A 57,428-nucleotide genomic window follows, 5' to 3' on the forward strand; every position below is an offset into this window, starting at 1 on the left:
CGGAGTCGGCGCGCTGCGGGCTCGCCGACGCGTCCCTGGCCGCCGCGGCGCGCGCGTGCTTCCGCGCGGCGCTGGACGCGCTGCCCCGGCTCGGCGCGTCCGCGCTCGTCCCGCTCGTGGAGGAGTACGCCGGCCGCTACGTCGAGCGCGGCCTCAGCCCGGCCGACGACATCGCACCGTTGACACCGTCCGAGGAGGACCCATGGCCCCGATGAGCTCACCGGACACGGTCGACCGCCACGACGAGGACGCGCTGAAGGAGGTGATCGCGGAGCAGCTCGGCGCGTCCCGTGAGCGCAGCCTCGGGCTCACCACCGAGGTGCTCGCGGAGGCCGACCTCGTGGCCCAGGTCTCGCCGCTGATGTCGCCGCTGGTGTGGGACCTCGCCCACATCGGCAACTACGAGGAGCTGTGGCTGCTGCGGGGCGCGGCGGGCGCCGACCCGATGCGCCCGGAGATCGACACGCTGTACGACGCGTTCGAGCATCCGCGCGCCACCCGGCCGTCGCTGCCGCTGCTTCCGCCGGGGGAGGCGCGCTCGTACATCGCCACCGTCCGCGCCAAGGTGCTCGACTCGCTCGCGTCCGTCCGGTTCGACACGGCGGACCCGCTCACCTCGGGCGGGTTCGTCTACGGGATGGTCGTCCAGCACGAGCACATGCACGACGAGACGATGCTGGCCACGCACCAGCTCCGCAAGGGCGCGCCCGCGCTCCTCGACCCGCCGGGGCTGCCGCTGGAGAAGCCGGGCGGCGCCGCCGGCGCGGGCGAGATCCTCATCCAGGCGGGACCGTTCCACATGGGCACCTCGGACGACCCGTGGGCCTACGACAACGAACGCCCCGTCCACCTCGTCGACGTCCCCGCGTACTACATCGACGCGGAGCCGGTCACCAACGCCGGCTACCTCGCGTTCATGGAGGCCGGCGGGTACGACGACCCGCGCTGGTGGGACCCGGCCGGCTGGGAGTGGCGCACCAAGAGCGGCAAGAGCGCTCCCGCGTTCTGGACGCGGGAGGGCGGCCGCTGGCTGCGGCGCCGGTTTGGGCGGACCGAGCCCGTCCCGCCCGGCGAGTCCGTCCAGCACGTGTGCTGGTACGAGGCGGACGCCTACGCGCGGTGGGCCGGGAAGCGGCTGCCGACCGAGGCGGAGTGGGAGAAGGCCGCGCGCTGGGACCCGGTGACGGAGCACTCCCGGCGGTACCCCTGGGGTGACGTCTACGAAGAGGGCCGCGCCAACCTGGGACAGCAGACGCTCCACCCTTCGGAGGCTGGGTCCTATGCGTCGGGCGCGTCGGCGTACGGAGTGAGGCGCATGCTCGGGGACGTGTGGGAGTGGACGTCGTCCGACTTCCACGGCTACCCCGGGTTCCGTTCCTTCCCCTACAAGGAGTACTCCGAGGTCTTCTTCGGCCCCGAGTACAAGGTGCTGCGCGGAGGGTCGTGGGCGACGCACCCGCTCGCCATACGTGGCTCGTTCCGGAACTGGGACTACCCGATCCGGAGGCAGATCTTCTCCGGGTTCCGCTGCGCACGCTCCGCCGGGAACGAGGGGGAGGGCCGCTGAGATGTGCCGACACCTCGGCTACCTCGGTCCCGAGCGGACGCTGCGTTCGCTCGTCTACGACGGGGACCACTCTTTGGAGCACCAGTCGTACGCGCCGCGCATGACGCAGGGGAACCTGCTCAACGCCGACGGGTACGGCATCGGCTGGTACCAGGGCGGCGAGGCCGTCCGGTTCCGGCGCGCCCAGCCCATCTGGACCGACCAGTCGTTCCGGGAGATCGCCGGGGCCGTCCGCACGTCGCGGGCGGTCGCGGCGGTCCGGTCGGCGACCTCGGGGTTCCCCGTCGACGAGTCGTGCGCCCAGCCGCTGCGCGCCGGGACCTGGCTGTTCAGCCACAACGGCAAGATCGAGGACTACGCCGGGGTGGAGGGCAAGCTGCGCGAGCTGGCCGGCGACCTCGCCGCGGTGCCGGACGCCCGCGCGCCGCTCGACTCGGCCCCGCTGTTCGCGCTCGCGGTGCACCACTGGCGGGAGGGCCGCCCGCTCGGCGAGGGCCTGGCCGCCGTGGTCGCCGAGGTGACCGGGCTCACCGCCGGCCGCTACAACCTGCTCGCCTGCGACGGGACGACGCTGGCCGCCACCACCTGGGGCGACTCGCTGTTCGTCCGCGCGGACGGGGAGGAGATCCGGATCGCCTCCGAGCCGCTGGACGACGGCCCCGGCTGGCAAGCCGTGCCCGACCGGTCGCTCGTCACGGCCGGGCTCGCGTCCGGCGTCCGCATCGACCCGCTCTGAGAAAGTTCCGCGCCGGGCCGCGCCGAGACGGCCGGCCCGGCCAGACCCGCTCCCGAAGGAGAACCCCGTGGACCGGTTCCTGACCGCCGACGACCTCGCCAAGACGCTCCGCCGGGACGTCCGGGAGGGGCTCACCGGCACGCCCAAGACGCTTCCGCCCAAATGGTTCTACGACGAGCGGGGCAGCGCGCTCTTCGAGGAGATCACCCGGCTGGAGGAGTACTACCCGACCCGCCGGGAACGGGAGATCCTCCGCGTCCGGGCGCCCGAGATAGCGGCGATCACCGGCGCCCGGACGCTGCTGGAACTCGGCGCGGGCTCCGGCGAGAAGACCCGGCTGCTGCTGGCGGCGCTGAACGGCACCCTGCGCGCCTATGTGCCGGTCGACGTGAGCGGCGACTTCCTGGAGGGCGCCGCGGCGGGCATCGCCGCCGACCACCCGGGCCTGGAGGTGCGGACCGTCGTCGCCGACTACGAGCAGCACCTGCACCTGCTGCCCGGCGGCGAGCGGCGGCTGGTCGCCTTCCTCGGCGGCACGCTCGGCAACATGCCGCCCGCCGCGCGCGTCGGGTTCCTGGGCGGGCTGCGCGCGACGATGGCCGAGGGCGACCACCTGCTGATGGGCGCCGACCTCGTCAAGGACACCGGACGGCTCGTGCGCGCCTACGACGACGCCGCCGGCGTCACCGCCGAGTTCAACCGCAACGTCCTGCACGTGATCAACCGGGAGCTGGACGCCGACTTCGACGTCACCGCGTTCGAGCACGTCGCGGCCTGGAACGAGGCCGAGGAGTGGATCGAGATGCGGCTGCGCTCCACCCGCGACCAGAAGGTGCGAATCGGCGGCCTGGACCTCACGGTCTTCTTCGCCGAGGGGGAGGAGACGCGCACCGAGATCTCCTCCAAGTTCCGTCGCGAGCGGATGGAGGCCGAGCTCGGCGCCGCCGGCCTGGAGCTCGCCGAGTTCTGGACGGACGAGGCGGGCGACTTCTCCCTCACCCTCGCCCGCCCGGCCGTCTGACGGGACGGAGTCCCCGGGTCCCGGCCCGTCCCGGAAGGGGCGGGACCGGGACCCCGGTGGGACCGTCGTGCGGGTGGGATCAGCCCGTCTTGCGGACGGGGTGCGCGAGGCCCAGCCGCCGGAGGTCGTCGGCCAGGCGGGTCGCCAGGTAGCGGTGGCCCGCCGGGTTCGGGTGCGTCCCGTCCTTGCGGATGAGCTGGGGGGCGTTGCCCGTGCCGCTCATGCGGTTGCCGGTGATCCAGCGCTCGCCGATCGGGTCGATGAACGGCGTCCCGAGCTGTGCCGCGAGGCCGCGCAGCGCGTCCCGGACGGCGAGCGCGTTCTGCGGCGGCGAGTCGCTGCCCCACAGCGGCCCGATGAGCACGACGCGCGTGCCGGGCCAGCGCGTGCGGGCGCGTTCCAGCACCACACGGGCCGCGGCGGCGACCTGCGCCGCCGGGAGGCGCCAGTCGTTGTGCCCGCCGGACACGATCAGCAGGTCGGGCGCGGGCCGCCAGCCGAGCTGGGTCTCGAACAGCTCGAGGTAGTCCTCACGGTGCCCGCGGCCCTTGCTGAAGCCGGTTCCGGCGCGGCCCCCGACGATGACCTGCCAGTTCAGCAGCCGCGCGGTCGCGTGGGCGTACGTCGTCTCTGGCACCGCGCCCTTCTCCCCGACGGTGTAGCTGTCGCCGAGGAACGCCACCACGGGCGGGACGGCGCGCGGCGCGGGCGCCCGCTCGGGCCCCGCGGCGGCCGCCTCCCGGTGGACCGGGCCCGAGGCGCACCCGGCCAGCGTCGGGGACGCCGCGAGGGTCAGGCACAGCAGGGAGATCGCCGCGCCGCGGCGGGCGCGGCGAGATGTCATGGAGGACCACCAAATGTTCCGGGAGTTCACCGGCATCTTACTGATCCCGTTCCCGCGCACGCGCACGTCCGCCCTGACGCGCCGGGGTTTCTCGAATCGGCGGCCCCGCAAAAGTGGTCTTCCCTACACCCCTCGTTAACCCGGCGCTCACGCTCCGGCTTGAGATGGGAAACCCGGCGCCGAGAAGGTTCCGCGGTGACACGACGTGCTCGCCTCCGCGAACTCGACCTCCTGCGTTTCCTGGCGGCCCTGGCGGTGGTGCTCTACCACTTCACGGGATTCGGCAACTCCGGTCCCTGGCCCGAGCCCGCCCGCCGGCTCTTCCCGGAGATCGGCGACATCACCCGCTACGGCTACCTCGGCGTCGACCTGTTCTTCGTGATCAGCGGGTTCGTCATCCTCATGAGCGCGTGGGGCCGCGGGCCGGGCGAGTTCGGGATCTCCCGGCTGGTGCGGCTGATGCCCGCGTACTGGGCGAGCGTCCTGCTCGGCGTCGCGGTGTACGCGGTGTTCCGGGAGGGCCACGGGGTACCGGGGCTGGTCATCCCCAACATGACCATGCTGCAGGGCGGGCTCGGCGTCGAGAACGTCGACGCGGTCTACTGGACGCTCTGGATCGAGACGCACTTCTACGTGCTGGTCGCCGTCCTCGCCGGGATCGGGATCACCTACCGCTCCTGCCTCGTCTTCATGGCGGCGTGGACGTTCGCCGGCGTCTTCGCCGACGAGGCGGGCAACAAGCTCCTCCAGGTCATGCTGGTGCCCACCTGGAGTCCCTACTTCATCGCGGGCATGGCCCTCTACATGATCCACCGGTTCGGGCCGACGCTCCTGCTCTGGGGGTACGTGGCCGTGTCGTGGCTGCTGGCGCTGCACTGGAGCGGCTGGCGCGCCGGCAGCGCCTTCAAGGGCTCGGACGAGCTCGTGGTCGGCGTCATCGTCACCGGGATCTTCGCCCTCATGATCCTCGTGGCGACCGGGCGGCTGAGCCGCATCAGATGGAACGGTCTCACGATCTTCGGGGCCCTCACCTACCCGCTCTACCTCGTCCACTCCCAGCTCGCCCTGCCCCTCGTGGACGCGGTCTACCCCGAGCTCGACCGGTGGGCGGCGCTCGCGGTGGCGATCGCGGCGTCGATGGTCCTCGCCTACGCCGTGCACCGGCTGGTCGAGCGGCCCGGCGCGGCCTGGCTGAAGGCCAAGCTGCTCGCGTCCCTGAAGCCGATGCGCTCCGCGGTGGCCGGGACGGGCACCGGATCCGGCGCGGCGCCCGTGGTGTCCACCCCGCGGGAGACCGTGCCGGCCCAGCAGCCGGCCCAGCACCAGCCCGGCGCGGAGCTCGTGCGCCACTGACCCGCTCCTCACCTCCGCCCGCGCATCCGCCCGCACCGGCCGTCCGGTGCGGGCCGTGTGCCCGCTGACATGCGGGCACACGCTGACAAAAGAATCGCGGTGACGCTTTCGCGGTGATCGGCGCTGGACTGTTTACCGGGGGGACACGCCCCGTCCCCACAGGAGCGAGCGCACACCGACGGAGTGATGATGCGGTTGTTCAGCCGGACTGTGACGGAGTTGGCGCCGCCCGTGGCGCCGGAGATCGACCCGTGCATGGACGACGAGCCAGCGCGGCGGCTGCGCGAGTCCATGCGCCGCCACGACTGGATCGCGGTCCAGTCCTTCTTCGCATGGGCGACCGACCCCGACGACCGGGCCTTCTACACCGACGTCTGCGCCGCCGCGCCCGGCGTCCAGCACTGGATCGCCGAGTGGTGCCGCGCCGAACCCCAGTCGACGCTGCCACTGGTGATCAGGAGCGCGCACGCGCTGCTGCTGGGCGAGAACCTGGACGTGGCCGAGCGCAGCCTCACCAACGTGGTCTCACGGGACCCCGACGACACCACCGCCTGGGCCCTCCTGGTCGACTCCGCCTCCGACCGCGGGGCCCCGCCCAAAGAGGTGCGGTGGCGCTTCGAGCAGGTCGTCCGGACCCACCCCTGGCATCTGCCGGCCCACCAGCGCATGCTCGCCTACCTGGCGCGGCACGAGGGGCCGGAGGCCATGTTCGACTTCGTCCGCGCGGCGGTCGCCACGTCCCCGGAGGGCGGCCCGCTCGGGATGCTCGTCGCCAGCGCCCACATCGAGCGGTGGATGGCGCTGCCCCGCGCCAAGCGCCGCCCCTACATGACGCAGGCGTCCGTCCGGGACGACCTCCTGAACGCCGCAGACCGCTCCATCCGGCACCCCGGCTACCGGCGCCGCCCCGGCTGGCCGCTGATCCACAACACGTTCGCGTTCGCGCTGGTGATGGCCGGCGAGTTCCACGCCGCGATGGAGCAGTTCGAGATCATCGACCGCCGGGTGACCAGGCGGCCGTGGAACGCCTACAGCTCCGACCCGGTGGGCGCTTTCACCGAGCTGCGGGGCTGGGCGGGAGAGTGGACGGGCGCGTGAGGCGCGGGCGGCCCCGGTGCGGGTGTGACACTTTCCCGAGGGGGCGCGCTGAATGAGTGAAGGCGCGCGACGATGTGAGCGGGCATCGGCCGCCGCCTGCCTCCGGTGGGCCCGTCACCCCCGGCCGGGTCCACCGGAGGCTCTTCCTCAGGACGCCCCGTCCGGCGGCCGCAGCTCGTCGGCGTAGCTCACCGACAGCCGCCGCATCAGCCCCGACTCGTCGATGGAGTACTGCCCGAGCCGCCACAGCGGCGGCGAGTAGGCGTGGATCGACACGCTCGCGTCCGCCGCGCCGACCAGCCGGTGGATGTGGTCGGGCCCGAAGCAGAACGAGCGGCCCTCCCCGACGACCGTCCGCACGTGGGCCCCGCCGATGCGCGGGTTGTTCTCCTCCAGCGCGCCCGCGACGACGCGGACCGCCCCCGAGGAGACGTCGTGGTCGTGCCACCCGGTGTCGTTGCGCGGCGTCCAGCACAGCAGCCAGACGTCCAGGTACTCGTCCCGGTGGAGCGAGGCGTAGTGGCGCCGCCCGTCCGGGAACGCGACGTGCTGCCTCCACAGGCCGGGCCGCCCGGCCAGCGCGTCGACCAGTTCCCGCAGCTCGCGTTTGTCGAGCGTGCGGGCCGGAAGCCCCTCGAAGCCGGGCGTGCGGGACAGTACCTCAGACGACACGGGCGCGTTCCTCTCCGAGCAGCAGACGGTGCGGGTTGGCCACGCGGAAGGCGTGCCGGGCGGCCTCGCCCAGGCCGGCGTCCACGGGACGGGCGTACGGGCGGTCCGAGCCGTGCACGATCACGTCGACGCCGAGGGCGCGCACCGCCGCGTCGACGGCGCGCGGCCCGTACGACGACGTCTCGACGAACGCGTCCGGGTCCACCTCGCCGCGCCCGCCGCCCCGCGCCGCGGCGCGCTCGCCGTGCAGCGGCGCGAGGCCCGCCAGCATGGCGAAGCACACCCGCAGCCGCGGATGCCGCGCCCGCCCGAACGCCCGGAACGCGAACCACGCGGCGTGCATGTCCTGCACGTACGGCACGAGCGCCGCCCACCAGCCCGGGACCGCGAGCCGCGAACCGGAGGCCGCGGACCCGCCCCCGGGCACCGGGCCGGGGTGGACGAAGAGGGGGAGGTCACGGGCCTCCAGGACGTCGAGCAGCGGAGCGGAACGTTCCATCTCGCGCGGGCCCGCGAGCGCTGCGGCGGGGAGCTGGAGCCCCGCGAAGCCCCGGTCGAGGGCGCGTTCGAGCGCGGGCGGGTCGATCTCCGACAGGCAGGCGGCGGCCCAGCCGCCGAACGAGGCCGGCAGGGCGGCGGTGCCCTCGTGATGGGCGTCCAGAAGTGGACGGGCCTCGCGGGGCGGCAACGCCTCGACGCCGAGCGGGCACGACAGCGAGATCAGCGCCCTGCCGAGGCCGTCGGCGCGGACGCGGGCATCGCGCGGGGCCACGTCGTGGTCGGCGGGATCGACGTCATAGGGAGGCTCTCCCGCGAGATGGAGTTTCCATCCGTCCAGGTAAGGGGGCACACGCCGGCGGCGCAGAGCCTCGACCAGCGGCGGGCTCCACAGGTGCTGGTGCACGTCGACCGGCGTCCGGTCACGCACGGTCACGGCTCCTCCTCTTCCGGACACACGACCGGCTCGCTATGGTCAACCGTTTCAGTTAACCGTTTCAGTGAACCGGTTCAGTAGCGCGGCCGTCAAGTCGCGTGCCCAGGTCCGCCCGCAGGGCCCTCTAGGGTTGAGGGGTGCCAGACAGGCGCAAGCGCGCGACCATACGCGAGGTGGCGCAGGCGACGGGATTGTCGCCTGCGGCCGTGTCGTACGCGTTGCGCGGCATCCAGACCTCGGAGGAGACGCAGGAGCGCGTCCGCGCCGCGGCCGACGAACTGGGCTACGAGGCCCACCCGATCGCCCGCGCCCTGGCCAGCGGGCGCACCGACCAGGTGGGGCTGCTGTGCGGCTCGCTCGAGGACTACTGGCAGCAGTCCCTCGCCGTGGGCATCGGCCGTGCCCTGCTCGCCCGCGACCGGTACGCGCTGATCGTCGACGCGGGCGGCGACCCCGAGCGCGAGCTCGCGCTCGCCCGCCGGCTGCGCGACCAGCGGGTGGACGGCCTGATCGTGCAGCCGCTCGACCCGTCCGCCGCGCTGTGGTCCGAGCTCGCCGACACGTTCCCGGTGGTGTCCATCGGAGACGCGCTGCACGGCGGGCGGGCGCAGGGCGAGGTCGTCTTCGACAACCGGCGCGGCGTCACGCTCGCCCTGGAGCACCTGCGCGACCTCGGCCACCAGCGCGTCACCGTGTTCACCCCGACCGGGGCGAGCACCCCGGACCGGCCCGCCGACGTGCACGTCAACGCCGAGGCCGAGCGGCTCGGCCTGCACGTGGACGTGGTCGTGACGCCGCAGTCGCTCGCCGCGTCCACCGACGTCGCGCTGGGGGTGCTCGGCCGCGCCGACCGCCCGTCCGCCGTGTTCTGCTTCGCCGACTCCATCGCCTACGGCGTCTACGCCGCCACCCGCGAGCTCGGCCTCGACGTCCCCGGCGACGTCGCGGTGTGCGGCTACGACGACCACCCGATGTCGGCCCTGCTCACCCCGCCGCTCACCAGCGTCGACTGGGACATCGAGGGCATCGTGCACGCGGCCGTCCGCCTGGTCGTGGACGTCATAGACGGCAAACCCCGCCGCCGCCGAGTGGTACGCGAACCCTCCCTACGAGTGAGAGCCTCCACCGGCACAGGCCAGTAGCACCGCTCACGCCCAAGCTGTGGCGCTCCACCACTTCGCAGGTAACACCCGGACACGGACCTCAGCAGTCACGCGAGCGCGCGCCCTGACCGGCGGGGGCGACGCCGAAGGCGAGCCCCCGCCGGGAAGATCGCGAAGCGATTCGCGCTCGCACCAAGAACGGTCACGAAGCGAGCGCTAGCGAGCGCAGTGGGCCGGGTTTGCAGTAAACACCGCCAGACGCGGCAGGAGGTCGGCGGCGGCGGCGATGTCGGTGTCCAGGGGGCGGTCCTCGACGCGCGGGTCCAGGACGGCGGTGGCGAGGTCGCAGGCCGCGCGGAGCGGACCGCCCGACGGCGTGCGGCCCTGCATGCGCAGGGCCCGGACGGCGGCGACCAGCTCGCAGCCGAGGCCGAGCCGGTAGGCGGCGACCGCGTCGGTGGTGGCGCGGGCCGACTGGGTGGAGAACCCGGCGTGCTCTTCCACGCCGCGCGACAGCACCGCGCTGCCGAGCGCCGCCGGGGTGGCGAGGCGGCGCACGTCGGCGAGGCAGGAGTGCGCCACGTACTCCAGGATCATGATCCCGGAGGACGCCTCGGTGGCGCCCTGGAAGGGGTACAGCCCGGTGAACGACGGCTCGGCCAGGGTCCCGAGCCGCGCGGCGGCGAGCGCCATCGTCTGGAACAGCGCGGCCCGCGCCGCGTCCAGGGAGAGCCCGACGTAGGCGGTGTGGAAGTTGCCGTTGTGCCACACGGTCCGCCCGGCGACGTCCACCAGCGGGTTCTCTGAGGCCGCGTTGACCTCGCGGGTCACGACCTCCTCGGCGTAGGCGGCGCTCTCCAGCGCAGGCCCGTGCACTTGGGGGAAGGCGCGGTAGCCGTAGGGGTCCTGGATACGCGCGGGCGTCGGCTTCTCGAACGCCAGCAGCGTCCGCATCGCGGCGGCGGCCTCCTGTTGCCCGGGGTGCGGGCACGCCTCGTGGACGGCCGACGCGTACGGCTCCTCCGAGGCCCGCACGGCGAAGTGGGACAGCGCCGCCACCACGATCGACGCCCGCAGCAGCATCCGCAGGTCGGCCAGCGCGAGCGCGGCCTCGCCGAGCGTGGCGGCGTTGGAGCTGATGAAGGCCAGCGCGTCCGCGGACCGGAGGGTGTATCCGGGGCCGCGCTCGGCGGCCCCGTCCGGCCCGGCCAGCCACGCCCGCTCACCGAGCAGGCACAGGGCCGTCGAGGCCAGCGCGGTCAGGTCGCCGGTGCCGATCGCCCCGTACACCGGGACCGGCGGCAGCAGGCCCAGGTTCAGGACGTCCGCGAGCGCGGCCAGCGCGCCCGGCTCCACGCCGGAGCCGCCCGCCGCGAGCTGGTTCAGCCGGACGGTCAGCATCGCCCGGACGATCTCGGACGCCACCAGCGGTCCCGCGCCCGCCGCGTGGCTGCGCAGCAGCCGCAGCCCGTGCGCGTCGGCGTCCTCCCACTCGACGTCCACCACGCGGTTGGCGCCGACGCCGGTCGTCCGGCCGTAGACGGGTTGGATCTCGGTCACCGCGCGGACCGTCCGCCAGGCGGCAGTGGCACGTTCCACACCCTCCGGCGCTATGGCGACCGTCACGTCCTCACGGGCGGTCCGGGCTATCTGCGCGCATGTGAGCGCGGTCCCGTCGATAACGATTCGGCTGTTCTCCACGGGGCCACGTTACTTTCCCGGTATTTCCGATAGATATCCTCAACATGCGATGTTCCGGACACGCCGGGACACGGAGTCGACGGTACCCATTGGCTACGGTTGGGTAGAAGGCCGAAATCGATCACCTGGCGTTCCGGCGCCCAACGAGGACGTGAACCGTTTGATCACCTTTGAGGGCGTGACCAAGCGCTACCCCGACGGCACCGTCGCGCTCGACGACGTGAGCCTGGAGTGTCCCACCGGGAAGATCACGGTGTTCGTCGGCACCTCCGGAGGCGGCAAGACGACCGCGCTGCGCACCATCAACCGCATGGTGGAGCCCACCGGCGGGCGCGTGCTCATCGACGGGCGGGACGTCCGCGACAGCAGGCCCGCCGAGCTGCGCCGCGGCATCGGCTACGTGATCCAGCACGCCGGGCTGTTCCCGCACCGCACCATCGAGGACAACATCGCGACCGTCCCCTACCTGCTGCGGTGGAACAAGAAGAAGGCGCGCGAGACCGCCCGCGAGCTGATGGAGCGGGTCGGCCTGGACCCCGGCATGGCCGGGCGCTACCCGTTCCAGCTCTCGGGCGGGCAGCAGCAGCGCGTCGGCGTCGCCCGCGCCCTGGCCGCCGATCCGCCCGTCATGCTGATGGACGAGCCGTTCAGCGCCGTCGACCCCGTCGTCCGCGGCGAGCTCCAGGCCGAGTTCCTGCGCCTGCAGGCCGAGCTGCACAAGACGATCGTGTTCGTCACCCACGACATCGACGAGGCCATCAAGCTCGGCGACCGCATCGCCGTGTTCCGCACCGGCGGGAAGCTGGTGCAGGTCGCCTCCCCGCAGGAGCTCCTGTCCAGGCCCGCGGACGACTTCGTCGCGGGCTTCATCGGGCACGACCGCGGCATCCGGCGGCTGTCGTTCATCCCGGCCGCCGAGGCCCCGCTGACCGAACGGGACGTGCTGACCGCCGCGACCCCGGTGGCCACCGCCCGCGCCGCCGGGGACTGGGTGCTGGTCGTCGGCGAGGACCGCCGCCCCCTCGGCTGGGCGGCGACCGGCGCGCTGCCCGCGGACGGCGTCCTCGGCGAGGCGAGGCTGGCCCCCATCGGCCACACCTTCACCGTCGGGACCGACTCGGTCCGCGCCGCGCTGGACGCCGCGATCCTGTCCCCGTCCGGGCGCGCCGTGGGCGTGGACGGCGACGGCCGGCTCGTCGGCGTGGCCGACCAGCACGACCTCAGCGCCGCCATCACCGCCGCCGTCAACGCCGCCCCCGAGCCGGCGGACACCGAACCGGCGGACACCGAGCCCGCCGCCGTCGCGGAGCCCGCGGACGGCCTCGCCCCGGTGGACCCCGTACCCGTGGACGGGCCCGAGCCCGGGGAACCCGCGCCCGCCGAACCCGCGTCCAAGGACGGTGTCCCGGACTGATGGAGATCGACTGGGGCTGGATCGGCGAGCACACCGACTCGCTCACCGAGCACGCCCTGACCCACCTGCGCCTGGCCCTGTTCCCGGTGGTGTTCGGGCTGCTCATCTCGCTGCCGCTCGGCGTGCTGTGCCGCCGCTGGCGATGGTTCTACCCACCGGTGCTGACCGCCGCGAACGTGCTGTACGCGATCCCGTCGCTCGCGCTGTACATGATCTTCATCCAGTACACCGGGCTGAACGAGTCCACGGTGATGATCCCGCTGACGCTCTACAGCCTGTCGGTGCTGGTGCCGAACGTGGTGGACGGGCTCGCCTCGGTGTCCGAGCCGGTCCGCCAGGCGGCGACCGCGGTGGGGTTCGGGACGCTGCGCCGGCTCGTCCAGGTCGAGATGCCGATCGCCGTCCCGGTGGTGATCGCGGGCGTGCGGGTCGCGGCGGTGTCGTCCATCAGCCTCGTCGCGATCGGCCAGCTCATCGGGCAGGGCGGGCTCGGCGAGGACATCTTTCGCGGCTACCAGCTGAACTTCCCGACGCAGATCCTCGCGGCGTCCGTCCTGATCGTCCTGCTGGCGCTCGTCACCGACGCGCTCCTGGTGGCCGTGCAGTGGCTCCTCACCCCCTGGGCGCGGGCGCGGGGGAGGGCCTCGTGAAGGCCCGCGCCGAGGGGCGCGCGGCGTCGTCCCCCCACCAGGAGGCAGCGTGAACAAGCTGTGGAACCAGGTCGACCTGTCCTGGCAGTGGCTGACGGCCTCCGGCCAGTGGCATGGCGAGGAGAGCATTCCGCACCGGCTGTTCCAGCACCTCCTCTACAGCGGGGCGGCGCTGCTGTTCGCGGCGCTGATCGGGCTCGCGCTCGGCCTGCTGGTCGGCCACACCGGACGGGGCGGGTTCCTCGCGGTCAGCGTCGCCAACATCGCGCGCGCGGTGCCCACGATCGGGCTCGTGCTGCTCATCGTGACCGTGAAGTACAGCATCACCCCGCAGGTCATCGCGCTGGTCGCGCTGGCGGTGCCGCCGATCCTCGTCAACACCTTCGAGGGCGTGCGGGGGGTGGACCCCGAGACCAGGGACGCGGCGCGCGGCATGGGCATGTCCGAATGGGGCGTACTGTGGCACGCCGAGCTGCCGATGGCCCTGCCCCTGATCCTGCTCGGGCTGCGCACGTCCGCGATCCAGGTGGTCGCGACCGCCACGATCGTCGCCTATCCGGGCTTCGGCGGGCTCGGCCGCTACATCGTGGACGGCCTGGCCCGCAACGACTACCAGCTCGTCGTCGGCGGCACGGTGCTGGTGGTGCTGCTCGCGGTCGCCGTCCAGCTGCTGTTCGCGGCGCTGCGGCGCTTCGCCGTCTCGCCGGGCCTGCGCGGCTCGGCCCGGTCGTCCTGACCGCCTGAGAAGAGAAGGAAAACCATGAAGAACATGTTCCGTGGCGCTGCGGTCGCCGTGGTGGCGGCGCTCGCGCTGTCCGCCTGCGGCGGCGGGGACGACAAGGGCGACGACAAGAACCCGCTCGCGGGCGGTGGCGGTGGCAAGGGCACCATCACCGTGGGCGGGGCGAACTTCCCCGAGAGCGGCCTGATCGGCGAGCTGTACGCGCAGGCGCTGGAGGCCAAGGGCCTCAAGGTCAGCCGCAAGTTCAACATCGGCGCCCGCGAGGTCTACTACGACCAGGTCGTCAAGGGCGGCATCAGCGTGATGCCCGAGTACAACGGCGCGCTGCTGACCACGTCCGTCGACAAGGCCAGCACCGCGGCGACCACCGAGGAGGTGAACGCGGCCCTGAAGGCCAAGCTGCCCGGGACCGTGGAGATCCTCAGCTCCTCCCAGGCGGAGGACAAGGACTCGGTCACCGTCAACCCGCAGACGGCCGCCAAGCACCACCTGAAGACCATCGCCGACCTCAAGCCGGTCGCCGGGCAGCTGGTCATCGCGGGGCCCTCGGAGTTCAAGACCCGCCAGCAGGGTCTCGTCGGCCTGAAGACGAAGTACGGCCTGCAGTTCAAGAAGTTCCAGCCGTTCGACGCGGGCGCGCAGTCGACCCTGGTGAAGCTGCTGACCAAGGACGAGATCCAGGCGGCCGACCTGTTCACCACCGACCCGGCGATCGCGCAGAACAAGCTGGTCGTCCTGGAGGACCCCCAGCACGTCTTCAGCGCCCAGAACGTCACGCCGCTGGTGAACAAGGCCGCGGTGAACGACCAGGCGAAGGCGGCCCTCAACGCCGTCTCGGCCAAGCTCACCACCCAGGACCTCCTGGACATGATGAAGCGCGTCGCGATCGACAAGGAGGACCAGGAGAAGGTCGCCAAGGAGTGGCTGCAGAAGTCCGGCCTCGCCTGACGGTGTCCTGACCCACTTCGGAATCGGCGTTCGCGGCGCCCGTCCCCTCGGGGGGACGGGCGCCGCCGTCGTTCTCCGGGCCGCGCTTCACCACACGGCGCTGGTGACGAAGTGGGTGTCGTAACGGTCCTGCTCGCCGAGCAGGCTGTCGCGGTCGGCGTCCCCCCGCCGGATCCGGGCGACCTGCCGCAGGTACTCGAACCGCTCGACCCCCGGCGTGATCATGATCAGGGCGTCGGCGGTGCTGCCCGGGTGGGCGCGGAAGGCGTGGTCGCAGCGCGGCGGGACGACCAGGAAGTCGCCGGGGCGGGCCGTGAGGATCTCGGTGTCCACGAGCAGGTCGAGCGCCCCGTCGACGATGAAGAAGACCTCGGACGAATGGTCGTGCCGATGGGGGACGGCGCCGTTCGCGTCGCGCGCGAGCCGGATGCGGTGGGCGCTGAGCGCGCCGTCCGTGGCGCTCGCGTCCGCCAGGAGGATGTGGTCGATCTCCGGCAGGTGCTCGGCGTCGTCGCCGCGGACGACGACCGGTGTGTACGGGGTGGCGGCGAAATCTGACATGGCGTGGCTCGTCCCTTCGGTCGGACGTCATTAGCTTGCTAGCATTCGTGCTCGCTAGGATGCTAGCATCGCGGTCGTGGCTGATGAGGACGTCAAGCAGTTCAACGTGTACCTGCCGCTGGGACTGATCAAGCAGGTCAAGCATCACGCCGTGGAATCGGGCCTGTCCCTGTCGGCACTGGTCGCCGAGGCGCTGCGCGCGTACCTCGACGACGTCGAGGGGCGGCGGGAGAAAACGTCGGAAAAGGATGGATGACATGAGTACTGAGGGCATCGAGGGCGTGCTCCTGGAGACCCACAACTGGGGGAGGGCCGCCGCGTTCTTCCAGGCGCTGGGCTTCGAACTGGAGTTCGACACCGGCCACTCCTCCGGCCAGCTGCGCAACGGGGACGGCCCGCCCGTCTTCATCGCGGAGATCCCCGAGGACCGGGAACCCGGCATCCGGCTCACCCTGAAGGTGCCCGACGCGGACGCGTTCAGTCCCGACCCGTCCCTTGAGGTGGTCACGCCGTTCGAGGAGACCCACTGGGGGACCAGGGAGATGACCGTCCGCGATCCCGACGGCCGGATCTGGAGCATCCAGGCCCCGCTCAAGAGCTGACCGCGGCCCCGGCACCGGCCCGCCCGGAGTGAGAGAGGAACCGATGAGCAGGTGGCGCGGCGACCCCTGGGCGGTCCTGGTGACGCTCAGCCTGGGATTCTTCATGACGCTGCTGGACCTCACGGCCGTCAACGTCGCCATCCCCGACATGATCGGCAAGCTGGACGCGTCGCTGGACGAGGTCCTGTGGGTGATCAACATCTACATCCTCCTCCTCGCCGCGCTGCTGATCACCTTCGGGCGGCTGGGCGACGTGCGCGGCCCGCGCGCCCTGTTCGTCCAGGGGGTGGCGCTGTTCACCGCGGCGTCCCTGCTGTGCGCGCTGTCGCGGGACCCCGCGCAGCTCATCGCCGCCCGCGCCGTCCAGGGGCTGGGCGCGGCGATGCTGACGCCGCAGTCGATGACGCTCATCATCGCCACCTTCCCCGCCGAGCGCCGGGGCGTGGCGCTCGGGGTGTGGGGCGGGGTCGCGGGCGTGGCCACGATCGCCGGGCCCACCCTCGGCGGGCTCCTGGTCAGCGCGGCCGGCTGGCGCTGGATCTTCTTCGTGAACCTGCCGATCGGGGCGATCGTGCTCACGATGGCCGTCACGCTCGTCCCGGACCTCCGCCCCGGCAGGAGCCACAAACTGGACATGCCGGGGGTCGTGCTCGCCACGGCGGCGCTGGTGTGCCTGACCTTCGGGCTCACCGAGGGGCAGCGCTACGGCTGGAACGCCGGGATCTGGGCGCTGCTGGCCGGCGCCGCGGTGCTGCTCGCCGCGTTCCTGGTCCACCAGGGCGCCCACCGGCACGGTGAGCCCCTGGTGCCCTTCGGTCTCTTCCGCGACCGCGACTTCGCGGTGATGAGCCTGGTGTCGGCGGCGGTCCAGGTCGGGATGATCGGCCTGTTCCTGCCGCTGATGCTCTACCTGCAGTCGGTGCTGGAGTTCAGTGCCCTGAAGGCCGGCCTGGTGATGGCGCCGGGAATGGTGGTGTCGGCGGTCCTGTCGCCCTTCGCGGGACGGCTGGCGGACCGGATCGGCGGCAAGTACGTCCTGATGGCCGGCCTCACCCTGTTCGCGTGCGGCCTGACCTGGCTGACACTGGTCGCGGACGTCGGCCGCGGCTGGTGGCCCTTCGAGCCCCCGCTGATCGTGACCGGGCTGGGCATCGGCTGCGTGTTCGGCCCGATGGTCACCGTGGCGATGTACAACGTGGAGCCGAGGATGGCGGGGGCCGCCTCCGGCGTGCTGAACACGATCCGGCAGGTCGGCACGATCATCGGCAGCGCCGCCGTCGGCGCGATCCTGCAGAACCGCCTCGCCGTCTCGCTCCGGGACGAGGCGGCCGAGCGCGCCGCGTCCCTTCCGGCGAACCTCCGCGGCCCGTTCACCGCGAGCTTCGAGGACGCCGCCGGGACCGGCCTCGAAGCGGGCGCGGGGCATGGAGCGGCCGTCCGGGCACCGGCGGGAACCCCGCCTGACATCGTCCACCGCCTCCAGGGGGCGGCGGCGTCCACGTTCGAGCACGGGTTCGTCCACGCGATGCGCCCGGCGCTGGCACTGCCCGTCATCGTGATCGCGCTCGGCGCCGTCGCGTGCGTCCTGGTACGGCGGAGCCCCGCCGACGTCCGTCCCGGCGCGCCGGACACCGTCGACGCCGGTACGACGGCCTGACCGGGCCGTCCTACGCGAACACGCCCGGCCGACCTCGCGCGGTGGCCCGCCCTAAAGCTTGCGGGCCACCGCGCCGTACCCGTTGACGTGGGCGGGCTCGCCGTCATGCCCCTCGTCCGGCCGCCACTGCGTGATGGAGACCAGACCGGGATCGACCAGCTCCAGCCCGTCGAAGTAACCGCCGATCTGCTGGACACTGCGCAGAACGTAGGGAAGCGTCCCGGACTCGGCGTAACGGTCCGTGCTCGCCTTGGCGGCCTCGGACGTGTCGGTGCAGTCCCACGCCACCAGGAAACTCCCCGAAGGAACACCCGCCATGGTCTCTGCGACGATGCTCCTGGCCGTCTCGTAGTCCTGGCAGAAGCCCAGCACGCCCATGAACATCACCGCGATCGGCCGGTTGAAGTTCAGCACGTTGGCGGCGTCGTCCAAAATCTGCCGGGGATGGTGGTAATCGGCGTCGAGGTAGTCGGTGACGCCCTCGGGGGTCGTCCCGCGCAGGAGCGCACGCGCGTGCGCGAGCACCATGGGGTCGTTGTCGACGTAGACGACGCGGGACTCGGGCGCGACGCGCTGCGCGATCTCGTGGGTGTTGGAGTGCGTCGGCAGCCCGGCGCCGATGTCCAGGAAGTTGCGGATCCCCGCCTCGGCGGCCAGATGGGTCACGACGCGGATCAGGAAGGGACGCGACTCCCGGGCGAGCGTGATCACCTCGGGGTTCGTCGAGGCGGTGACGTCCCCGATGACCCTGTCGACCTCGTAATTGTCCTTGCCGCCCAGCCAGTAGTTCCAGGTCCGCGCCGGAGACGGAATGTCGGTCCGGAACCTCTCCTGGGCGTACTGGGGCAGATGGGGCGGCGGATTCACCGATGAGTCGCTGGGGGAGATGTCAGAAGCGGGCATCGAAAGCCTCCGGAGGTCTCGGCCGGTAGAACATCCTACTTTTATGCCGCACCGCGCGTTAGGGACTCGTCCGAAAAACCCCACCCCACCAGCCCGGTACTCGCAGGCCGAAAAAGAATACGATCCACCCGGAATGCGGCATTTTGCGGCGATCTGCGAAGCCGTCCCCCGCCCGTTTGGAACGGGACAGCGGCCCCCGGGGCCCGATCATGTCCGTCCGGCACGCTACTCGGTGCACGCTGCGGCGATCACGCCCTCGGGCGCATCCCGTGCACCTGGAGCCGTGTCCCTGACGGCCCGGGCATGCACGTCCTCACATGAGGCGACTGCCAGAAGAAGGGCTATCCCGAGGCCGACACTTGTCGGGGCTTCTGGCTTTTCATCGCCGATGACATCGCGCGGGGCAACGAAGGCGGACCTTTCACTTCCGCCAAGCCGTTCTACCCGCAAACGGATTCAGTGCCCTGCCCCAAGGCCCCGGAGACATACCAGACCACACCGCAGGCACCGCTCGTCCAAATCTTCTACAGGTCGGCGCCGGTCACCGGGCCGACTACCGCGAGTCGACCATTACCTGCATCAGCCCCGCCGGAGGAGCCCAATCCCGCATCCTCGTGGTGGACAACTGGCAGACATTCGGCCTAACGACCCGCCTAGAACAAGCCACCTGGCACTGACCACCCCGCGTCGTCCTTCTGCCGGTCGGCCATGTCGGACTGGACGGCGCGGACGCGCGCGACGACGCCGGCGTCTTTGAGGTGAGGGGGCCGGCCGGGGCGATCGGCGCCGCTCACCGCACGGTGGCCGAGGGCAAGGCGCTCAGCACCGGCTCGACCGGCACCGCGTCTACCGGCCGTGGAGGTCGAGCCGCGGTCGTGGCTGTAGAGCGGGACTGGGGCAGTAAACCCAATTCATCCCCTGGTGGGCGGGTTGATCACCACGACCGAACCCGCGACCACCAGGGGCTCCGGGTGCTGTTCTACCGCGCTGCCGTTGATTTGTCGCGTTCAACGCTGAACTACGTCGCCGGGCTGATCCGCCGCCGGCGCAAGGCGATCGGGTCGAAGCGGCGGCTGCATGAAAAGGGTTCAGTGGTCCGGGGCGTGGCGTTGTCTGCGGGCGATGCACGTTCTGTTGTTGGGTGTGTACGGTTCGGCGTCGCAATTTCTTGCCCTAACTCCGGGTGTGTGCGCTGACCTGGGCGTTTTCTTCTGTGTGACGGGGTGGTCGTCCCAATTTGCAATGACGAGAGATGAACGCAACCCCCAAACGGGCCATTGTTTGCAATAAGGAATGCACGTAATACTGGCCATCCGTCCGGTGGGGGCACCGGGCATGCCGGGACGACGGGGGAGATGAACGCGTGTGCCGGGAGGAAGGCTCACATATCAGGACCGTATGCGCATCGCCGCAGGCCTGGCCGAAGGACTCACCTACACCGAGATCGCCAGGGGGCTGGGCCGGCCGGTCTCGACCATCAGCCGTGAAGTGGTCCGCAACGGCGGGCCCGGCGACTACCAGACCGATCGGGCGCATGAGGCGACCGTGAGCCGTGCTCGGCGGCACAAACCGGTGCCGGTGCCGCCGACCGCCTCCGACGCGGGAGGCCGGGACCCCAAGGGGGCCCTTGAGCTGGAGCAAAGGTTCACCGCCTTGATCGCCAGAACGGGTCTGCCGGGCATGGCCGCACGGGTGCTCGCCTGCCTCTACACCTGTGACAGCGGCAGTCTCACCGCCGCCGAGCTCGTCCAGCGCCTTCGGGCCAGCCCGGCGTCGGTCTCCAAGGCCGTCGGCCTGCTCAAGCGGCTGGAACTGATCCGATGTGAGCGCGACTCCCAGCGGCGGCGCGACCGCTACATCATCGACGCGGACGCCTGGTACCGATCCTGGATGAGCTGTGCCCGGCGGTTGACCGCACTGGCCGATCTCAACCGTGAAGGCGCGGAGATCCTCGGGGACGCCACACCCGCCGGTGCCCGGATGAGGGACATGGGCGAATTCTTCGGGCATGTGAGCCAGGACATGATCCGGGTGGCCGAGCACTGGTGGCAGGTCTTCTTCACGGGGTGGGGAGCCGAGCACCGAGCCGTCCTCGACAGAGATACGCCGTAGTTCACGGGCCCGGCTCGAAATCCCGGGGCAAGGCGTCCGTCCGTCGGCCGCGGCGCGTCTGTTGCGCGGCGGCCGCTCATGCCCGTAGGAGGAATCAGGTTGAGCGCTCGGGGTCCGTCGCCGTGGTACCGGCGTGTTGACGCGGCGTTGATTCGCGCGTCTGCGCATGGTCGTGAGGTCGTTGCGGGTCCTTGGCCCGATCTGGACGATGACGCCGAGGTGGAGCAGTGGTGCGCCTGGCTTGAAGGGGTTTGGGGGCAGGCGCCCGTCGTTGAGGCCGTGGGTGTGGCCAGTCCGGTGCTGGCGGCTCGGATCGAGGCGCTGTGCCGGGGGGAGCGGCCCCGTCCCGGTCAGGTGCGGAGCATGGTGATGTCGCTGGCCCGCTATCTGGTGCGGATGCGCGGCAGGGCGACACCCTTCGGGACGTTCGCCGGTGTGGCCCCGCTGAGGTTCGGCCTGGGGGCATCGGTGCGGTGGGCCGGTGGTGAGGTCCGGGCCGGGGCGGATGCGGTGTGGCTGGGCGGGATGATCGCCCGGTTCGAGGCGGATCCCGTGCTCCGGCGGCGTCTGCCGGTGGTGGTGAATGATCTGGTGATGGTGCGGGGCGGGCGGCTGGTGGTGCCTTGGCAGCCGTCCGGCGGCGGTCCCGGCCGCAGTACGTCGGCGCAGGTCTCGGTGCGTCTCAACCCGGTGGTACGAGCGGTCTTGCAGGCGGCTCGGACGGCCGTCCGGAGTGGAGATCTGGTCGATGCGCTGGCCGCAGGGTTCCCTGAGGCGCCGGTCGGGGCGCTGGAGGCGCTGGTGGCCGAGCTGGTGGCGCGCGGTGTCCTGATCAGTAGCCTGCGTCCTCCTTCGACGGCCACGGACGGGCTCGCTCATCTTCTGGATCGGCTTGGGGAGGTGGAGGCGGGCGCCCTCGATGGGGTGGCGGCGCTGTTCCGGGAGCTGAGCGCGATCCATGTCCAGTTGACGGCCGCCGACGGGACGGGCGGCTGGGCGGGGCGGGCGGTGGCCGACCGGATGCGGGCGTTGTCGCCGGTGTCGCAGCCGCTGATGGTCGACCTGCGGCTCGGGTGCGCGGTGGTGCTTCCCGAGGAGGTCGCGGCCGAGGCCGAGTCGGCCGCGGGGGCTCTCGTCCGGCTGGCTCCGAGGGGGGCCGGGCAGCCGGCCTGGCGCGACTATCACGCAGCCTTCTTGGACCGGTACGGGCCTGGTGCTGTGGTCGCGGTGTCGCAGCTGGTCGATGCCACGGCCGGACTTGGATTCCCCGCCCACTTCGACGAGCCGCGATCACCTCCTTCATGGCAGACCTCCCGGCGGGACGTGAGCCTGCTGGCTTTGGCCCAGCAGGCGGCCATGGACGGCCGGCGAGAGGTCGTGCTCACTGAGGACTTCCTGGATCGGTTCGATGGCGGTGGGACGGGCGGGGCGCGTCCGCCGGGCCATGCGGAGTTGTGGGCGCAGGTGCGCGCCCCTCGGGTGACCGCGTTGGAGGACGGCGCGTTCGAGCTGGCGGTGCTGGGGTTCAGCCGCAGCGCGGTCGCCATGACCGGGCGGTTCCTGGACCTGCTGCCTGGCGAGGACAGGCGGCGGATGGCCGGGCTCTACGGCCGGTTGCCGACCGGGGTGGATGGCGCGCTGGCGGTGCAGCTGTCCTTTCCGCCCAAGTATCCGGCCATGGAGAACATTGCCCGGGCCCCGCGCCTGCTTGACGATGTCGTCGGCCTCGCCGAGCACGATGCCGGCGGCGGGGAGGGGCGTATTCCCGTCCATGACCTGGCGGTCACCGCCGATGACGATCGGCTCTACGTGGTGTCGACGTCGCGGCGGCGGGTGGTGGAACCGATGGTGGCCCATGCGGCGGCTTTGTCGACGTGGCCCCCCTTGGCGCGTTTTCTGTGGGAGATCCCGCGGATCGACGCCGCCGCCCTGTCATCGTTCGCCTGGGGGACGGCGAGTTGCCTGCCGTTCCTGCCGCGCGTCCGCTACGGCCGCAGCGTGCTGGCCCCGGCCCGCTGGCGCGTTTCCACGGAGATGCTTCCCGGCCCGGACGCACCAGCGCGGGCATGGGCGGCGGCTTGGGACGCCGAGCGCGCGCGCCTGCGTTTGCCCGCCCATGTGAGCGTGGGCAGCGCGGACCGCCAACTGCTGCTGAACATGGACGAGCCGATGGACGCGGCGGTTCTGCGCGCTCATCTGGACCGCGCCGGCAAGGCCGGTGAGGCCGTCACCGTGTCCGAGGCTCCCGCCCCCGCCGAGCGGGGATGGTTCGGCGAACGCGCCCACGAGGTCCTCATTCCCCTCGGGGCCGTCGTACGGCCGGCTCCCGGTCCGGCGGTCGTGACCGTCCCCGGGCCGCTGCCGCTGATCGGCCCCGAGCAGGCCGTCCTGCCCGGCGCGCAGATCCTGTTCGCCAAGCTGTACGCGCAGCCCGACGGGATCGAGGCGATCCTCGCGGACCATCTGCCCGCGCTGCTGGCGAGGTGGGCGACGCCGCCGGTGTGGTGGTTCTCGCGGGGTCCTGATCCGCGGCCGCACCTGCGATTGCACCTGCGTCTGCCCGGGGAGCGGGACTACGGGCGGGCCGTGGCCCACGTTGGAGCGTGGGCGGCCGGCCTGCGGCGGCAGGGGCTGATCGGCGACCTCGGCGTCGACACCTTTCACCCCGAGACCGCCCGCTATGGGACAGGTGCGGTCTTGGCGGCGGCCGAGGCTCTGTTCGCCGCCGACTCCGCGGCCGTCCTCGCCCAGCTGGCCGCCTCGCGCCGCGACCACCCCCGCGCGCTCACCGCGGCGAGCATGGCCGACCTGGCGGCCGCCATGCGGGGCGGCCGGTCCGCGGGGATGCGCTGGCTCATCGACCATCCCCCGGCCGGGAACGCTCCCGCCCGCGACCGCGACGGAGTTCGCCGCGCCGTCGCGCTGGCCGGCCTTGATGGTGAGGGGACGGACGGTGAGGGGACGGCGGTGCGGGCCCTTCCCGGCGGCCCGCGGATCATCGACGCCTGGCGGGCGCGGGAGGGGGCGGCCGCCGCCTACACCGGCCGGCTGGCCTCCGGCCCCACCCACGTCCAGCCCACCGCGGCGCTCGAGTCCCTCCTGCACATGCACCACGTCCGCGCACACGGAATCGACCCGGCGTCCGAGCGGCAGTGCCGCCACTTGGCGCGCGCCATCGCCCTGGCTTGGAGCGCCCGCAACCGCGTCCCCGGCGAAAGGGACCGGTGACCGTTCGTCGCCGGTCCGCGCCGCCCCGGCAGGCGATTCCATTTGCAATCGATGACGGCGAATGAATTCATTGCACGGAAGGGTGCGACGCAATTAAGGATTGGCAATGTGAGTTACATCACACAAGATCCACTTGTGCATGATCCACATCTCATGAATGCTCTGAATGGGGATCTTGAAAAGCCTTGTTCAAGGCTGCTCGGCTTTCACAGAGGGGAGTGAGAGGGGACATGCCATGGCTTCGATCAGCGCCGGTGGCGCACCCGTTGGGTTCTTCGGGGGGAACTGAATCCGGTCCCACCTTCGCCGTCGTCCAGGAAGACGTCTTCTCCAGGCGGCTTGCGGACCGGATTGACGAAGAGCATGCCGAACCGGGGTCCAGGACCGGTGGACTGGGCCGCCGCCCGACGGTGAAAGAGGCTTTCGAAGCGTCGGCCGAGTGCGTCATCGTGCCGGTCGGACGGCCCGGTCCCGGGCTGCTTCTGGAAGCGGACCGCCTGGCCTATGCGACGGGGACTCCCTGGTTTCCGATCGTTCAGGACGGCCTCGTCATCCGTGTCGGCCCGCTGGTCAGGCCGCCGTTCGCGCCCTGCTTCAGATGCGCCGCCCGCCGTCAGGTACAGCACGACGAGAAGTTCGCCGCCACTCACCTGCTCCACGACGCCTACGACGCGGACGCGGGCCTCGGGCTCGGCGGGTGCCTGCCGCATCACCTGACGATGACGGCAGGCCTCGCCGTCGACCTGCTGCGCCGTCACGGTGCCCACTCCGGTTCCGCCGTCGCCGAGCAGGCAAGCGGCGTCGTTGAGCTGAACCTCATCACGAACTCCGTCATCGCCAACCAGGTGATCGCCTGCTTCGACTGCGACCGCTGCGCCCGCCCCGGACCGGCCCTGCGCACGGCGGTTCCGGAGTCCGTCCTGCGAGTTCTGCGGCAACGCGGCGGAGCCGATGTGTTCACGGGGAACGCCTCATGACCGTTCAACATCGGAACAGGCACGACGCGGAACGTGACGGACTGATCAATCCTCGGCTCTGCCGCGGACTCGTCGCCCTCCCATCTCCTGGCGGTCTTCTCATCGAAGGGGGGCTGCGCCGCTACCAGTTCTCGGGTGCCGCGGCCACGGCGGTCCTATCGCCGATGCTGCCTCTTCTGGACGGAACCCGAGCTCCGGAAAGGCTCGGCGAGGAACTGTCGCTATCGCCCTCCCACGTGGGAAAGGCACTGGATCTGCTGGACGCCTCCGGGCTGCTGGAGTACGTGGAAAGCTCGCACGTCCCCGATGTGGCCGACGACCCGCTGACTCTGTTCCTCTCACGAACCATCGGCGCCATGTCACGGGAATATCCCAATGTCGAGACCATCGTCGGGAAACTCTCCGCGGCCCGTGTGCTCATCATCGCCAACCGCGAGACCACCGCTGTGCTCGCCCGTGATCTGGCGGCCGGCGGGATAGGTCTGGTCGAGAATCTCGGGCCCGGCACGAGGGAGGGCGCCGGGGGAGCACGGCCCTCCTTGGTCGTGGTCTTGGACGAACCCGGTAGTGGGATTCTCGAGGACACCGTGGCGGTGTATCGCACATCGGACGTTCCGATCCTGCGTTTCTCCCCGGGCGCCGGTGGCGGTGAGTTCGGCCCGCTCTTCTACCGGGACGTGACCGCATGCGTCGACTGTTTCAGGGCCTCCTACGCCGACGCGGACGTGACCGCCGGCGAGCAGGGCGGTCTCCGGAGCACGATCCTCATGGGGCGGGTCGCCGCCGAGGTCCTGGCCTTGGTGGCCGGTGTGGGCGAACGCAGATCTCCGAGGTCTATGGTCCGCATCGTCTCGTCTCGCGGAGAAGAGGAGAGCCACCTCGTCGTCCCCCGCGGCGGTTGCCCGGCATGCCGGTATCCGCAGGAGGCCGATGAGTCGCCGGGCGCCTACGAATGGCAGGGCGAGATCCTGCCCGAGCCGATCATGGACTCCGTTGCCCTGACGCCCGCCCAGCGCGAGAGGATCAAGTCGCTGGAGACCGCGCGTGACAGCTTCCCGTCGCTGCCTCGGACAGCCCTTCCCCCTTACGAACAGTGTCCGGCCCCAACCCGTGAGTTCGAGACGGGATGGACGTGGGGGACCTCGGGCGCCGTTCCGCGCATCGGCCCCGAGCTCATCGGCGGGTTGTTGGCCAGGGTCATCGGCCGGCGAGCCTCCGGCACGGGGCGCGGAGAAACCGGCCGGCGGGGGTACGACACGGCGGACATCGGCTCGACCGATCTCTATCTGCTCAGCGAGACCGACCTTTTCGGCCTCCCTGGAACGCTCCTCAGATACGAGGATGTCAATCACTCGATGGCCGCCGTGCGCCGCGACCGGGTCGGTCTGGCCGACGCACTGGCAGGGACCGGCCTTCTCGCCGAACCCGGCCGCGAACCGGACCCCGGCCCTGCCCTCGGCACAGGCGCGCCGATCGTGGTCTTCCTCGTCTCCACGCTGAGCCGGCTCCGTGACTCGCACGGTGCCCGGGCCTGCCGGGCGGGCCTGCTCGACGCCGGGCACGCCGCGATGCGGCTGGCCTTCACCGCGGAGGGCTACGGGCTCGGGATCGAGTTCGCCCCGTGCTGGGACGAGCGCGTCAACGGCCTGCTGGAGCTGTACGAGAGCCATGAGTTCGTCAGTGGCATCGCCTTGATCCACGCCACCGAAGGGGGGACCGGGAATGCCGATGATCCGGGCGAATGAGCCGGCGGAACGAGCGCATCAGGCCGTCAGGAGCCGGACCGCTCTGCCCGAGCCGCCGCCGAGCCCCGGCCGGGGGGCATCTGGGGGTGGTGGCGCGGGGATCGGTGCGGACGCCGCCACGCGTGTCGGCGGGGTCGGCGGGGTCGGCGCCGCGCAGATGCTGGAGCGGCGCGTCCGCGCACAGGAGTTCACCGCGACGCCCGTGGAGCCGGGCCTGGTGGCCGACCTGGTCCATGAGGCGCGGGGCGCCCAAGAGCGCTACTGGCCGAGTGAGGTGCACGGTGACGCCGGATTCGCCGTCCACCTCATGGCTTCCAACGTCCGTGATCTGGCGCGGGACCTCCATGCGGCCGAGGACGGTTCCTGGTTCCGGGTTCCGCACGCCAAGGGGCTCGCCGAGGAGGTGTCGCGCGTTTATGGAGACGCTCCCGCACACCTGCTGATCTCGGCGGACTTCGAGCGGCTCGCGGAGAGGCCCGCGGCCTACGGCGCGCTCATCTCACGAGCCGGGTCCCTTGCCCATGGCATCTGGTTCTCGGCACTCGCCCGCGGGCTGGCGTGCGCCGTGCACGATCGGCCCGCACGTGCGATCACATCGGTCATGCGCGGCTACGGTAACCGGCGGCACCTGCTGACCGTGTCCCTGGGGACATCGTGCTGACAGCCGGGACCGACGGCCGGGTCAACCACAGAGAACCGGTGTTCCTGCTCGCCCCGGCGCGCTCCTACTCCACCGTCGTGCAGGCCATGCTGAGCGGGCATGACGGCATCTTCGGATTTCCTGAGATGATCATGTTCGCGCTCCCCGACGTCCGGACGCTCCTTTCCGAGGCGACCGTGGAGCCCGGATATCCCCCGTCCTATTACTCCGTTCGGCTCAGTGGCATCTGGCGAGCCATCGCCCAAATTCACAGGGGCGGCCAGGAAACGGCGGACATCGCCTGGTCGATGCAATGGCTGGCACAACGCCCGGACTGGTCTTTGACGCGGGTGTTCGACGACCTCCAGGATGCCGTCAGCCCGCTGATCTGCCTGGAGAAGTCGCCCGACACCGTGCGGACGGACCCTGCGCTCGCCGCCTGCGCACGGGCCTACCCGAACGCACGCTTCATCCATCTGACCAGGCATCCCGTGGACACGCAGCGGTCGATGGCGGAGCATCTGCGGCTCCTGGGCGTGACCGGGGGAGGCGGCGTCGCCGTCACCGCGGCGTCCTCGTGGTATCTCGGCCATCACCGGGTCGTCCGGATGCTGGACGACCTGCCGCCCGACCGGTGGATCCGGGTACGAGCGGAAGACCTGCTCAATCGTCCCGACGTATTTCTGCCCCGTGTCGTCGACTGGCTCGGGCTTCCCTGGGACGAGCAGGTCGTCGAGCGGATGAAGCGGACCGAAGACTGGACGTTCGCGGGAACCGGCCCGGCGGGCGACCTGCAGGGCGGCGACTGGAAGTTCTTCCGCTCGCCCCGGTTGCGTGAAGTCGAACCACCGGGTCCGGTCGTCTTCGACGATGAATGGGGACTTCCCCAGGAAATGCAGCGGCGGATGAGAGAACTCGCCGAAGGTCTCGGCTACTAAAGCGAAGGAACGCTTTTCTGGGTGACCGCGCGAGGCGGTGCCCGTTCGCGGCGTCCCATGAACGTTCGCCCAGGACGATCCGATGCCCCATCGAAGCGCTTGCTCGGGAGCGTGACAGGTGCCCAGCCAGCCCAGTGATCAGGCCGCCACCGCCATGCGGACGTTCGGCCGGCTGATCCCCCGATTCCGACCGCACCGCACACTGATCGTGCTGTCGGCGCTACTGATCATGTGCATGGTCGCGCTGAGCATGGTGAGCCCGCTGGCGCTCAGAGCGCTCATCGACGACGCGCTGCCGCACCGCGACGACGGCCTGCTCGCCGCCCTGTGCCTGTTCATGATCGCCGCCGGTGTGCTGACGAACCTCGCCTCGCTGCTCCAGGGCAGGCTGACGCACCTGGCGGGCCAGCGGCTCGTCCACGACCTGCGGGTGGACGTCTTCGACGCCGTCCAGCGCATGCCCCTGACGTTCTTCACCGCCGAATCCAACAGCCGGACCCAGTCGGTCCTGGTCAGCGACATCGAAGAGATCAGCGACACGGTCACCTTCTCCGCGCAGGTCATCCTGTTCTCGCTGACCGGCATCCTGACCGCGGGCGCCGGCATGCTCCTGCTGAGCTGGCCCCTCGCCGTGGTGACGCTGGCCCTCACCATCATGCTGAGCCTGGTCAACAACCGCTTCGCTAGGAAGAGGCGCAGGCTCACCAGCGCCCGCCAGGACGGCGTGGCCCGCATGATGCGGCGCGTCGGCGAGGACCTGTCGCTCTCCGGGGTCATCGTCGGCAGGACGTTCGGACGGCAGCCGGTGCAGCGCGACCGCTTCGCCGCGGAGTCGGCGGCCATCGCCGATCTGACCTACCGGCAGCGCCTGGCGGGCCGGTCGGTCTACGCGATCATCGGCATCGCCTTCGCGTGCGTCCCGCCGCTCATCTACTGGACCGCCGGCTCCCTGTTCCCCGGGGTCTCCGTCGGGTCGGTCGTCGTGATCTCCCTGTTGCAGGCCCGGCTGGCGGGCCCCATCCAGGAACTCCTGGACACCGCCGGCATGATCACGAGTTCGACGGTCACGTTCGACCGGGTCTTCGCCTACATCGACATGGCCGAGGGACGGGCCGCCGTGCCGCACCGGCCGCCGCTCTCCGCCGGGGTGGCGGCGGGGCCTCCCGACCTGCGGCTGAGCGGCGTCGGCTTCACCTATCCCGCCGCGGACGCCGCCGCCCTCCGCGAGGTCAGCGCCGACTTCCCCGGAGGCTCGACGACCTTCGTCGTCGGCCGGTCGGGCTCCGGCAAGAGCACGCTGGCCTACGTCGCGGCCGGGCTGCTCGCCCCGACGGAGGGGGAGGTGTCGGCCGGCCATCGCGTACCCGGCATGTCCGGCCTGCACTCGCTCGTCACCCTGGTGCCGCAGGAACCGGCGGTCTTCAACACCTCGGTGCGCGAGAACCTTCTCATCGCCCTGCCGGACGCGACCGACGAGGCACTCCGAGCGGTCCTCGCCGCCGTCGAACTCGACACCGTGGTCGACGGGCTCGCCGAGGGCATGGACACCTCCGTCGGCGAGCACGGCCACGAACTGTCCGGCGGAGAGCGGCAGCGGCTGGGACTCGCCAGGGCGATGCTGTCCCCCTCTCCCATCTTGATCCTGGACGAGGCCGCCAGCGCCCTGGACGGCGTCCTGAGCGACTCGGTCTATCGATCCGTCCGGTCCCACTGCGTCGACCGGACGCTGATCGTCATAGCCCACCGGATCCCGCCTCTCAACGACGGCGACAGCGTCCTTCTGCTGACGGACGGACGCGTCGCGGAACACGGAGGTCACAAGGAACTGATCACGGAGAGCCGGACCTACCGGCAACTGTTCGCCGCGCAAGCGGCCGGACCCTGACCATGACACACGATTCGGAAAAGAGGAGTTCACCATGCAGGATCTCGACCTCGACCTCGACCTCCAAGTGGAAGACGTCACGCAGCTGAGCTGGGAGGACCTCACCAAGGCGATGGAGTCGAAGCCGGAGCGCACGTCGCCCTGCGTCGGCGGCTGCGGAACCTCCTACCCGCCCTGCGCCAACACCAAGAGCAGCAGCATGACCAATTACTGCCACTAGCGGTTGAAGCCGCCGGCGGTGCGCCGTGCCGGCAGAACCGGCACGGCGCACCGCCGGCCACCGTGGACGTCCCCGGAGGAGTATTCGTGATCGACCTTGTGCTCAGAAGCGATGTCGCCCTGCTCGATTCGACCGAGGACTCGCTTGTCTTCGACAAAAGCGGGTGGCGGATGCGGCTCCGTGGGCTCGGTGAGCGGGCGGAGGAACGGCTCAGCGGGTTGCGCACGGGCCCCATGGAGCTCGGCGCCGAACCGGGCGAAGCGTTCTCCCGGCGGATGCTCACCGTGGTGCAGATGCTGACGGCGCGCGACCTGGTCGAACTGCGCTGCGGTGAGGCCGGGAACATCCTGCTGACCGCGGTCTCTGTTTCCGAACTGTCGCAGGTCACGAGGATGACCGAGCCGGGCGGCGGCAAGCTGTTCCGGTTGTCCAAGTTCGTCTGCACCAGGCGTTCGGGTTCCGCGCTCATCATCGAGTCCCCGCGGAAGTACTTCCGCGTCGAGGTCGTCGATCCCGGCGTTCTCGTGCTGGTCGGCCTGCTGGCGCGGCCGCAGAGCGCCGAGAGCCTCGTCCAGAACTGCGCGGTGCTCGAACGCGAGGCCGTGCACGACACTCTGGCCTTCCTCGGGCTGGTCGGCGCGGTCGTCGAATGCCGGGAGGACGGGAAATCCGAAGAGGATCTGCTGCCGGTGCTGGTCCAGCGTGAGTTCCATGACGTGTTGATGCATTCCAAGAGCCGTCAGGGGCTGGCCGGTGAGGTCGTGGCGGGGACGTTCCGCTTCGCGGGCGAGTTCGTTCCGTTGCCGGCGCTCAAGGAGCCGATGGGCGCGTCCGCGGTGCCGCTGCCCCGGCCGACCGGAGCCGCCGGAGACGGGAGTTCCATGAGCCTGGCCGAGGCCATGGAGAAACGGCGCAGCGTCAGGTCGTTCAGCACGCGGCCGCTTCCCGCCGCCCAACTCGGCGAGTTCCTCTTCCGGACGGCCCGCCTGCGCGGTACTCATCCCATGAACAAGGACGATCCGCTGTCATACGAGTTCTCCGACCGCCCGTATCCCAGTGGCGGCGGCATATACGACGTGGAGATCTATCCCGTTGTGCGGAACTGCGAAGGCATTCCGAGCGGGCTGTACCACTACGACCCCGAGGGGCATGCCCTCGAGCTGGTCTCCCGGGCCGAGGAGGTCGTCCGGGGTTTCGTTCACACCGCTCGGATCTCCGCCGTGGCCGAGAGCGAGCCGCAGGTGGTGCTGGTGCTCAGTTCCCGCTTCTCCCGGCTCAGCTGGAAGTACCAGGGGCTGGCATACGCCACCACGTTGAAGAACGTCGGGGTCCTTTACGAGGCGATGTACCTCGTCGCCACGGACATGGGCCTCGCGCCGTGTGCGCTGGGCGGAGGAGACGCGGTGCTGTTCAGCAGGGCGACGGGGCTCGACGTCACCGAGGAGTCGACGGTCGGCGAGTTCATGCTCGGCATCGAAGGCTGAGCCGGACGGACGACATGACAAGGCACGAGGAGCTGAGAACGTGAACGCACGGCCGGATCTCGACCCGCTCGTTTCGCCTTACGGGGTGGTCTCTTACATAGGTGAAGACGCGGGGTTCAGGGGCTTGGACCGGGTCACCCTGCACGTGTCCTCCGTCGGTTCGGGAGTCCCCGGCCGGCCCGTCAAGGAGAGCGTCAGCGGATGCGGTCGCAGTATCGATTCCAGTGAGATGGGCCGGTTCATCGCTCTGGCCGAGGCCGCCGAACGCTATGCAGGTTGTTTCACCAGTGGCCCGCAGGTCCTGGCAAAGCTGGGCGAGCTGGATGGCAGAGTGCTGGACATGAGCGCGATACCGGTCTGCTCACCCACGGAGTACGCCCGGCCGGAATGCACGTTGGCGCCGTTCGACCCGGCCGCACGGATCCGCTGGGTCCAGGGCACCGAACTCACATCCGCACAGCCGATCTGGGTCCCGTCGGTCATGGCCTGCTATGGCATGCCCGGCGTCCGGGACGAGGAGAACTTCTGGTTCCGGATCTCCACCGGCTACGCGGTCCACTCCGATCCGGCCGAGGCGATCGTGCGGGCGATCTGCGAGGTCGTCGAGCGCGACGCCGTCGCGCTGACCTGGCTGCAGAAGCTGCCGCTCGCTCCGGTGCCGGAGTCCTGCCGCACCGTGAACTCGGACTATCTGCTGGACTGGTGCGACCGCCATTTCATCCGGACCCACCTCTTCGACGCCACGACCGACCTGGGCGTCCCGACCGTGTACTGCCTCCAGATCGCGGAACACGACGCGAAGGCTCACCAGGTCATCGGCTGCGCCACGGAAAGGGATCTCGCCCAGGCCGCCGAGAAGGCGTTGCTCGAGACGGTGTTCGTCCGCAGCCTCTGCTACACCGACAAGCCGCTGGTGGAGTCGTTCGCCGACTACACGAACGTGGAGGACGGCGCCCGTTTCATGGCCAGGCCCGAGCGGGCCCACGCCTTCGACTTCCTCACCGAGGGGATCGAGTCCCGGCCCGTCCGGGAGATGAGCACGGCGGGGACGCTGGCGGCCGACGGCGACCGGGCGCTGACCCAGCTCATAGATCTGTTCGAAGCCCGCGGGATCGACGTCATCGCCTGCGACGCGACGTCCCCCGAACTCGCGGACGTCGGACTGGTGGCCGTCAGCGTGGTGATCCCGGCCCTGCAGCCGATGTCGCTGCTGCGGTACGCGCAGTATCGCGCCCATCCCCGCCTCTACCAGGCCCCGGAGGCGATGGGATTTCGCAGCCTCCCCGAGGACGAGCTCAACCAGTGGCCGCAGCCGTTCCCGTAAAGGCGATCGTGTGTGCGGGCGGCCGAAGCGGATTCAGGAAGGGCGCGATGAACGGCATTATCGAAGCGATGCTCAAGGCCCCCCGGACGGTGCCGGCGGAGGAACCGCTGGTGCTCCGCGGGGCGATCGAGACGCGCGACCACCTCACCATCTCGCGCGTCCACGAGCGCATGGCCGCCGGGGGACTGCGCGCACCGTACTTCTCCGTCCCGCGGCCGGAGGCCCGCCCCGGCGCCCCGCGGGCGACCCGCACCCGGGCGGTCGTGGGCTCGGTCCGCGAGTGGGGCTTCGCCGACCCGGCGGCTCTGGAGGGCCATCTGGCCGCCGGGGACGTCGTGCTGCTGGAGCAGGTCAGTCACTGGCACCGCGCCACCAGGACGTTTGTGGCCGAGTTGGAGCGGGCCTTCCCGGTGGCGGTCCGGTCCGCCGCCTACTGGAGTGGCCGGGCGGGAACCGTTCAGGTTCGTCTCCACGGCTCCGGCCGGGTCCTCGCCCTCCAGCTCGAAGGTGAGTCCCGTCTCGCCGGCACCGTGCTGGAAGCGGGCGATGCCCTGTGGCTGGAGCGCGGTGACTCACTGGCCTTCACCACATCGGGCGAGTCCCTCCACCTGATCTTCGAGCTCGGAGAGCCCACCGCGCGCGAGTTCCTGATCGCGCTGAGCCGCTACGTCACCGGTCGCGGCAGGGCGCTGTTCCACCACTATCACCACCTGGATCTGCCCAGCAGGTCCGAGGCCCTCCGAGACGAGATGACCGACGCGCTCGGTGCCCTCGACGACGACGTCCTGCTGGCCTATTCACTTGCCTACATGAGAGGGAGGTCGGGGTGAGAACCGGAATCGACGGGCTGGTCGGGGACACTGGTCTCTTCCTGGAGACCGTGTGGTCCGTCCGTCCCGAGGTCTTTCAGAACGGCGCGCGGATTCCCACCCTGCTCGACGAGGGGACTCTCTGGGACGCCCTTGAGTACGGGTCGCTCACCTATCCCTACGTCACCGCCTTCGGTGGCACGGCGGATCACGGTGCGGCAGACCGAGGGCCGGCCTCGCTCACCCGGTCCAGGTGGGTGGGCGGCGCCGAGGTTCCCGGCTTCCTCGACCCGCGCCGCGTGCGGGACGCGTTCGACGCGGGGGCCACGCTCAAGTTCAACCGCGTCGACCACTGGCATCCCGCGACCAGGGAGCTGGCGCGCGGCTTCCGCGACCTGTTCCACGGCAGTGTCATCGCCCACGCGTTCCTGAGCCCGGCGGGGGACGAGCCCGTGATCAAGGCGCACCTCGACGGAGCGCACGTCTTCGTCCTCCAGGTCTCCGGTGACAAGGACTGGGTGGTCGCCCGCCCCACCCGTGACGCCGAGAGCGGCTCCGTCTTCTGCCCGGAGGGCATCACCGACGAAGACCGGCTGGAGTTCACGCTCTCCCCGGGGGACGTCCTCTACCTGCCGCATGGCAGCGCCCACTATGCCCTGGCCCGTTCAGGCGGTTCGCTGCACATCGCCATCGAAGTGGAGGAGCCGACTCCCGAGGACTTCGTGGACGGCTTCGTCGCCGGCTTTCTCTCGGGTGAGGAGAACAGGAGACCGTGCCCCGGGGAGCCGAGGCCGGTGCCGATCGAGGAGTGCCGGCGTGTGCGGCGGGATTTCCTCTCCTACCTGGCGGCCGTTCCCGTCGGCGAGGCCATCGGGCTGGCCGAGCACAACATCCGGCGACGCACGGCCGATTGATCGCCCCCTCGCCGGAACTGGCCTTCAAAGGCGGAGAGGAATCTCAATGCCCACAAGCGCACCCATCGTGGTGTCGCGCAGGTGCGGGCTGCCGGTCATCGTCCTGGACTCGTTGCGCGCGGCCGAGACCGTCCGGCTGGTCCGCGCCGCGGTCGCCCTGGAGGAGCGCGGCGTCCGGCTCGGCGAGAGGGTCGGCCATGGGCTGTACCTGCTGGTCGCCTCCGAGGACGTGGACCGGCCCGTTCGGCGGGCGGCCCTGCGCCTGCGCCGGGACGTGCACAACCTGCGGTGGGCCCGCGCGGCGGAGGCCGCCCCGGTGGTGGCCGGTCACCTCGCCGACACCGTCCGCGAGGCCCTCATGCTGTGGCTGGAGACGATGCGCGGTTCCGCGGAGGCCCTGGCCGCGGCCGAACGGGCGGCCGGCGGCGAACTGGCGAACGCCGGACGGGCCTTGCTGACGTGGCTGCGCGAGCCGAGGACAGCGCTGGGACTGGCGCTGGCCAGCCCCACGTTCACGGCCGGCCTGCTCGGCGAGAGTGCGCCCGCCGTCCCCGAGTGGGACTCGCGGCTGATGCGGAGTGCGACGGCCTACCTGTCGCGTATCGCGGTGAAGCCGAGCCCGTTCGGCACGCTGTCCACCGTCGGAGTGGTCGGCTGGGACGGATCTTCACGCCACGACGCGGCGCTCGCCCCGCGATCACCGTCGTCCTCCCGCGCGGCGGCGATGGAGTTGCTGCGGGCCTGGACGACGCACGCGGAACCACCGGTGGATCTGCCGCTGGTGGTCAACCCGAGCGTCCGCGAGGTCGACGGGCGCGTGCTGGCGGCACTTCCTCTGTACTGCCATGTGAACGGGGTGTCCCTCCGTGAGGACGAACTCACCGATTGCGGGCTGGTCGCCCGCCACCTGTCCCTGCTGCCCGCCGAGCCCCGGACCGCCCGTGAGATCGCCGCGCTCCTGGACGCCGACCCCGCCACGGTGAGGCGCCTGATCGCCGTCGGCGTCCTCCAGCCGCTCGCCCCGTGGCGGTCGGCGGACGGACGGCACTTCACCGACTTCGCCCGGCGGATAGGGCGGGCGCCGGGCCCGGCCGCCGACGCGGTGCGCGCGCTGGCCGAGATCGAAGGGCGGGTGGCGGGCACCGGGGACCCCCGCCGCCGTGCGGCCGACGTCGAGCGGGCGCGGCGGACGCTCGGCGAGGGGTTGCGGGCGCTCGGCGGCCGGCCTCCCGCCTGGCTCGGCTCCGCCGGGCTGATGTCCGAGACGGCCGCCCATGATCCACGGCATGATCCGCGGCTGGGCGACGCCGTCCGGGCGGACCTGGATTCGATCGCGACGGCCCTGCGGCCGGACGTCCGCCGGTCCGTCCTGTACGACCACCTTCTCAAGCACTTCCTGCACAGGCACGGCGCCGGGCGGACGGCCGACCTGCTCGGCTTCGCCTACGAGGTGCTCGGTTCCGTGCCTTCGCTCTCGTGGCCGGCCGCGGCCCACCACGCCGCGGGAGCGCCGGCCGGGGACCTCGGCGGCCACCGCACCCTGGGCAGGGCGTTCGGCACCGTCTTCTTCCAGGTCGCGGCGGCGTCCGCCGCGGCCGTGGAAGCGGGCGACCACCTGCTGATCGTCAACCGGGTGCACTGTGGCATGGCGGGGCTGGCGGGACGGTGGGCGTCGGTGCCGGCCCTGCACGGCGCCCTCGACGACGCACTGCGAACCTGGCTGGCCGGGATCCACCCCGGGTGCCGTGTCTACCAGATGTCCGCGCAGGCCGACTGGGTCGGATTCCAGCGCCCGGCCCTGCGGGGGATCTCCCGTGCGGGGTGGGGACCGGAACTGGCCGACCGGGACGGGGACGCCACGGACCTGCGAGGTTTCACGGTTTCGCATGATCGGAGAACCGGGACCCTTCAGGTGGCGGATCAGGCCGGCGCACCCGCGGCCCTGGCCTATCTGGGAGCCGTGCCACGGGACATGCTGGGCCCGATCGACCGCCTTCTGGCGACGTTGAGCGATCCGTGGGCCATCGTGCCGGGCGACCCGTCCCAGGTGATGGGACACCGCCCGCGCAGGCAGCAGGGGCGCGTCGTGCTTCAGCGGGCCACTTGGCGGATCCGTCCGGACGAGGTGCCCCGGCCCGAGCGCGGAGCGTCACCCGTCCGTTTCCTCGCACGGGTCGAACGGTGGCGCCGCCGGCACGGGCTGCCCGAGGAGGTCTTCCTCACGCAGATCGCCGACGGTCCCTCGGCGCGCGCGAGCAAGCCGCAGTGGCTTGGCTTCGCGCATCCGCACGCGGCATGGGCTGCACTGCGTCAGATCAGGAGCACCACGGTGGCGGTCGAGTTCACCGAGGCCCTCCCAGGCCGCCGCCAGCACTGGCACACGGACGGGGACGGGAACCCGACCGTCATGGAGTTCATCGGGCTGGTACGGCATGACTGAACACGAATGGCTCTACTACCGGGTTTACGTCGCCGGCCTTGACGAGATCCGCGATCTGGTGGAGCGCGTGGTCGCGCCGATGGCCAGGCGGTTCACCGCGGACCATCCGGGTCTTCGATGGTTCTTCCTCCAGTATGCCGACCGGGTCGGGCTGCAACTGCGGCTGCGCCTGAACGCCCCGCCCGCCGTGCTCGCGGAGCTCGAATCCGTTCTGGACGCGAGATTCGCCGCGGCGCTCGACGATCCCGGCGTCGTCGGCGGACCCGACCGGCGCCCGGAGGCGAACCGCATGGCGGTCAAACGCCTCTACGAACCCGAACACGCCAAGTTCGGCGGCCCGGCGGGGACGGTGCTGGCCGAGCGGCTCATGCAGCTGGGCAGCGAGGCGGCGCTGGCCTTCGCGCACTCCCGCCACAGGCAGCGGCGCATGGCCCTCACCGCCGCCCACACGGAACTCATGATCCACGCCCTTCCAGAAGCCGAACGCACGTCCTTCCTGCATCAGTACGCCTGGTACTGGTCCGGAGGAGGGCGGCTCGGCGACCCACGGAACTCGTCCGTGGCCCGCCTCAAACCGACGGACCCTGCGTCGAGGCGGTCCGCCAGGTGGCTGAGAGCCCAGATCGAGGAGGTGCTCTCCGACCTCGCCTGCCAGGTGCCGCTCACGACCTACGTGGAGAGTTTCTGGCGCGTCGTCCGGGCTTCAGGGTTTGAACGGTCGCCCTATCTGCACGCCTTTCACCACATTCATCTCATGAACAACAGGCTGGGAACCGCCCCGCATGAGGAGATGCTGATCGCGCGCCTCCTGTGGGTGGAAGGCGATGCGCACTCCTGACCTCGACCCCCGGGGATCGTGAGATGCCGTGGGCGAGGAGGCGGGTCAGGCTGGAGGGCGGCCGGTTAGGCGGGTTGTTAGGTCTTGTGCTGTTGTGCGGACTGTTGTGGCTAGGGCTGGCCAGGATTCTTTTGGGTGGTCTTCTTGGCGGAAGGTGAGGGCTATGGCGGCGGTGGGGTGGCCGGTGTGGTCGAAGGAGCAGGCGGCGATGCTGGCGAAGCCCTCGGTGATGTGGCCGTCCTCGGCGGACCAGCCGCGGCGGGCGTCGTCGGCCAGGACGCGGCGCAGTTCGCGGAGGGAGGCCGGGCCGCGGCCGGTGCGGTTCACGAAGCTGCCCGGGAACAGGGCGCGGACCTGGGCGGGGGGCAGGTGCGCGAGCATCGACAGGCCGCTGGCGGTGAGCTGGGCCGGCATGCGGACGCCGACGTCGGTGACGAGGGTGGCGTGCCGGGGTGGTTGTTCCTTCAGGAGGTAGAGGGTCTCGGCGCCGTGCAGGACGCCGAGCTGGGCGATCTCTCCGGTGCGGTCGACGAGGCGGCGCAGGAGAGGGCGGGCGAGGCGTTCCAGGGGTTCGTGGCGGAGGTAGGCGGAGCCGATCTCGAAGGCGGCGACGCCGAGGCCCCAGCGGCGGTCCTCGGGGACGTAGGAGACGAAGCCGTCCTCGGCCATCGCCGACAGCAGGTGGTAGGTGCTGGATCGGGGCAGGTCCAGGGCGCGGGCTATGGAGGACGCGGGGAGCGGCCCGGCCGCCCCGGCCATCAGTTTGAGCACCGCCAGCGCCCGGCGGGCGGCGGGTACCTGGCTCATCACAGCATTGTCTCGCATCCGAGACAGAACCCCTCTTTCGGGCTTCCTTCCTGGGCCTCCACCCCGCTGAAATGGGGGTATGAGTTTCGGTGTGGGGGATGGCATCCAGGTCGGACCGGACGCGCTGACCTTCGATCAAGTCGTGGCCGTGGCCCGGGACGGTGCCCGTGTGGTGCTCTCGGACGAGGCGCTCAAGCGGATCGGCGAGTCCAGGGCGCACGTCGAGGAGCTGTCGTCGCGGCCGACGCCCGTGTACGGGGTGTCGACCGGGTTCGGCGCGCTGGCGACCCGGCACATCGCGCCGGAGCTGCGGGCCAAGCTGCAGCTGAACATCGTCCGGTCGCACGCGGCCGGGTCCGGGCCCGAGGTGGAGCGGGAGGTCGTCCGGGCGCTGATGCTGCTGCGGCTGCGGACGCTCGCCACCGGGCGGACGGGCGTGCGGCCCGCCACCGCGCGGACGCTCGCGGCGCTCCTCAACGCGGGGATCACCCCGCAGGTGTTCGAGTACGGCAGCCTCGGGTGCTCCGGTGATCTCGCGCCGCTGGCGCACGTGGCGCTCGCGCTGATCGGCGAGGGAGAGGTCCGGGACGCCGGCGGGGTGCTGAAGCCCGCGGCGCAGGCGCTGGACGAGGCCGGGATCGCGCCGGTCGAGCTGGCCGAGAAGGAGGGCCTGGCGCTGCTGAACGGCACGGACGGCATGCTCGGCATGCTCGTCCTCGCCATCGGCGACCTGCACCGGCTGCTGACCGCCGCGGACCTCGCCGCGGCGATGTCGGTGGAGGCGCTGCTCGGGACCGACCGGGTGTTCGCCGCCGACCTGCAGGATCTGCGGCCGCATCCGGGGCAGGCCGCGTCGGCGGCGAACCTGCGGGCGCTGCTGGCCGACTCGGAGATCATGGAGTCGCACCGGGGACCCGACTGCACGCGCGTCCAGGACGCCTACTCGCTGCGGTGCTCGCCGCAGGTGAACGGCGCCGCCCGCGACACCCTCGCGCACGCCGAGCTGGTCGCCGGACGGGAGCTGGCGTCCGCCGTCGACAACCCCGTCGTGCTGCCGGACGGGCGGGTCGAGTCCAACGGCAACTTCCACGGCGCGCCCGTCGCGTACGTGCTGGACTTTCTCGCGGTGCCCGCCGCGGACGTCGCGTCCATGTCCGAGCGGCGCACCGACCGGATGCTCGACAAGGCCCGGTCGGCGGGGCTGCCGGCCTTCCTCGCCGACGACCCGGGGGTGGACTCCGGGCACATGATCGCCCAGTACACGCAGGCGTCGATCGTGTCGGAGCTGAAGCGGCTCGCGGTCCCGGCGAGCGCCGACTCGATCCCGAGCTCGGCGATGCAGGAGGACCACGTCTCGATGGGCTGGAACTCGGCCCGCAAGCTGCGCCGCGCGGTGGACGGCCTCGCGCGGGTCGTCGCCGTCGAGATCCTCACCGCCGCGCGGGCGCTGGACCTGCGCACCCCGCTGCGGCCGGGCCCGGCGACCGGGGCGGTCGTCGCGCGGCTGCGCGAGGCCGTCCCGCCGCCCGGCCCCGACCGTTACCTCGCGCCCGAGATCGCCGCCGCGACGGAGCTCGTGCTGGACGGCTCGCTCGTCGCCGCCGCCGAGGCCGTCACCGGCCCGCTGTCCTGATCCTCCCTCGACCGTAGGAGCACCGCATGTCCGGTCCCCGTCCCGTCCGCGCGCCGCGCGGCACCGCGCTCACCGCCAAGGGGTGGCCGCAGGAGGCGGCCCTCCGCATGATCCAGAACAACCTCGACCCGGAGGTGGCCGAGCACCCCGACGAGCTGGTCGTCTACGGCGGCTCGGGGAAGGCGGCCCGGTCGTGGGACGCCTTCGACGGGATCGTCCGGTCGCTGTCGGAGCTGGAGGGGGACGAGACGCTGCTCGTCCAGTCCGGCAAGCCCGTCGGGATCTTCCAGACGCACGAGTGGGCGCCGCGCGTGCTGATCGCCAACTCCAACCTCGTCCCGCAGTGGGCGACGTGGGAGGAGTTCCGCCGGCTGGAGTCGCTCGGCCTGACGATGTTCGGGCAGATGACCGCCGGGTCGTGGATCTACATCGGCACGCAGGGCATCCTGCAGGGCACCTACGAGACGTTCGCGGCGGTGGCGGCCAAGCGGTTCGGCGGCACGCTCGCCGGGACGATCACGCTGACCGCCGGGCTCGGCGGGATGGGCGGCGCGCAGCCGCTCGCCGTGACCATGAACGGCGGCGTCGCGATCTGCATCGAGTGCGACCCGTCGCGCATCGACCGGCGGGTGGCGCACCGGTACTGCGACGTCCGCGCGGACTCGCTGGACGAGGCGCTGCGGCTGGCGGAGGAGGCGAAGGCCGAGCGCAGGCCGCTGTCCATCGGGCTGCTCGGCAACGCCGCCGACATCGTCCCGGAGCTGCTGCGCCGGGGCGCGCCGATCGACGTGGTCACCGACCAGACCAGCGCGCACGACCCGCTGATGTACCTGCCGAGCGGGGTCGCGTTCGAGGACATGGCCGCCGAGCGCGACAAGGACCGGGACGGTTTCATCGCCCGCGCCCGCGCGTCGATGGCCGCGCACGTCGAGGCGATGGTCGGGTTCCAGGACGCGGGCGCCGAGGTGTTCGACTACGGCAACTCGATCCGCGGTGAGGCCGAGCTCGCCGGGTACGACCGCGCGTTCGCCTTCCCCGGGTTCGTGCCCGCCTACATCCGGCCGCTGTTCTGTGAGGGCAAGGGCCCGTTCCGGTGGGCGGCGCTGTCGGGCGACCCGAAGGACATCGCCCGCACCGACAGGGCGATCCTGGAGCTGTTCCCCGACAACGAGCCGCTGACCCGGTGGATCCGGATGGCTCAGGAGAAGGTCCACTTCCAGGGCCTGCCGTCGCGGATCTGCTGGCTCGGCTACGGCGAGCGCGACAAGGCCGGTGAGGTGTTCAACGACCTGGTCGCCCGCGGTGAGATCAGCGCGCCGATCGTGCTCGGCCGCGACCACCTGGACTGCGGCTCGGTCGCCAGCCCGTACCGGGAGACCGAGGGCATGGCGGACGGATCGGACGCGATCGCCGACTGGCCGCTGCTGAACGCGCTGCTCAACACCTCGTCCGGCGCGACGTGGGTGTCGATCCACCACGGCGGCGGCGTCGGCATCGGCCGTTCCATCCACGCCGGGCAGGTCTGCGTCGCCGACGGGACGCCGCTGGCGGGCGAGAAGCTGCGGCGGGTCCTGACCAACGACCCGGGCACCGGCGTCATGCGGCACGTCGACGCCGGGTACGACCGGGCCGCCGAGGTCGCCGCCGAGCGCGGCGTCCGCATCCCCATGCTCTGACCGGCCGGCCTGAGGAGGAAGAAGGCGAGCATGGGGTTCGAGTCGATGTGGGCGGATCTGCTGCCGATGGGGCGGGACGACCGGTCCGGTGGGTACCACCGGTTCGCGTGGACGCCCCCGGAACTGGAGTGCCGCGCCTGGTTCCTGGACGAGGCGCGCCGCCGTGATCTTGAGGTGGAGCACGACGCCAACGGCAACATCGTCGCCTGGTGGCTTCCCGAGGACGGGACGCGCGGGGACGCCGTCCTGACGGGCAGCCACCTGGACTCGGTGCCCGGCGGCGGCGCGTTCGACGGGCCGCTCGGGGTGGTGTCGGCGTTCGCGGCGGTCGACCTGCTCCGCGAGCGGGGCGTGCGGCCGCGGCGTCCGATCGGGATCGGCGCGTTCGCCGAGGAGGAGGGCGCTCGGTTCGGCGTGGCCTGCCTGGGGTCGCGGCTGCTGACCGGTGCGATCGACCCGGCGCGGGCGCGCGCGCTGACCGACGCGGAGGGCCGGACCTTCGCCGAGGTGCTGTACGGGGCCGGCCTCGACCCGGAGGCCATCGGCCCCGATGAGGGGCTGCTCGGCCGCGTCGGCTGCTACGTCGAGCTGCACGTCGAGCAGGGGCGGGCGCTGACCGGGCCGGTCGGGGTGGCGAGCGCGATCGTCCCGCACGGCCGGTGGCGTTTCGGGTTCGGCGGCGAGGGCAACCACGCCGGGACGACCCTGCTCGCCGACCGGCGCGACCCCATGCTCCCCTTCGCGGGAATGGTGCTGGCCGCGCGGGAGGCGGCGGAGCGGAACGGGACCGTCGCGACCGTCGGGAAGGTCCGGGTGGAGCCCGGCGGGGTGAACGCGATCGCCTCGTCGGTCACGGCGTGGCTGGACGCGCGGGGCCCGGCGGACGAGGCCGTCCGCCGGACGGTCGCGGAGGTGGACGAGGCCGCGCGGCGGGCCGCGGCCGGGCACGGGGTGAGCGTGGACCTCGCCGAGGAGTCCTACACCGAGATCGTGGACTTCAACCTGGCGCTGCGCGACCGCGTCGCGAAGGCGCTGGAGACCCGGTGGCCGGACGGCGTGCCCGGCGGCGTGCCCGTGCTGCCCACCGGGGCCGGGCACGACGCGGGGATCCTGTCGGCGCGGCTGCCCACGGCGATGCTGTTCGTGCGCAACCCGACCGGGGTCTCGCACGCGCCCGCCGAGCACGCGGAGCGGGACGACTGCCTCGCCGGGGTCGAGGCCCTCGCCGCGGTACTGACGGACCTGGCGGACGGGTAGGGATCACGACATGCAATGGCACGCCCAGTTCGCCTGGCTCGGCGACGAGGTCGCCGCCGACGTGCTCATCGAGACCGGCGGCGAGCGGATCACCGCGGTCGCCCGCGGGGTCCCGGCGCCGCCGTCGGCGCGGCACCTGCCCGGCCTCACCCTGCCCGGCCTGGCCAACGCGCACTCCCACGCCTTCCACCGCGCGCTGCGGGGCCGCGTGCAGGTCCGGCGGGGCACCTTCTGGACGTGGCGCGAGCAGATGTACAAGGTCGCCGACCGGCTCGACCCGGAGTCCTACCGGGCGCTCGCCACGGCCGTGTACGCCGAGATGGCCCTCGCCGGGATCAGCTGCGTCGGCGAGTTCCACTACCTGCACCACCGACCCGGCGGCGACCCCTACGACGAGCCGAACGCGATGGGCGAGGCGCTGATCGCGGCCGCCGCCGACGCGGGCGTCCGGATCACCCTGCTGGACGCCTGCTACCTCACCGGCGGCATCGGCGCCCCCCTGGAGGGCCCGCAGCTGCGCTTCGGCGACGGCACCGCGGGGAACTGGGCGCGCCGCGCCGGTGCCCTGCACGAGTGGGCGGGGAAGGACGGCCGCTCGCACGCCCGCGTCGGCGCCGCGATCCACTCCGTGCGGGCGGTGCCGCGCGAGCAACTGCGCGCCGTCGCGTCCTGGGCCGATGAGCGCGGGGCCCCGCTGCACGTCCACCTGTCGGAGCAGCCCGCCGAGAACGAGGCGTGCCTGGAGGCCCACGGCATGACCCCGACCCGGCTCCTCGCCGACGCGGGCGCGCTCGGCCAGCGCACCACCGCCGTGCACGCCACGCACCTGACCGAAGCCGACATCGGCCTGCTCGGCGGGACGATGACCGGCGTGTGCATGTGCCCGACGACCGAGCGGGACCTGGCCGACGGCATCGGCCCCGCCCGCGACCTGGCGGGCGCCGGGGCCCCGATCTGCCTCGGCTCCGACCAGCACGCCGTGATCGACCTGTTCGAGGAGGCCCGCGCCGTCGAGCTGGACGAGCGGCTGGCCACCCGCGTCCGCGGCCACTGGACGGCCGGCGAGCTGCTCGCCGCGGCGACCTGGAACGGCCACCAGTCGCTCGGCTGGCCGGAGGCGGGACGGCTGGAGCCCGGCGCGTACGCCGACCTCACCACCGTCGCGCTGGACTCGGTGCGGACGGCCGGCGCCGCCCCCGGCCATCTGGCCGAGGCCGCGGTGTTCGCCGCGTCCGCCGCCGACGTCCGGCACGTCGTCGTGTCCGGCCGCCAGATCGTCCAGGACGGCCGTCACCTGCTGGTGGACGACGTCCCCGCCGCACTGCGCACCGCCGTCGAGGCCGTCACCCGCGAGGAGTCCACCGCGTGAGCACCGTCATCACCGACATCGGGGAGCTCGTCACCAACGAGCCGGGCACCGGGGAGGGCCCGCTCGGCGTCCTGCGCGACGCCGCGCTGGTCATCGAGGACGGGAAGGTCGCCTGGACCGGGCCGTCCTCGGCCGCCCCCGCCGCCGACGAGGCGGTCGACGCGGGCGGCCGGGCCGTCCTGCCCGGCTTCGTCGACTCGCACGCGCACCTGGTCTTCGCCGGTGAGCGCGCCGAGGAGTTCGCCGCCCGGATGAGCGGACGCCCCTACGCCGCGGGCGGCATCCGCACCACCGTCGCGCGCACCCGTGCCGCCTCCGACGACGACCTGCGCGCCAACCTGCGGCGCCTCGTCGGGGAGATGGCGCGGCAGGGCATCACGACGGTCGAGTGCAAGTCCGGCTACGGCCTGACGGTCGAGCAGGAGGAGCGGGCCGTCCGCATCGCCGCGGAGGTCGCCGACGAGGTCACCTACCTGGGCGCCCACGTCGTCCCGCCGGAGTACGCCGGCGACGCCCCCGGCTACGCGCGCCTCGCCTCCACGGAGATGCTCGCCGCGTGCGCGCCGCACGCCCGCTGGGTGGACGTCTTCTGTGAGGAGGGGGCGTTCGGTGAGGACCACGCCCGCGAGATCCTCCAGGCGGGGGTCAAGGCGGGTCTCGCCCCGCGCCTGCACGCCAACCAGCTCACGCAGGGGCCCGGTGTCCGGCTGGCCGTGGAGCTGGACGCCGCGTCCGCCGACCACTGCACCTTCCTGAGCGACGCCGACGTGGACGCCCTCGCGTCGTCCCAGACCGTCGCGACGCTCCTGCCGGGGGTCGAGTTCTCCACCCGGCAGCCCTATCCCGATGCCCGCCGCCTCTTGGACGCCGGCGCCACCGTCGCGCTCGCCACCGACTGCAACCCCGGCTCCTGCTACAGCTCCAGCATGGCGTTCTGCGTCGCGGTCGCCGTCCGTGACATGCGCATGACCCCGGACGAGGCGGTCTGGGCGGCCACGGCCGGCGGTGCCCGCGCCCTGCGCCGCACCGACGTCGGCCGGCTGGGTCCCGGCGCCCGCGCCGACGTTCACATGCTGGACGCGCCGTCCCATATTCACCTCGCCTACCGGCCCGGCGTCCCGCAGACCGCGGCCGTCTGGAAGGCGGGCGCTCAGGTGCCGGCGAGGTAGCGGCGGTTGACCCTGATCAGGGGTTTCTCGCGGTGGGCCGCGTAGTCCGCCGCGAGGACCTCGGCGACGAACAGGGTGTGGTCGCCCGCCTCGACCACCTGGCGGGTCTCGCATTCGAGCGCCGTCACGCCGCGGTCGGGGATCAGCGCGTCCGAGCGGGCGCCCCGGTGGTGCGGCTCCCCGCCCAGCAGGATGCGTGCCCCCGGGCGCCCCGCGGCGGCGAACCGGCCCGCGAGGGCGCGCTGGCCCGCGCTGAGCACGGTCGCCGCCCAGCGCTCCCGGCGGCCCAGCACCTCGGCGAGGTAGGACGCCGACGCGACGCCCGCCAGCACCATCGGCGGCTCCAGCGACACCGACGTGAACGACGTCACGGTGGTACCGAGGTCGTCGCGGCCGTCGCGGACGGTCAGCACCACCACGCCCGTGGCGAACCCCGCGACCGCGTCGGCGAACTCGCCGGTCAGCGGATCTCCCAGGAACCGGGCAGGGTGAGCGGGCCCGCGGCGGGCAGGCCGAGGCGCGCGGCGAGCCCGCCGAGCGAGCCCCAGCCGTCGAAGCGGGCGCTCGCGGCGGTGCGGTCCTCGCTGGAGTCCGGCGGGCGGAGCCGCTCCAGCGGCGAGGTGTGCGGGTAGCCGCGGACGGGCGCGTCGGCGGGTAGCCCCGCCCGCTTCCGGGCGAGGTCCAGCGCCAGGTCCAGGCCGCCCAGCTCGTCCACGAGGCCGTGCTCCCTGGCGTCGGCGCCGGTCCACACCCGGCCGCGGGCCAACTCGTGGACGCGCTCGCGGGTCAGCTCGCGGCCCTGCGCGACCTTCGCGGTGAAGTCGTCGTAGATCCGGTCCAGGGAGGCGTTGATCCGCTCCCACTCGGAGTCGCTGAACTCCTTGGTGGCGCTGAACATGCGGGCGTGGTCGCCGTCGGCGACCGTGCCGAGGCCGACGCCGACCCGGTCGAGCAGGCCGGTCACCACGGCCTTGCCGACGACCACGCCGATCGAGCCGGTGATCGTGCCGGGCTGCGCGACGATCGCGTCGGCGGCCATCGCGACGTAGTAGCCGCCCGACGCGGCGACGTCGCCCATCGACACGATCACGGGCTTGCCCGCCCGGCGGGCGAGCACGACCTCCCGCCAGATCGCGTCGGAGGCGACGGCGGAGCCGCCGGGGCTGTTGACCCGGAAGACGATGGCCTTGACCCGCTCGTCCCGGGTGGCGGCGCGCAGGGCGGCGCCGACGGTGTCCGAGCCCATCGCCGGGCCGGAGTTCGGCAGCGGCCCGCCGCGCCCGCTGCGGCCGAGCCGGATCGGCCCGTGCCCGTTGATCAGCGCGACGACGTCCTGCCGGCCGGGCTGCGGAAGCCGCCGGGTGAGGCCGCCGGTCCGGTTGTAGCGGGCGACGTAGCGCAGCTGCGCCTGCGCGCCGTACTCGGCGCGCAGGTCGGCGTAGACCTCGTCGCGGTAGCCGAGCCGGTCGACCAGGCCCGCTTCGAGCGCCTCGCCGGCCAGCAGCGGGCCGCGGTCGGTGAGCTCGCGGACCCGCTCCTCGGGCAGCCCGCGGGACGCGGCGATGCCCGCGGTGATCTGGGCGCCGAGCGAGGTGACGAGACGCCGCGACGACTCCTCGTGCTCGGGCGTGTAGGTCCGCTCCATGAAGGTGTTCGCCATCGTCTTGTACTCGTGCCGCTTGGCGAACAGCGGCCGCACGCCCGCCTTCTCCAGCGCGCCCGCGAAGAACGGCTCCTCCAGCGCGACGCCGGTCAGCCCCACCTCGCCGGTCGGCTGGAGGTACACCTTGTCGAAGCCGGTGGCCAGATAGAACGGGACGGTGCCCCGGCCGCCCTCGCCGAACGTCTCGGCCCAGGCGACGGTGAGCTTGCCCGCCTCCCGCAGCGCCTGCACGGCCTCCCGCAGCTCCTGGGCGAGCGCGAGGCCGATCCCGCCGGTGACCTTCACGACGAGGGCGCGGACCCGGCTGTCGGAGCGGGCGCGGCGCAGCCCGTCCAGGACGTCCCGCAGGTTCGTCCGGCGCATCGACATGATCGCCGAGATGGGGTCCGCGGGCGCGGTCTCCACGATGCCCTCGGTGAGGTCGAGCTCCAGGATCAGCGGAGCCGTCCGCCGGTCCCGGGCCTGCTTGATGACATTGACGACTGTGCCGGGCTCCACCATGGGCCCAGCCTATGCGCTGGTGCCCCGGCGTCCCGTCAGCACCGTCCCACCGGCGGCCGTGCCCGTCCCCGCGTGGGCGTCAGCCCGCGCGGCGCAGGGTTCCGGTGGTCGTTCCGACCCCCGGCGACTCGTACGCCAGGCCGTTCGCGACCCGCTTCAGGGTCATCGTGCCGCCGATGCAGAAGCCGGCCGAGCCGTTGCTGCTCTTGGCGGTCTCCTGGAACGTCACCGTCGTGGCGGACGCGCTGGTGACCTTGAGGGTGTCGTGGCAGTCCCAGGACTCGTAGTCGGAGGTTCCGTCCGCGCGGCCCGCGGTCAGCCTGATCGTCACGGTGGTGGTGGCGTCCCCGGTGGTGATGCCGCCGGTCTGGGTCAGCGTGCCCTTCCAGGTTCCGGCGAACGCGGCGGGCACCGTCCCGCCGGTTCCCGCCCCCGTCTCGGTGGCCCCGCCCGTCGCCGGGGTGGACGAGGCGGCGGGCGGCGTGCTGCTCGCCGGGGTCCCCCTCGTCCCGGTGTTCCGCTCCGCCTTCCCTTCGCCGCGTCCGAGCAGCAGGACGGCGCCGCCCGCACAGGCCAGCAGGACCAGGACGGCGGCGCCGCCCGCGACGAGCCCGCCCCGGGAGCGTCGCCGCCCGCCGGGACGCGTCGTCTCCGCGGGCGCGCCCGTCATGGGCTGACCCGGCGGTGGGACGGGCGCGAAGGCGGGAGCGGGACCGGTGGTGGCGGGGGCGGGAGGGGCGGAGAGCACTCCGGCGGGGCCGGTCGCTGAGGGGTCGACCAGCCTGACCATCAGGTCGCGGGCCGCCGGGCGCCGCGCGGGATCCTTGGCCAGGCATTCCAGGAGCAGCGGGAGCAGGGACGGCGGCACCCCGTCCAGGTCGGGCTCGCCGTGGGCGATGCGGTGCAGGGTCGCCGGGAGGCTCGTGGCGCGGCCGAACGGCGGGCGGCCGGTCGCGGCGTAGACGATGGTGCCCGCCCACGCGAACACGTCCGACCGGTCCGTCGGGGGATGCCCCTCCAGCCATTCGGGCGCGAAGTAGGCGGGCGTGCCGACGAGCTGGGTGTGGGTCTCGGCGTCGATGGCGCGGGCGATCCCGAAGTCGACGACCCGGGGGCCGTCCGGGCCGAGCAGCACGTTGGCGGGCTTGAGGTCGCGGTGCACGATCCCGGCGCCGTGGATGGCGGCGAGCGCGCTGGCGGTGTTCACCGCGAGCCGCTCCAGATCGCCGCCGCGCAGCGGACCCCGCTCCTGGACGCGCTGCTGGAGCGACGGGCCGTCCACGTACTCGCTCACCACGTAGGGCAGCTCGCCCTCCGCCGAGGAGTCCAGGACGGCCGCCGTGCAGAACGCGGCGACCTGCCGGGCCGCCCGCATCTCCCGCGCGAAGCGCGCGCGGGCCGCGGCGTCGGTGGTCTTCAGCATCTTGACCGCGACGCGTTCCCCGGACGGCCCCTCACCCAGGTAGACGACGCCTTGACCGCCTTCGCCGAGGCGCGCGGTCAGCCGGTAGCCGCCGACGCCGCGCGGATCATCGTGGTGCAGGGGAAGGGCGGGCATCGGCGCTCCTCGGGCATGGTCCATCGGCGTCGCCCACGACGACGCCTCCACGGTACTGGGACCGTCCAGCGGATATCGTCGGGTCATGGGAGACGGAGACGGGGACGGCTGGGCCGGGTGCGGGCAGGGGCACACGCACTGGGGCCGGTTCGGGGCCGCCGGTCTGCTGGCCTACCATCGCGACGCCGGAGGCCAGGTGTGGGTGCTGCTGCAGCAGCGCGCCTGGTGGGGGCTCGGCGGCGGGACGTGGGGCATGTTCGGCGGCGCGCTCCACAGCCACGAGGACGCCGTCATGGGCGCGCTCCGGGAGACCGCCGAGGAGTGCACGCTCGACACCGCCACGGTGAACGTCCACGGCGTCAGTGTCGAGGATCACGGCGGCTGGTCGTTCACGTCCGTGACGGGCACGGTGCCCGAGCGCGCCGACGTGCGACCCGCGTCCAGGGAGACGCGCAAGGCCGAGTGGGTGCGGGCCGAGGAGGTCGAGGACCGCAAGCTCTTCGCGCCGTTCGCCGGATCGTGGCCCCGCCTGCGAGACGGGATGAAGAAGCTCGTGCTCGTCGTGGACGCGGCCAACGTGGTCGGCGCGCGCGCGGACGGCTGGTGGAAGGACCGCGCGGGTGCCAACGCCCGCCTCCGTGACGAGCTGACGGCGCTGAACGGCGGGGTCAAGGGCGTCCCCGGCGGGCTCGTCCCGTTCGACCGCTGCTTTCCCGAGATCGTGCTGGTCGTCGAGGGCGCGGCGCGGACGGTCGCCGGCGAGCCCGCGGACGGGGTGCGCGTCGAGGCGGCCCAGGGCAGCGGCGACGACCACATCGTGGACCTGCTCGGGCGTCCGGGCCCCGGCTCGGTGCACCTCGTCGTGACCGCCGACCGCGAGCTGCGCGCCCGCTGCGAGTCCGCCGGAGCCGCCGTCACCGGCCCGCGCTGGCTCCTCGACCGGCTCCCGCCGCGCTGACCCCCGGCCGTCCCGTCCAGGTCATGCCGCTCGGGTCGTGCCGTTCGGGTCGCCATGGGGCCGGGCGGTCTCAGGCTGTGATGGCGTCTTGGAGCGCCCAGGTCGCCTGTTCAAGGCGTTCATGCCGCCCGGCCGTGCGTTTCGGGTCGTGCCCTTCAGGCCATGTCGTTCGGGTCGCCGTGGGCTGTGTGGTCTCAGTCGGTGACGCGGTGACCCGCGTCCTTGAGCGCCCCGGTCGCCTCGTCCAGCCGGAGTTCGGGGACGAGGACCAGGTCGGCGTGGTAGGTGGACGCGACGAAGACGGGGATCCCCGCGCGCGCGAGCGGGCCGACGACGGCGGCCAGCATGCCCGGCTGGTCCAGGCCGTGCGCGGCGTCGCCGTAGAAGCCGGCCCACCGCTCCGCCCCGGAGAACGGCGACGCCTCCCGGACGACGGTCAGGCCCTCGGGCGCCCGGACCAGCGCGACCCACTCGTCGTCCTCGGGGAACGTCGCACCGGGCAGGTGCTCCACCATGAAACGGCCGGGAACGACATGCAGGTTCTGCTCGGCGGTCATGGCCGCAACCTTAGTGCCCGCCGTGGCGGGCCCGGCGGCCGGTTCAGGGGGCGTGGGGCGTTTCCGGGACGAGCCAGATGGCGCCGAGGGGCGGGACGCGCAGGGCGGCGGAAGCGGGGAGCCCGTGCCACGGCTGGGCGGTCGCCTCGACGCGGCCGAGGTTGCCGACCCCGCTGCCGCCGTACTCGTAGGCGTCGGTGTTGAGGATCTCGCGCCAGCCGCCCTTCCACGGCAGGCCGATCCTGTAGTCCTCGTGCGGGGAGCCCGCGAAGTTGACCACGCAGGCCACGACCGGGGGCCCGCCTGTCTCGGCGGACCCGTAGCGCAGGTAGGACAGGGTGTTGCCGGCGGCGTCGTTGCCGTCGATCCAGCGGAAGCTCTCGTGGTCGCCGTCACGCGCCCAGAGCGCGGGTTCGTCCTGGTAGGCGCGGTTCAGGTCGCGGACGAGCCGCTGCATCCCGAGGTGATGCGCGCCCTCGGCGGCGTTGTCGAGCAGCCACCAGTCGAGCGGGCGCTGCTCGGCCCACTCGGCGCCCTGGCCGAACTCCTGCCCCATGAACAGCAACTGCTTGCCCGGGTGGGACCACATGTAGGCCAGCAGCGCGCGCAGCCCGGCGAACTGCTGCCAGGTGTCGCCCGGCATCTTGCTCAGCAGCGAGCCCTTCCCGTGGACGACCTCGTCGTGCGACAGCGGCAGGACGTAGTTCTCAGAGAACGCGTACACGAGCGAGAACGTGATCTCGTGGTGGTGGTAGTGCCGGAAGACGGGCTCGTGGCCCATGTACTGGAGCGTGTCGTGCATCCAGCCCATGTTCCATTTGAACCCGAACCCGAGCCCTCCCAGGTGGGTGGGGCGGGAGACGCCGGGCCACGCCGTGGACTCCTCGGCGATCGTCATGACGCCGGGGTTGCGCTTGTAGACCGTCGCGTTCATCTCCTGCAAGAAGGAGATGGCCTCCAGGTTCTCCCGGCCGCCGTAGATGTTGGGCGACCATTCGCCCTCCTTGCGCGAGTAGTCGAGGTACAGCATCGACGCGACCGCGTCCACGCGTAGGCCGTCGACGTGGAACTCCTCCAGCCAGTACGAGGCGTTGGCGACCAGGAAGTTGCGCACCTCGGCGCGTCCGTAGTTGAAGACGAGGGTGCCCCAGTCGGGGTGTTCTCCCCGGGTGGGGTCGTCGTGTTCGTAGAGCGCGGTGCCGTCGAACTGGGCCAGGGCCCATTCGTCCTTCGGGAAGTGGGCGGGCACCCAGTCGACGATGACGCCGATGCCCGCGCGGTGGAGGCTGTCCACCAGGTACCGGAAGTCATCGGGATCCCCGAACCGTGAGGACGGCGCATAGTAGGAGGTCACCTGGTAGCCCCAGGACGGCCCGTACGGGTGCTCGGCGACGGGCAGGAACTCCACGTGGGTGAAGTTCATGTCCTTCGCGTACGCGGTCAGCTCCTCGGCCAGTTCCCGGTAGCCCAGGCCGGAGCGCCACGAGCCGAGGTGGACCTCGTACACGCTCATGGGGCTGTGCAGCCAGTCGCGCTCCTTGCGGCCGTCCATCCAGGCGCCGTCACCCCACTCGTAGGCGGAGGTGAACACGCGGGACGCGGTCGCCGGGGGTTGCTCGGTGGACTGGGCCATGGGGTCGGCCTTCGCGCGCCACACGCCGTCCGCGCCGAGGATCTCGAACTTGTAGCGCATGCCGTCGCTCACGCCGGGGACGAACAGCTCCCAGATCCCGGTGGACCCGAGCGACCGCATCGGGTGGGCGCGGCCGTCCCAGTGGTTGAAGTCGCCGGTCACCCGCACCCCGCGCGCCGTCGGCGCCCACACCGCGAAACCGGTGCCGGTCACCGTGCCGAACGCCGAGGCGTAGCGGTGGACCCGGGCGCCGAGCGCCCGCCACAGCTCCTCGTGGCGCCCCTCGCTGATCAGATGCAGGTCGAGCTCGCCGAGCGTGGGGAGATGGCGGTAGGGGTCGTCCTGGACGCTCTCGGCGCCGTCCGCGTAGGCGACCGCGAGCCGGTAGTCGGGCACGGCCTGCGGGGCGCCCTCGGCGTCGCCGCCCGAGAGCGGGGCGTCCGGCGGCAGCGTCCCGGCGAACACCCCTTCGTGCACGTGCCGGAGCGGATGGCGCGTCCCGTCGGGGAGGACGGCCTCGACCCGCTCGGCGAGCGGACGGAGCGCGCGCACGGTCACCCCTGACCGGCTGGGATGCGCCCCGAGAACGCTGTGCGGGTCATGGTGGTCGCCGCCGACGAGCCGCTCGATCTCCGCGCGCGTCACCCGTGCCATGACGTCATGGCCTCCTCGTCCGATGGTGGTCATCCAGTAGGAGTGCCCTGAGATTTGCGGGTCTCACGCGGTGGGGCGACCTGTTTCCGCGAGGGCGCGGGCGTTTTCCCGTGACGGCGCGGACGGTGCCGGCGGACGCGGGCGCGCGCACGCCGCGCCGCGCTTCGCAGCGCGGACGGAGGCGTCACTGACCAGCGGTGGAGGCGTTACGGGGCCGGTGGGAGCTCGAGCGCGAAGTGCGACCGCACGGAGGGCGCGACTCTTTGTTTGGGGGTCGCGCCGAACGCGCCGACCGTGCGGTCACGTCTACCTGGCCCCAGGGGTGACATCGACCCCATCACCCGGGACTCCACTCCTGTGTCACCTCAGCGCCACAGGTACCTTCCGCACCCGCGCATTCCGGCCTGATCCGGCCCGGCCCGCGGACCGGGCCGCCCGCCGCGCCCCGTCGCCGCGTCAGCACGCGCCGTGCTCCCCGCGCGCCTGGCCGGCCAGCAGCTCGCGGAGCCCCGGCGCGTCGTCGGCGGCCACCGTCATCGCGTATCCCGCCTGGAGTTCGGCGTCGGTGAGGTCGGTGCTGCGGGTCGCGTACCAGCGCCCGGCGTCGCTGCGCCACACCTGCCAGCCCGGGTGCTCGCTCTCGATGGCCGTCTTCAGATCCTCGAAGTCGCCCATCAAGGTCGTCCCTTTCCCGAGGCGGTTCTTCTGTATACAAAAGTCTTACTCGGTCAAAGAGGTGTCAAGCTGTCCGTAAGCGGACCGTCTCCCCGGAGATAGCGCGAGGAAGGTATGGATGAAGGTGAGAGGGGGGTCGCAATCGAACGCCGTGGAGACGGCATCGAACACCGTGTCGACCACGGTGCCGAGGGGTAGGCCGCCAACGCCGGGACCGACGCCGCCAGGTGGGCGCGCCGGGAGGAAGGGGAGGTGACGCCGGTGCCGGACCGTCCCGCCTACCTGCGCATCGCCGACGCGCTTCGAGAGGGGATCCGGGACGGCAGCCTGCCGCAGGGAACGCGGCTGCCGACCATGACGGAGCTGTGCGCGGCCCATGGCGTCTCGGAGATCGTCGTCCGCCAGGCCATGGGGCTGCTGCGCGGGGAGGGGCTCATCGAGACCCGGCGCGGCGGCGGCACCGTCGTGCGGGTCATGCCCCCGGCGCGCCGCGTCGCGATGGAGCGCTACCGCGCGGTGACCAGGCCGCTGGCGGTGCCGGAAACGACGTTCACCCGCGACCAGCGCATCAGCTGGGAGGAGTACCGCCTCGACCGGGAGTTCACCCGGGTGCGCGCCGACGCCGACATCGGCGCCCTGTTCGAACTCCCCACGGGCACCGAGCTGCTGCGCCGCCGGTTCGTCTTCCACGCCCGGGGCGAGCCGCAGCAGATCTCGGTCAACTACCTGCCCTGGGACCTCGTCGGCGAGACCCCGGTGTCGGATCCCGCCCGCGAGCCGTGGCCCGGCGGGACGCTCGCCCAGCTCACCTACCTCGGGCACCCGCCGACGCGGGTGGAGGAGTCGGTCCGCGCCCGCATGCCCACGCCGGACGAGGCGGAGACGCTCCGGATGACCGGCGGCGTGCCCGTCCTCGCCATCACCCGCCGGATGCTGGCGGGCGCCGGCGTCATGGAGGTCTGCCGCGACATCGTGCTCCCCGCCGACCGCGTCATCCTCGACTACTCGATCGACCTCTGACCGGTCCCGCGCGGCGCGGGACCGGTCTCAGCCCGCCAGCCGGGCCAGCGAGCCCAGCGGGACGGGGAGCCAGGCCGGCCGGTTGCGCGCCTCGTACCGGATCTCGTACACGGCCTTGTCGAGCTCGAAGGCGCGGACGAGATCGGCGTGCGCCGCCGGGTCGTGGCCGCCCGCGGCGGCGTAGCCGCGGCAGAACGCGGCGCGGTTGCGCTCGGCCCACGCCCGGGCCCGCAGCTCCAGCGCGGCGGCCGTCTCCGGGTCCGGCGAGCCGTCCCCGGTGATGAGGAAGCGGGCGGCGTACTCGAAGGAGCGGAGCATCCCGGCGACGTCGCGGAGGGGATGGGCGGGGGCGCGGCGCTCGGCGGGGGTGCGGGCGGGTTCGCCCTCGAAGTCGAGCAGGATCCAGCCGTTGTCCGTGCGCAGCACCTGGCCGAGATGGAAGTCGCCGTGGACGCGCTGGAGCGGATGCGGCCCGGCCCCGGCCTCCAGCCCGGCGAACGCGCGGTGGATCGCCGCGGCGTGCGGGCGCAGCTCCGGGACGGCCGCGCCGACCTGGTCGAGCTGCTCGTCCATCCCGCGCGCCAGGGCGCGCAGCTGCGCCGGGGACGCCGTGCCGACGCCGAACGCCCGCGCCAGGTCGCGGTGCACCTCGGCGGTGGCGGTGCCCAGCCGCTCGGCCTCGGCGGCGAAGTCCCCGCCGGCCGCGCCGGCGTCGAGCGTGCCCGTGCCGGTGCCCGTGCTCGTCCCGGAGGCGGCCGGCCCCGGCGGGACGGGCTGGGCGAACCAGTCGCGGACACTGGTCAGCGCGAGGCTCCACCCGTCGGCGGCGCCGCGCAGGAACTCCGACAGCAGCGCGAGCGTGACCGGCTCGGCGCCCGGGGCGCGGGGCTCCAGCTCGATCCAGCCGTGCACCGCGGGCACGTGGGAGCCGCCTTCGCGCGACAGCGCGAGGTTGACCTCCAGATCGGGGTTCACCCCGGGCGGCAGGCGGCGGAAGAGCTTGCACATGTGCGTCCCGCCGAAGTCCAGGGAGGTGTTGCTCTGCTCCGCGGAGATCGGCGCGCCGTCCAGGTCGGTGCGGATGCCGGCCCCGGGCGCGCGGCGGAAGCGCAGCGGCCCCACGGTGGCCTCGGCGGCCATGTGGGCGAGCAGCGGGCGCGTCAGCTCGGGGTCGAACGCGGCGTCGTAGAGGTGGTCGGTCCCGCCGTCCGGCGCGGTCACCGGGCCGATCTCGGCGTGGCGGAGGCGGTCGGGGAGGTGCCGGCGGGTGCCGAGGAGGAGCTGGTAGTGGTCGATGGCGGTGTGCTGGCGGACGTCGAGGACGAGGTGGGTGAGGGCGGGGTCGCCGGTGCGCAGCTCGGTGGCGGTGCCGATGGTGATCTCGTCGATCGGGCCGTCCTTGCCGCCGAACCACCGCTGCCGCGGCAGCCATCCCGCGAGGAGCCGGACGGGTGAGGGACCGGGCGGCTGCATCGCTACATCACCCCTTCGCCCGCCGGCTCGGGCGGCGGCGGGAGCAGGAACCAATAGAAACCATGGCCGGGCAGCGTCAGCAGGTAGGGCAGTTCGCCGATGGGGGGGAACTGCACGCCGCCCATGCATTCGATCGGCGCGGACTCGCGGAAACGGCGTAGATCCAGTTCCACGGGCTGCGGGAAACGCGACAGGTTGTTCACGCAGAGCACGGTGTCCATTCCGCCCCATTGATTTGCTTCGCCATTGCCGATCTCGCGTGTGAAGGCGAGGACGGAGGGGTTGGAGGCGGACAGCTCGGTGTAGGCCCCGACGCCGAAAACGGGGTGACGCTGGCGGATTTCGATCATTTTTCGGGTCCAGTGCAGGAGGGATCCCGGGTTCTCGGCTTGGGCTTCGACGTTCACGGACTGGTAGCCGTAGATGGGGTCCATGATGACGGGGAGGTAGAGGCGGGCGGGGTCGCAGCGGGAGAAGCCGGCGTTGCGGTCGGGGGTCCATTGCATGGGGGTGCGGACGGCGTCGCGGTCGCCGAGCCAGATGTTGTCGCCCATGCCGATCTCGTCGCCGTAGTACAGGACGGGGGAGCCGGGCAGGGAGAGCAGCAGGGCGGTGAACAGTTCGAGCTGGTTGCGGTCGTTGTCGAGCAGGGGGGCCAGGCGGCGGCGGATGCCGATATTGGCCTTCATGCGGGGGTCTTTGGCGTATTCGGTGTACATGTAGTCGCGTTCTTCGTCGGTGACCATCTCCAGGGTGAGTTCGTCG

At 72.2% G+C, this 57,428-nt stretch carries 50 protein-coding genes and 1 pseudogene (1 of these 51 running past the window's edge); 36 read left to right on the forward strand and 15 right to left on the reverse strand.

What is annotated here, in order from left to right:
- The 4 genes and pseudogenes from E1291_RS03910 to egtD form a co-directional block, all read left to right on the forward strand.
- Positions 1-215 (forward strand): annotated as a pseudogene (locus E1291_RS03910) (ergothioneine biosynthesis glutamate--cysteine ligase EgtA); the annotation flags it as partial.
- Positions 212-1,567: an ergothioneine biosynthesis protein EgtB gene (egtB, locus tag E1291_RS03915; RefSeq protein ID WP_131736147.1), complete on the forward strand. Its 1,356-nt coding sequence runs from the start codon at positions 212-214 to the stop codon at positions 1,565-1,567. The pseudogene E1291_RS03910 and the gene egtB, both read left to right, overlap by 4 nt.
- A gap of 1 nt (position 1,568) precedes the next feature.
- Positions 1,569-2,303, forward strand: coding sequence for an ergothioneine biosynthesis protein EgtC (egtC, locus tag E1291_RS03920; RefSeq protein ID WP_131736148.1), 735 nt, complete (start codon positions 1,569-1,571; stop codon positions 2,301-2,303).
- A 67-nt stretch (positions 2,304-2,370) separates the two neighbouring features.
- A complete protein-coding gene (gene egtD, locus E1291_RS03925) occupies positions 2,371-3,324 on the forward strand; it encodes an L-histidine N(alpha)-methyltransferase (RefSeq protein WP_131736149.1) in 954 nt (317 codons plus the stop codon).
- A 79-nt stretch (positions 3,325-3,403) separates the two neighbouring features.
- On the opposite strand, the gene E1291_RS03930 is transcribed toward egtD, so the two are convergent.
- Positions 3,404-4,168: an SGNH/GDSL hydrolase family protein gene (locus tag E1291_RS03930; RefSeq protein WP_131736150.1), complete on the reverse strand. Its 765-nt coding sequence runs from the start codon at positions 4,166-4,168 to the stop codon at positions 3,404-3,406.
- Between the two features lie 195 nt (positions 4,169-4,363).
- On the opposite strand from E1291_RS03930, the gene E1291_RS03935 reads away from it, so the two are divergent.
- Positions 4,364-5,521: an acyltransferase family protein gene (locus E1291_RS03935; protein ID WP_165494949.1), complete on the forward strand. Its 1,158-nt coding sequence runs from the start codon at positions 4,364-4,366 to the stop codon at positions 5,519-5,521.
- A gap of 255 nt (positions 5,522-5,776) precedes the next feature.
- Positions 5,777-6,619, forward strand: a complete 843-nt coding sequence (locus E1291_RS03940; RefSeq protein WP_131736152.1) for a hypothetical protein — start codon at positions 5,777-5,779, stop codon at positions 6,617-6,619.
- A gap of 147 nt (positions 6,620-6,766) precedes the next feature.
- Here the strand turns inward: E1291_RS03940 and E1291_RS03945 are convergent, their stop codons facing one another.
- Together E1291_RS03945 and E1291_RS03950 are read right to left on the reverse strand one after the other, a co-directional pair.
- Positions 6,767-7,291: a cysteine dioxygenase gene (locus tag E1291_RS03945; RefSeq protein WP_131736153.1), complete on the reverse strand. Its 525-nt coding sequence runs from the start codon at positions 7,289-7,291 to the stop codon at positions 6,767-6,769.
- Positions 7,281-8,225, reverse strand: coding sequence for an amidohydrolase family protein (locus E1291_RS03950; RefSeq protein ID WP_242613930.1), 945 nt, complete (start codon positions 8,223-8,225; stop codon positions 7,281-7,283). Before E1291_RS03950 ends, E1291_RS03945 begins: the two co-directional genes overlap by 11 nt.
- A 137-nt stretch (positions 8,226-8,362) precedes the next feature.
- On the opposite strand from E1291_RS03950, the gene E1291_RS03955 reads away from it, so the two are divergent.
- A complete protein-coding gene (locus E1291_RS03955; RefSeq protein ID WP_131736154.1) occupies positions 8,363-9,367 on the forward strand; it encodes a LacI family DNA-binding transcriptional regulator in 1,005 nt (334 codons plus the stop codon).
- A 177-nt stretch (positions 9,368-9,544) separates the two neighbouring features.
- Here E1291_RS03955 and E1291_RS03960 read toward each other — a convergent pair whose 3' ends face one another.
- Complete coding sequence (locus tag E1291_RS03960) at positions 9,545-11,029, reverse strand: aromatic amino acid ammonia-lyase (protein ID WP_131736155.1); 1,485 nt, start codon at positions 11,027-11,029, stop codon at positions 9,545-9,547.
- 160 nt (positions 11,030-11,189) lie between these two features.
- Between E1291_RS03960 and E1291_RS03965 the strand changes: the two genes are divergently transcribed.
- Genes E1291_RS03965 through E1291_RS03980 form a run of 4 tightly spaced genes read left to right on the forward strand, consistent with a single transcriptional unit; the run spans position 11,190 to position 14,783 of the window.
- Entirely contained in the window at positions 11,190-12,443 is a 1,254-nt protein-coding gene (locus E1291_RS03965) for an ABC transporter ATP-binding protein (RefSeq protein WP_131736203.1), read from the forward strand.
- On the forward strand, positions 12,443-13,093 hold the full coding sequence (locus E1291_RS03970) for an ABC transporter permease (RefSeq protein WP_131736156.1): 651 nt from the start codon (positions 12,443-12,445) through the stop codon (positions 13,091-13,093). The genes E1291_RS03965 and E1291_RS03970 overlap by 1 nt, the downstream gene beginning before the upstream one ends.
- Positions 13,094-13,142: 49 nt before the next feature.
- Positions 13,143-13,829, forward strand: coding sequence for an ABC transporter permease (locus E1291_RS03975; RefSeq protein ID WP_131736157.1), 687 nt, complete (start codon positions 13,143-13,145; stop codon positions 13,827-13,829).
- A gap of 24 nt (positions 13,830-13,853) precedes the next feature.
- Positions 13,854-14,783, forward strand: coding sequence for an ABC transporter substrate-binding protein (locus E1291_RS03980; protein ID WP_207400538.1), 930 nt, complete (start codon positions 13,854-13,856; stop codon positions 14,781-14,783).
- An 87-nt stretch (positions 14,784-14,870) separates the two neighbouring features.
- Here the strand turns inward: E1291_RS03980 and E1291_RS03985 are convergent, their stop codons facing one another.
- Positions 14,871-15,344 carry a cupin domain-containing protein gene (locus tag E1291_RS03985; RefSeq protein ID WP_131736158.1) on the reverse strand — a complete coding sequence of 158 codons (474 nt, stop codon included), beginning with the start codon at positions 15,342-15,344 and terminating at the stop codon, positions 14,871-14,873.
- A gap of 76 nt (positions 15,345-15,420) precedes the next feature.
- Here E1291_RS03985 and E1291_RS03990 point away from each other — a divergent pair, with 76 nt between their 5' ends.
- The 3 genes from E1291_RS03990 to E1291_RS04000 are packed head-to-tail and all read left to right on the forward strand — an operon-like array spanning position 15,421 to position 17,603.
- Positions 15,421-15,600, forward strand: a complete 180-nt coding sequence (locus E1291_RS03990) for a ribbon-helix-helix domain-containing protein (protein WP_131736159.1) — start codon at positions 15,421-15,423, stop codon at positions 15,598-15,600.
- Between the two features lies 1 nt (position 15,601).
- Positions 15,602-15,946: a VOC family protein gene (locus E1291_RS03995; RefSeq protein WP_131736160.1), complete on the forward strand. Its 345-nt coding sequence runs from the start codon at positions 15,602-15,604 to the stop codon at positions 15,944-15,946.
- A 43-nt stretch (positions 15,947-15,989) separates the two neighbouring features.
- Positions 15,990-17,603, forward strand: coding sequence for a DHA2 family efflux MFS transporter permease subunit (locus tag E1291_RS04000; RefSeq protein WP_131736161.1), 1,614 nt, complete (start codon positions 15,990-15,992; stop codon positions 17,601-17,603).
- Between the two features lie 51 nt (positions 17,604-17,654).
- Here E1291_RS04000 and E1291_RS04005 read toward each other — a convergent pair whose 3' ends face one another.
- On the reverse strand, positions 17,655-18,506 hold the full coding sequence (locus E1291_RS04005; protein ID WP_131736162.1) for an SAM-dependent methyltransferase: 852 nt from the start codon (positions 18,504-18,506) through the stop codon (positions 17,655-17,657).
- Between the two features lie 971 nt (positions 18,507-19,477).
- Here E1291_RS04005 and E1291_RS45005 point away from each other — a divergent pair.
- The 15 genes from E1291_RS45005 (at position 19,478) to E1291_RS04075 (ending at position 38,060) form a co-directional block, all read left to right on the forward strand.
- The gene (locus E1291_RS45005; RefSeq protein WP_131736163.1) at positions 19,478-19,702 is read left to right on the forward strand and encodes a hypothetical protein; all 225 of its coding nucleotides are present in this window, start codon (positions 19,478-19,480) and stop codon (positions 19,700-19,702) included.
- A 169-nt stretch (positions 19,703-19,871) separates the two neighbouring features.
- Positions 19,872-20,618: a GbsR/MarR family transcriptional regulator gene (locus E1291_RS45010; RefSeq protein ID WP_131736164.1), complete on the forward strand. Its 747-nt coding sequence runs from the start codon at positions 19,872-19,874 to the stop codon at positions 20,616-20,618.
- Positions 20,619-20,696: 78 nt separating this feature from the next.
- Positions 20,697-23,846 (forward strand): lantibiotic dehydratase, encoded by a 3,150-nt coding sequence (locus E1291_RS04020; protein ID WP_131736165.1) that lies wholly within the window; start codon positions 20,697-20,699, stop codon positions 23,844-23,846.
- Positions 23,847-24,100: 254 nt separating this feature from the next.
- The gene (locus E1291_RS04025) at positions 24,101-24,823 is read left to right on the forward strand and encodes a hypothetical protein (RefSeq protein ID WP_131736166.1); all 723 of its coding nucleotides are present in this window, start codon (positions 24,101-24,103) and stop codon (positions 24,821-24,823) included.
- Entirely contained in the window at positions 24,820-26,568 is a 1,749-nt protein-coding gene (locus E1291_RS04030; RefSeq protein WP_131736167.1) for a hypothetical protein, read from the forward strand. Before E1291_RS04025 ends, E1291_RS04030 begins: the two co-directional genes overlap by 4 nt.
- 157 nt (positions 26,569-26,725) lie before the next feature.
- Positions 26,726-27,229: a hypothetical protein gene (locus tag E1291_RS04035; RefSeq protein ID WP_131736168.1), complete on the forward strand. Its 504-nt coding sequence runs from the start codon at positions 26,726-26,728 to the stop codon at positions 27,227-27,229.
- Positions 27,223-28,146 carry a sulfotransferase family protein gene (locus E1291_RS04040; protein WP_165494950.1) on the forward strand — a complete coding sequence of 308 codons (924 nt, stop codon included), beginning with the start codon at positions 27,223-27,225 and terminating at the stop codon, positions 28,144-28,146. The genes E1291_RS04035 and E1291_RS04040 overlap by 7 nt, the downstream gene beginning before the upstream one ends.
- Positions 28,147-28,264: 118 nt before the next feature.
- Positions 28,265-30,031 (forward strand): ABC transporter ATP-binding protein, encoded by a 1,767-nt coding sequence (locus E1291_RS04045; protein ID WP_131736170.1) that lies wholly within the window; start codon positions 28,265-28,267, stop codon positions 30,029-30,031.
- 34 nt (positions 30,032-30,065) lie between these two features.
- Positions 30,066-30,251 (forward strand): hypothetical protein, encoded by a 186-nt coding sequence (locus tag E1291_RS04050; RefSeq protein ID WP_131736171.1) that lies wholly within the window; start codon positions 30,066-30,068, stop codon positions 30,249-30,251.
- Between the two features lie 86 nt (positions 30,252-30,337).
- Positions 30,338-31,735: a SagB/ThcOx family dehydrogenase gene (locus E1291_RS04055; RefSeq protein ID WP_131736172.1), complete on the forward strand. Its 1,398-nt coding sequence runs from the start codon at positions 30,338-30,340 to the stop codon at positions 31,733-31,735.
- Between the two features lie 229 nt (positions 31,736-31,964).
- Positions 31,965-33,059, forward strand: coding sequence for a YcaO-like family protein (locus tag E1291_RS04060; RefSeq protein ID WP_131736173.1), 1,095 nt, complete (start codon positions 31,965-31,967; stop codon positions 33,057-33,059).
- 47 nt (positions 33,060-33,106) lie between these two features.
- On the forward strand, positions 33,107-33,889 hold the full coding sequence (locus E1291_RS41755; RefSeq protein ID WP_165494951.1) for a cupin domain-containing protein: 783 nt from the start codon (positions 33,107-33,109) through the stop codon (positions 33,887-33,889).
- Positions 33,886-34,782: a JmjC domain-containing protein gene (locus E1291_RS04065; RefSeq protein ID WP_165494952.1), complete on the forward strand. Its 897-nt coding sequence runs from the start codon at positions 33,886-33,888 to the stop codon at positions 34,780-34,782. The genes E1291_RS41755 and E1291_RS04065 overlap by 4 nt, the downstream gene beginning before the upstream one ends.
- Positions 34,783-34,828: 46 nt before the next feature.
- Positions 34,829-37,222 carry a lantibiotic dehydratase gene (locus tag E1291_RS04070; protein ID WP_131736175.1) on the forward strand — a complete coding sequence of 798 codons (2,394 nt, stop codon included), beginning with the start codon at positions 34,829-34,831 and terminating at the stop codon, positions 37,220-37,222.
- A complete protein-coding gene (locus tag E1291_RS04075; protein ID WP_131736176.1) occupies positions 37,215-38,060 on the forward strand; it encodes a thiopeptide-type bacteriocin biosynthesis protein in 846 nt (281 codons plus the stop codon). The genes E1291_RS04070 and E1291_RS04075 overlap by 8 nt, the downstream gene beginning before the upstream one ends.
- Positions 38,061-38,105: 45 nt before the next feature.
- On the opposite strand, the gene E1291_RS04080 is transcribed toward E1291_RS04075, so the two are convergent.
- Positions 38,106-38,867: an IclR family transcriptional regulator gene (locus tag E1291_RS04080; protein WP_131736177.1), complete on the reverse strand. Its 762-nt coding sequence runs from the start codon at positions 38,865-38,867 to the stop codon at positions 38,106-38,108.
- A 79-nt stretch (positions 38,868-38,946) separates the two neighbouring features.
- Here E1291_RS04080 and hutH point away from each other — a divergent pair, with 79 nt between their 5' ends.
- From hutH to hutI, 5 genes are read left to right on the forward strand one after another with little or no spacing between them, the layout of a single operon-like run.
- Entirely contained in the window at positions 38,947-40,500 is a 1,554-nt protein-coding gene (gene hutH / locus E1291_RS04085) for a histidine ammonia-lyase (RefSeq protein WP_131736178.1), read from the forward strand.
- Positions 40,501-40,526: 26 nt separating this feature from the next.
- A complete protein-coding gene (gene hutU, locus E1291_RS04090) occupies positions 40,527-42,176 on the forward strand; it encodes a urocanate hydratase (protein WP_131736179.1) in 1,650 nt (549 codons plus the stop codon).
- A gap of 30 nt (positions 42,177-42,206) precedes the next feature.
- Positions 42,207-43,433 carry an allantoate amidohydrolase gene (locus E1291_RS04095; protein WP_131736180.1) on the forward strand — a complete coding sequence of 409 codons (1,227 nt, stop codon included), beginning with the start codon at positions 42,207-42,209 and terminating at the stop codon, positions 43,431-43,433.
- A gap of 10 nt (positions 43,434-43,443) precedes the next feature.
- Positions 43,444-44,802, forward strand: coding sequence for a formimidoylglutamate deiminase (locus E1291_RS04100; protein WP_131736181.1), 1,359 nt, complete (start codon positions 43,444-43,446; stop codon positions 44,800-44,802).
- The gene (hutI, locus tag E1291_RS04105; protein ID WP_131736182.1) at positions 44,799-45,971 is read left to right on the forward strand and encodes an imidazolonepropionase; all 1,173 of its coding nucleotides are present in this window, start codon (positions 44,799-44,801) and stop codon (positions 45,969-45,971) included. Before E1291_RS04100 ends, hutI begins: the two co-directional genes overlap by 4 nt.
- Here hutI and E1291_RS04110 read toward each other — a convergent pair.
- From E1291_RS04110 to E1291_RS04120, 3 genes are all read right to left on the reverse strand, one after another.
- Positions 45,953-46,390 (reverse strand): flavin reductase family protein, encoded by a 438-nt coding sequence (locus E1291_RS04110; protein ID WP_242613931.1) that lies wholly within the window; start codon positions 46,388-46,390, stop codon positions 45,953-45,955. The genes hutI and E1291_RS04110 overlap by 19 nt on opposite strands.
- Before the next feature lie 41 nt (positions 46,391-46,431).
- Positions 46,432-48,135: a signal peptide peptidase SppA gene (gene sppA / locus E1291_RS04115; RefSeq protein WP_131736183.1), complete on the reverse strand. Its 1,704-nt coding sequence runs from the start codon at positions 48,133-48,135 to the stop codon at positions 46,432-46,434.
- A gap of 79 nt (positions 48,136-48,214) precedes the next feature.
- Positions 48,215-49,693: a serine/threonine-protein kinase gene (locus E1291_RS04120; RefSeq protein ID WP_165494953.1), complete on the reverse strand. Its 1,479-nt coding sequence runs from the start codon at positions 49,691-49,693 to the stop codon at positions 48,215-48,217.
- Between the two features lie 85 nt (positions 49,694-49,778).
- Here E1291_RS04120 and E1291_RS04125 point away from each other — a divergent pair, with 85 nt between their 5' ends.
- Positions 49,779-50,651: an NUDIX domain-containing protein gene (locus E1291_RS04125; RefSeq protein ID WP_131736185.1), complete on the forward strand. Its 873-nt coding sequence runs from the start codon at positions 49,779-49,781 to the stop codon at positions 50,649-50,651.
- A gap of 194 nt (positions 50,652-50,845) precedes the next feature.
- On the opposite strand, the gene E1291_RS04130 is transcribed toward E1291_RS04125, so the two are convergent.
- The 3 genes from E1291_RS04130 to E1291_RS04140 form a co-directional block, all read right to left on the reverse strand.
- Positions 50,846-51,208 carry an ACT domain-containing protein gene (locus E1291_RS04130; RefSeq protein WP_131736186.1) on the reverse strand — a complete coding sequence of 121 codons (363 nt, stop codon included), beginning with the start codon at positions 51,206-51,208 and terminating at the stop codon, positions 50,846-50,848.
- Between the two features lie 43 nt (positions 51,209-51,251).
- Positions 51,252-53,495: a 1,4-alpha-glucan branching protein GlgB gene (glgB, locus tag E1291_RS04135; RefSeq protein WP_131736187.1), complete on the reverse strand. Its 2,244-nt coding sequence runs from the start codon at positions 53,493-53,495 to the stop codon at positions 51,252-51,254.
- A 456-nt stretch (positions 53,496-53,951) separates the two neighbouring features.
- Positions 53,952-54,170, reverse strand: a complete 219-nt coding sequence (locus tag E1291_RS04140) for a hypothetical protein (RefSeq protein ID WP_131736188.1) — start codon at positions 54,168-54,170, stop codon at positions 53,952-53,954.
- Positions 54,171-54,422: 252 nt separating this feature from the next.
- On the opposite strand from E1291_RS04140, the gene E1291_RS04145 reads away from it, so the two are divergent.
- Positions 54,423-55,190 carry a GntR family transcriptional regulator gene (locus E1291_RS04145; protein WP_242613932.1) on the forward strand — a complete coding sequence of 256 codons (768 nt, stop codon included), beginning with the start codon at positions 54,423-54,425 and terminating at the stop codon, positions 55,188-55,190.
- A 27-nt stretch (positions 55,191-55,217) separates the two neighbouring features.
- Here E1291_RS04145 and E1291_RS04150 read toward each other — a convergent pair whose 3' ends face one another.
- Positions 55,218-56,663 (reverse strand): maltokinase N-terminal cap-like domain-containing protein, encoded by a 1,446-nt coding sequence (locus tag E1291_RS04150; RefSeq protein WP_131736189.1) that lies wholly within the window; start codon positions 56,661-56,663, stop codon positions 55,218-55,220.
- Positions 56,664-56,665: 2 nt separating this feature from the next.
- Positions 56,666-57,428, reverse strand: the 3' end of a protein-coding gene (treS, locus tag E1291_RS04155) for a maltose alpha-D-glucosyltransferase (RefSeq protein WP_131736207.1). Its footprint extends 983 nt past the window's final position; the window shows 763 of its 1,746 coding nt (coding positions 984-1,746); the start codon falls outside the window, past its right edge; it ends in the stop codon at positions 56,666-56,668.

Source organism: Actinomadura roseirufa (assembly GCF_900659635.1).
GTDB lineage: Bacteria > Actinomycetota > Actinomycetes > Streptosporangiales > Streptosporangiaceae > Spirillospora > Spirillospora roseirufa.

What these genes read in the sequence shown, in the direction of transcription:
- egtB (WP_131736147.1), top strand. Translation starts at nt 212, where the DNA reads ATGAGCTCACCGGACACGGTCGACCGCCACGACGAGGACGCGCTGAAG.
- egtC (WP_131736148.1), top strand. Translation starts at nt 1,569, where the DNA reads ATGTGCCGACACCTCGGCTACCTCGGTCCCGAGCGGACGCTGCGTTCG.
- E1291_RS03930 (WP_131736150.1), bottom strand. Translation starts at nt 4,168, where the DNA reads ATGACATCTCGCCGCGCCCGCCGCGGCGCGGCGATCTCCCTGCTGTGC.
- E1291_RS03940 (WP_131736152.1), top strand. Translation starts at nt 5,777, where the DNA reads ATGGACGACGAGCCAGCGCGGCGGCTGCGCGAGTCCATGCGCCGCCAC.
- E1291_RS03970 (WP_131736156.1), top strand. Translation starts at nt 12,443, where the DNA reads ATGGAGATCGACTGGGGCTGGATCGGCGAGCACACCGACTCGCTCACC.
- E1291_RS03980 (WP_207400538.1), top strand. Translation starts at nt 13,854, where the DNA reads ATGAAGAACATGTTCCGTGGCGCTGCGGTCGCCGTGGTGGCGGCGCTC.
- E1291_RS03985 (WP_131736158.1), bottom strand. Translation starts at nt 15,344, where the DNA reads ATGTCAGATTTCGCCGCCACCCCGTACACACCGGTCGTCGTCCGCGGC.
- E1291_RS03995 (WP_131736160.1), top strand. Translation starts at nt 15,602, where the DNA reads ATGAGTACTGAGGGCATCGAGGGCGTGCTCCTGGAGACCCACAACTGG.
- E1291_RS04000 (WP_131736161.1), top strand. Translation starts at nt 15,990, where the DNA reads ATGAGCAGGTGGCGCGGCGACCCCTGGGCGGTCCTGGTGACGCTCAGC.
- E1291_RS04005 (WP_131736162.1), bottom strand. Translation starts at nt 18,506, where the DNA reads ATGCCCGCTTCTGACATCTCCCCCAGCGACTCATCGGTGAATCCGCCG.
- E1291_RS04020 (WP_131736165.1), top strand. Translation starts at nt 20,697, where the DNA reads ATGCCCGTAGGAGGAATCAGGTTGAGCGCTCGGGGTCCGTCGCCGTGG.
- E1291_RS04030 (WP_131736167.1), top strand. Translation starts at nt 24,820, where the DNA reads ATGACCGTTCAACATCGGAACAGGCACGACGCGGAACGTGACGGACTG.
- E1291_RS04035 (WP_131736168.1), top strand. Translation starts at nt 26,726, where the DNA reads ATGCTGGAGCGGCGCGTCCGCGCACAGGAGTTCACCGCGACGCCCGTG.
- E1291_RS04050 (WP_131736171.1), top strand. Translation starts at nt 30,066, where the DNA reads ATGCAGGATCTCGACCTCGACCTCGACCTCCAAGTGGAAGACGTCACG.
- E1291_RS04060 (WP_131736173.1), top strand. Translation starts at nt 31,965, where the DNA reads ATGGGCCGGTTCATCGCTCTGGCCGAGGCCGCCGAACGCTATGCAGGT.
- E1291_RS41755 (WP_165494951.1), top strand. Translation starts at nt 33,107, where the DNA reads ATGAACGGCATTATCGAAGCGATGCTCAAGGCCCCCCGGACGGTGCCG.
- E1291_RS04070 (WP_131736175.1), top strand. Translation starts at nt 34,829, where the DNA reads ATGCCCACAAGCGCACCCATCGTGGTGTCGCGCAGGTGCGGGCTGCCG.
- E1291_RS04075 (WP_131736176.1), top strand. Translation starts at nt 37,215, where the DNA reads ATGACTGAACACGAATGGCTCTACTACCGGGTTTACGTCGCCGGCCTT.
- E1291_RS04080 (WP_131736177.1), bottom strand. Translation starts at nt 38,867, where the DNA reads ATGAGCCAGGTACCCGCCGCCCGCCGGGCGCTGGCGGTGCTCAAACTG.
- hutH (WP_131736178.1), top strand. Translation starts at nt 38,947, where the DNA reads ATGAGTTTCGGTGTGGGGGATGGCATCCAGGTCGGACCGGACGCGCTG.
- hutU (WP_131736179.1), top strand. Translation starts at nt 40,527, where the DNA reads ATGTCCGGTCCCCGTCCCGTCCGCGCGCCGCGCGGCACCGCGCTCACC.
- E1291_RS04095 (WP_131736180.1), top strand. Translation starts at nt 42,207, where the DNA reads ATGGGGTTCGAGTCGATGTGGGCGGATCTGCTGCCGATGGGGCGGGAC.
- E1291_RS04100 (WP_131736181.1), top strand. Translation starts at nt 43,444, where the DNA reads ATGCAATGGCACGCCCAGTTCGCCTGGCTCGGCGACGAGGTCGCCGCC.
- sppA (WP_131736183.1), bottom strand. Translation starts at nt 48,135, where the DNA reads ATGGTGGAGCCCGGCACAGTCGTCAATGTCATCAAGCAGGCCCGGGAC.
- E1291_RS04120 (WP_165494953.1), bottom strand. Translation starts at nt 49,693, where the DNA reads ATGCCCGCCCTTCCCCTGCACCACGATGATCCGCGCGGCGTCGGCGGC.
- E1291_RS04125 (WP_131736185.1), top strand. Translation starts at nt 49,779, where the DNA reads ATGGGAGACGGAGACGGGGACGGCTGGGCCGGGTGCGGGCAGGGGCAC.
- E1291_RS04130 (WP_131736186.1), bottom strand. Translation starts at nt 51,208, where the DNA reads ATGACCGCCGAGCAGAACCTGCATGTCGTTCCCGGCCGTTTCATGGTG.
- glgB (WP_131736187.1), bottom strand. Translation starts at nt 53,495, where the DNA reads ATGGCACGGGTGACGCGCGCGGAGATCGAGCGGCTCGTCGGCGGCGAC.
- E1291_RS04140 (WP_131736188.1), bottom strand. Translation starts at nt 54,170, where the DNA reads ATGGGCGACTTCGAGGATCTGAAGACGGCCATCGAGAGCGAGCACCCG.
- E1291_RS04150 (WP_131736189.1), bottom strand. Translation starts at nt 56,663, where the DNA reads ATGCAGCCGCCCGGTCCCTCACCCGTCCGGCTCCTCGCGGGATGGCTG.